Genomic DNA, 48,685 nt, shown 5'->3' with positions numbered 1-48,685 from the left:
GGAAGTGCAGCGTCACATGGTAATCCGCCGGGTGTGTCCAGCTCCGGAAGGGCAGTTCGGCGCGCATCCGTTCCGCACGCGCAGCGAGCAGGCGAGTCGTCTCCTCGGACAAGGCGACCCCTAAGAAAAGGCGAAGATTCTCCACGATAACCTCCATTTTCGTTCGGAATTTCTTTCTTTTGTCACGTTTTCGGGTGGATTTACGGTTGCTGGCGGAGTACCGCTTTGTTATGATAAGCCTATCATGAATTTACACAAGGTGGGAATGCAATGGCTAATCGTGCCTACAATTTCAACGCCGGTCCGGCCGCGCTGCCGCTAGAAGTACTGCAGCAGGCGCAGGAACAATTCGTCGAGTTCCGGGGCAGCGGCATGTCGCTGATGGAGATGTCGCACCGAGGCGCCATCTATGAAGGCGTGCACCAGGAGACGGAACAGCTGCTCCGCGAATTGCTGAACGTTCCGGAAGGCTACAAGGTTCTGTTCCTCCAAGGCGGCGCCAGCACCCAGTTCGCGATGGTGCCCATGAACCTGCTGAAGCCGGGTACCGTAGGCGCCTACGTGGCGACGGGCAGCTGGGCGACCAAGGCGATCGAAGAAGCGAAGCTCTTCGGCGAGACGACGATCGCGGCTTCTTCGGAAGCGGATCAATACAAGCGCATTCCCGCCGCGGCAGAGATCGCGCTTCCGGACAACGCGGCTTATCTGCACGTGACTTCCAACGAGACCATCGAAGGCACGCAATGGGCATCCTACCCGGATACGGGGACGGTACCGCTGATCGGAGACTTGTCCAGCGATATCTTGTGCCGTCCGTTGAATGTCTCCCAATTCGGCCTCGTCTATGCGGGCGCCCAGAAGAACCTCGGCCCTTCGGGCGTCACGATCGTCATCATCCGGGAAGACCTGATCGGCAAGCCGGCAGGTCCCGTCCCGACCATGCTGCGCTACGCGACGCATGCCAAGACGGATTCGCTGTACAACACGCCGCCGACGTTCGCGATCTATATGACGAACCTGGTGCTGAGATGGGTGAAGGCGCAAGGCGGCGCGGCCGGCGTCGAACGGGTGAACCAGGAGAAGGCAGGATTGCTCTATGCCGCCATCGACGGCAGCGACGGATTCTACCGCGGCTTCGCGGAGACGGGCAGCCGCTCGGTCATGAACGTGACGTTCCGGCTCGCAAGCGAAGAGCTGGAGAAGCAATTCGCCAAAGAATCGGAAGCGCAAGGCTTCTCCGGCTTGAAGGGGCACCGGAGCGTGGGCGGACTTCGTGCTTCGATCTACAACGCCGTGCCGCTGGAGAACGTTCGGGCGCTCGTCGACTTTATGGGCGACTTCGCCCGCCGCAACGGCTAACGCCGCTAGACGAGCTACGCGCAAGGGATCGGCTTTTGAGCGAACCGCGGCCACGGCCGCGGTTTTTGCATGGCGTCCGCGCGCAAGATGAAGATAGAGAAGGGCGGATATCGCCCGCGTCAGGAGGAAGAGACGTATGGCTTTTCATATCGTGCTCGTGGAGCCGGAGATTCCGGCCAACACGGGCAATATCGCCCGCACGTGCGCGGCGACGGGAACGCATCTGCACTTGGTCCGTCCGCTGGGCTTCTCGACCGACGACCGCGAGCTGAAGCGCGCAGGTCTCGATTATTGGTACGCCGTGAACATCTCCTATTACGACTCGTTCGACGAGCTGAAGGCCGCGAATCCGGAAGGACGGTTTTTCTACGCCAGCACCCGTTCGTCCAAACGCTATAGCGATATCCGCTACGAGGACGGCGACTTCTTCGTTTTCGGCAAGGAGACGAAAGGGCTGCCGCAAGCGCTGTTGGACGCCAATCCGCAGACCTGCATCCGGATGCCGATGACCGACAAGGTCCGCTCGCTGAACTTGGCGAATTCGGCGGCGATTGTCGTTTACGAGGCGCTGAAGCAGAATGATTTCCCTGGCATGGAAGGATGAGGTTCGACAAATGTCGGCATTTTTCCCGATTTGTTGCACATTTTTAAGCAAAAACCTATCCGTGCAGGAAATGTACGACCGCTATCGAAAGTAGAGATAAGAGCTAAAGGTTTCAGGTTTGACTAGCTAGAATACCGGGGAAAGAATGGAGAGGAACTGCATTGAAACCTGCTGGTGTAGTAAGGAAAGTGGATCAGCTCGGCCGGATCGTTCTGCCGAAATCGTTACGCAAACGTTATTCCATGAACGAGGGAGATCCTGTAGAGATTCTGGTGCAGGGTGATCATATTATTCTGGAGCGGTACCGTCCGCGCTGCGTCTTCTGTTCGTCGATGGAAGGCGTCGGCGAGTTCAAGGAGCGCTATGTATGCGCGTCCTGCTTGAAGGAAATGAACGCGCTCTAAGCCGCATCCGGTTCGAGCCGATCGCGAAAAATTCGAAAGCCGTTCCGAACCGACGCAGCGTCGGCGAATCGGGGCGGCTTTTTGCCGCGCGTCGATGAAAAAGCGAAAAAACGCACCCCTCCCCGGCCGTTCGGCGGCCGCCCGGAAGGGTGCGTTCTACATCCCGGCCCGCAAGGGGGACGGCAAGGTATTCAGCGGTTGATCGTCAGGCGATCAAAGGCCTTTGGTCTTGTCTTCGTTGTAAGAAGACGTCAGCATCGCGGTGATGAACAACGCCATGACCAAGATGACAATCCAGAACTTGTCGCTCATTCCCAGGAACATCTTCGACACCTCCACTAAACTTCCTTTATTATACCCAACGTTCGCCAAAAAGAAAACGCAAAAAGTTGTGAACGGCCGGCATACAATGGTAACGATCATGAACTGCGATCCGCACGAGCGGAGGAGGCGGTACCGAAATGGAGGAAGTCATCAATTGGATGGGCGGATGGCCGAAGGAAGGGTTGCTGTCCGCTTTGGAATGGGAAGAGATGCGGCGGGAGCAGGCGGCCCGCGCGGCGGATGCGGGCGCGGGGACGGGCGAGGGCGGGTTGCTGCCCGCGCTGGGGGAGCGACTCGCGGCCGGCTGGCTCGGCGCGCGAAGCGCTGCTGCCGGCCCGGAAGCGGTGCTGCAGGCGGCGCCGGGCGCGGACGCCGCGCTGCAGGCCGCCTTCCGCGGCCTTCTGCAGCCGGGGGATATCGTGCTGACGGAGCGTCCGACGAGCCGCATGGCGCTGCAGGCGATCCGGCGCGTCGGCGCGCTGCCGGTCTCCCTCGCCGGAGACCAAGAAGGCATGGATCCGGACGCGCTCGCGCAGGCCATCGATACGTTGAAGCCGAAGCTGGTCTATGCTTCGCCATCTTGCACCGACCCGGAGGGACGGATCTGGAGCGAACGGCGATTCGGCCTGCTGGCGGAGCTGTGCGCGTCCGGCGGCGTGACGCTGCTGCTGGATGAGCGGCAGGCGGCGCTGGCGGAACAAGCGGATCAACGGCGGGCGGAATCGAGCGCGAAGACGGTTCGGGGCGAGGAGAGAGAGCCGGAAAAGGGGGAAAGGGCGCATGCGGCGACGGGCAACCGAGGGACGCTGGAAAGGGCGGACCGGAGTCCGGAAACACGGGGCGCGATTCTGACGGTCCGCGAGCTGCCGCCCGGCTTGATCGGCGGGCTGCGGTTCGGCTGGCTGACCGGAACGGGGTTGGAACCGGAGCAGGCGCAGTCGCTCGCGCGTGCCGCCGCGGCAGCGGGCGAGACCGAGCGGGTGTCGGCGGCGGATCAGCTGGCGCTCTTGGCTTACGCGCAGGCGCAACCCGTCGAGCCGGCGCTCGCGACGCTCCGGTTCGTCTACCGCACGCGCAATGCGCTGCTCGCCGAGACGCTGCGGCGGCAGGGACGGCCGGAGGCGCTCGCGGCCGAACCGCAAGCCGGCGTTCACGCCTGGCTGACGCTGCCGGACGGCTTGGACGCGGAGGCGCTGCTGCGGGCATCCTGGCTCAAAGGGGTGCTGTTCCAGCCAGGCAACGCCTTCTACGCTTCCGAACCGGATCGGTTCAAGATTCGCTTAACGGCCGTCCACTCGGACGAACGGGAGATTCGGGAGGGCGTGCGGCGCATCGAAGAGGCGATCGGCGAGTTCATGGGCCGGTCGGTGTAGGGGGCTGCGCTTAGAGAGTCCGACGTAGCGGACCGCGGCAGCCCGCAGCGTCGCTAGCATTGCTTGCCGTTGCGGGCTAAGCCTGGCTAATAAAGCTCGCCCGCGGCCACGAGCACGCCATCCTCCCTCAGCGTCACATCGCGGCGCTGCAGCCGCTCGTCGTCCACGTTCGTGCAATGGCCGTCTTCCCGGTCGAACGTCCAGAAGTGCAAGGGGCAGAAGAACGTGCCCTCCGTCCACCGCACTTCTCCGCCGGCATGCGGGCAAACGGCGAGCAGCAGGCGGTATTCCCCTGCCTCGCTGCGGGTGAGCCAGTAGGGCGCGCCGTCCAGTTCGACTTCGGCCGGCCAGACGGTGAATTGATCGGCGGGGCCGATGATGGTTTCGCTCATGAAGATTCTCCTTGTTTCTCCGGAATGGGGGCTAGGGTGGCGGGCGAAGCTGCGGCATCGGCCTCCGCGACGATAGCTAGTTCTTGGGCGGCAACGGCTTGCTCCGCGGAAGCGGCTTCGGAAGCGGCCTCTGCCGCCAGCCACTCGGCCGCCCAGGGGAATCGCCCCGCCCACGCGGCCGCGACTTCCCGGTACTCCCGGAGCGCCGAGATGCCGCCGGGCGTCAGGTCGTAGATGCCGCGCTCGACGTTCCGGAACCAGCCGTAGTAGTTGTCCCGCAAGGTCTGACCGGCCTTGGGGATGCCGGTCATCGCCGCGATCTCGCGCGGGGCCAGCCGGCCGGCGCACGTCAGGGCGAGCGCGCATTGGAGCGACCGCTCGCGGTAAGCCGTCACGAGCTTGCGCCGCGAGCTGCCGCCCACGTTGTAGTCGCCGCTCCGGGCGGCGAACTCCTGCAGCAGGCGGGCGGTGCCGCGTTTGCGGCCGCCCGCGGCGTACGCTTGCGGCGACTCCGCCGCGATTCCCGCCGCGCGAACGTCGGCCTTGCCGGCTGCCATCGGCGGTTCGTTCCAAATTTCGAGCATCGGTTCCTTGGTCTTGTAGAACGTGACGGTCATCAGACCGAGCGCGAGCCGGCGGCACATCGCGGCGATCTCGGAGAACCGCTGGTTGTGCGCGCCCTTTTTCACGCGGTTGCGCTCCACCGCGAGCCAGACGACCGCGCCGGTGCGTTGACGTTCCAAGCCTTGCAGCAGCAGCGGGAGCGTGAACGTTTTTTTCATCTCCACGATGACCGGCAGCGGCTCGTCCGCCCGGACGGCGACCAGATCGCACCCGCGCACTTCCGCCTTCACTTCGTACCCGCGCCGAACCCAGTAGGCCTTGACCGGTCCGTACAACTCCGTCTCATACTTAACGGCCATGACATGCACCTCCGCTTGCGCGCGTTTGTCCCATTATAGCACGCTTCCGCGACGCCGAGACGGGCCATTCTCGGCACGATCGGCCCTTGCGCGCCGTGACGCGCGGCATCCTCGCTTCATAGACATGAACGGACAGCCGCGTCCATAGAATAGACGGAATTGAGATCGGGATGTCAACGCGATGTCATTTTCCGCTCTGCCTCGGACAGGCGGACGTTTTTTCATCCTTATTTTCGGGGCAAATTCGTCCTTGTCGGCGCATAGTTATGTAGTACGTTTCGCAACGGAGAGACAGAGAGCGAGGGAGGAAGCGGCATGGACATCTTCAAGCGTCTCGCGGAGTTTCGGACAGAAAGCGAGAAGCTGACATGGTCTGGCACTTTTCGGGATTATATCGACCTGCTGCGCCGCGATCCGGCTCCGGCGATGACCGCCCATGCGCGGGTTTACGACATGATCGTATCGCACGGCGTGGAGGACAAAGGCGGGAGCAAGAAGTACAAATTTTTCGAGAACGACATTTACGGGCTGGACCGGACGATGGAGAAGCTGGTGGAGGAGTACTTCCACTCGGCGGCGCGGCGGCTTGACGTACGCAAGCGGATTCTGCTGCTCATGGGACCCGTCAGCGGCGGCAAGTCCACGATCGTCACCATTCTGAAAAAAGGACTGGAGCAATATTCCAGGTCGCCGCGGGGGGCCGTCTACGCCATCCAAGGCTGCCCGATGCACGAGGAGCCGCTCCATCTGATTCCGAGCGAACTGCGGCCCGAGATCGAGCAAGAGCTCGGCGTCCGCATCGAAGGCAACCTGTGCCCCTCCTGTTCGATGCGGCTGCGCACGGAGTTCGGCGGGGACATCGAGCGCGTGCCGGTCGAGCGGGTGCTCATCTCCGAGGAGACGCGGACGGGAATCGGGACGTTCAGCCCCTCGGACCCCAAATCCCAAGACATCGCGGATCTGACGGGCAGCATCGACTTCTCGACCATCACCGAATACGGCTCGGAATCGGACCCGCGCGCATACCGTTTCGACGGAGAGCTGAACAAGGCCAACCGCGGCCTGATGGAGTTCCAGGAGATGCTCAAATGCGACGAGAAGTTTCTGTGGAACTTGCTGTCGCTGACGCAGGAAGGCAACTTCAAGGCGGGGCGGTTCGCGTTGATCTCGGCAGACGAGCTGATCGTGGCCCATACCAACGAATCCGAGTACAAAGCGTTCATCGCGAACAAGAAGAACGAGGCGCTGCAATCGCGGATGATCGTCATGCCGGTGCCGTACAATCTGAAGGTATCGGACGAGGAGAAGATCTACGGCAAGCTCATCGGCCAATCGGATATGAAGCACGTGCACATCGCCCCTCACGCGCTGCGCGCGGCTTCGATTTTCAGCATCTTAACGCGACTCAAGGATTCGAAGAAGCAAGGCATGGACCTGGTGAAGAAGATGCGGTTGTACGACGGCGAAGAGGTGGAAGGGTACAAGGACGCCGACCTCAAAGAGATGCAGAACGAGTACGCCGACGAAGGCATGTCGGGCATCGACCCTCGCTATGTCATCAACCGGATCTCGAGCGCGCTGATCAAGCACGACTTGCCCTGCATCAACGCCCTGGACGTCCTGCGGGCGTTGAAGGAAGGGCTCGACCAGCATCCTTCGATCACGAAGGAAGAGCGCGAGAAGCATCTGAACTTCATCTCCGCGGCGCGCAAGGAATACGACAATCTCGCGAAAAAGGAAGTGCAGAAGGCGTTCGTCTACTCGTTCGAGGAGTCGGCGCGCACGCTGTTCGAGAACTACCTCGACAACATCGAGGCGTACTGCAACTGGGCGAAGATCAAAGACCCGCTCACGGGCGAGGAGATGGACCCCGACGAGCGTCTCATGCGGTCGATCGAGGAACAGATCGGCGTCTCGGAGAACGCGAAGAAGGCGTTCCGCGAAGAGATTCTGATCCGCATCTCGGCCTATTCGCGCAAAGGCCGCAAGTTCGATTACAGCACGCATGAGCGGCTGCGCGAGGCGATCGAGAAGAAGCTGTTCGCCGATCTGAAGGACATCGTCAAGATCACGACCTCGACGAAGACGCCGGACGAGAACCAGTTGAAGCGCATCAACGAAGTGACCAAACGGCTCATCGACGAGCACGGCTATTGCCCGGTCTGCTCGAACGAACTCATGCGGTACGTGGGCAGCTTGCTGAATCGGTAAGCGGGATCGTCGAGTTCCGTACGCTTTAGCGTGATGATGCGTTGCATGGACAGATTGCGCTAGGAATGGCAAAGTCCTGATGATGAAGGCAGCAACCCAACCAACCCCGGCAGGAGCGGCGGCTCGCTCTTCCGGGGTTTGGTCTGCGCGGAGAGAACGAGAAGAGCCGAAGAACGAATGCGCGACATTGACGAAAACGCATCATAACCGAGAGCAAGCGAACGGAAGGGGGGCGGACGAAACGGCCAAGTCCGGTAAGCGGGAGGCGGCGTCCGGAACCTCTTGCGGCAGGCTCGGCCAAAAGACCGTTGACACGACGGGCCGACATCAGGCAAACTGAGGTAATATTAGGGGATAGAGGTCTTTACATCATGAAATTATTTTTTAAAAACGGGTTCCAGATCATGGTTCTGGCGCTGCCTTCGCTGTTTGCGTTCGCGACGCAGACGGTGACGGGTACCGTGAATTTGATTATGGTCGGCCATTTGGGCATCGTCGTCATCGCGGTCGTCGGCGTTTCCAATATCATCATGTACAACGTGTTCGCGCTGTTCTCCGGCATCGGACATACGGTCAATTATCTCGTGGCGCAAAATTACGGCTCGAACGAGATGCGCAAAGGAATCCAACGGACCTATCTCGCGCTCACGGCCAGCGTCGGCATCGCGCTCGTCATCGTCGCGGCAGGCTGGCTGTTCAGCGGAGACGTGCTGCGGCTCACGGGCGGCTCGGCGAACGTCGTGTCGACGGGGGACGCTTATCTGGAGCTCCGGTTCTACGCGATGGCGTTCGGGATTATCAGCTTTGTGTTCCACGGGTTTTTCCGGGGCGTCGGGGACACCCGCACTTCGATGGTCGTCGCGATCGTATCCAACGGCCTGATGATCGCGCTCACTTACGGCTTGGTTAACGGCGCGTGGGGCCTGCCGAAATGGGGCGTGACGGGAGCAGGCGCGGCGATCCTGATCGGCGAAGCGTTCCAGCTCGTCCTGTGCCTGATCGTCTTCCTGGGTCCGATGCACCGCCGCTACGGCACTCGGACGATTCCGCGTCCGGATTGGCGCGAGCTGCGCCTCGTCTTCCAGGAGAGCGGCAAGCTCGGCCTGCAGGAGTTCTCGATGAGCGTCTCCATGTACCTGTTCACGATGTTCGTCGCCCGTCTCGGCGACGAAGCGCTCGCCGCGAACGAGGTGGCGCTGAACGTCATGTCGTTCGGCTTTATGCCGGCCTTCGCGTTCGGCTCGACGGCGACGATCCTCGTCGGGCAGGAGATCGGCAGGGGACAAGCCCGCCTGGCGCGAAAGGCGGGGACGAACACGGCGATACTCGGCAGCGTCTTCCTGCTGGCGTTGGGGACGGCGGAGCTGATCTGGGCCGTGCCGATCGCGAAGCTGTACAGCACCGATCCGTCCGTCTACGAGGTGGCGGCCCGATTGATCCAAGTCTCGGCGTACCTGCAGATCTTCGACGGCTTCTACAACTTCTATGCCGGCGGCCTGCGGGGAATCGGAGACACGACGTTCCTCATGCGGATCTCGCTCGCGCTCAGCTTCCTGCTCTTCGTGCCGCTGACGTTCCTGTTCGTCAACGTGCTCGACTGGGGCAGCGTCGGCGCGTGGCTGTCGCTGTACACCTTCCTCACCGCGCTCGGAATGGCCGTGCTCATCCGGTTCTACCGGACGGATTGGCACGCGGTGCGGCTGAAGGAAGCCGGGGCATAACCATTCGCGGCGCGCGAACGGGTCGCTTTATACGATATCCCGTTCACTCAGGAATAATGGCCGGCTTGCGGCAGGGTGTGCCCGTGCGGAAAGCCGTAAGCCGCAAATGCGGCTTCGTGCTCAAAGCCGATAAATATCTCGCTATAGGGCTTGCCAGCGTCGCGCGGCTCGCTTACAATGAAAGACCGACAAGGAAGAGGCTGTTCCCCCCGATCACGCAGGGGAACAGCCTCTTCCTCTCGCTCAGGCGCCGCGCATCTCCGGACGCCTTAGCCGTTCACGATCGTGCCGCCGTTCACGTGGAGCACTTGGCCGGCCATGTACGAGGAGTCCTCGCTGGCGAGATACACGTACGCGGGCGCCAACTCGTCCGGCTGGCCGGCGCGCTTCATCGGCGTGTCCGAGCCGAACTTGGCCACCTTCGTCTCGTCGAACGTCGAAGGGATGAGCGGCGTCCAGATCGGACCCGGCGCGACGGCGTTGACGCGGATGCCCTGGCCGATGACGTTCTGGGAGAGCGAGCGCGTGAAGGACACGACCGCGCCCTTCGTCGCGCTGTAGTCGAGCAGCTCGGGACTCCCTTCGTACGCGGTGATGGACGTCGTATTGATGACGGCGGCGCCGCTCTTCAAGTGCGGCATCGCCGCCTGCGTCAAGTAGAACATGCCGAAGATGTTCGTGCGGAACGTGCGCTCCAGTTGCTCCGGCGTGATCTGCTCCAGCTTGGGCTGCGGATGCTGCTCGGCAGCGTTGTTCACGAGGATATGCAGGCCTCCGAACTGGCTCACGGTCTGATCGACGGCCGTCTTGCAGAAGGCCGGGTCGCCGACGTCGCCGTCGAGGATAAGGCAGCGGCGGCCCTCCTGCTCGACTTGCCGCTGCGTCTCCCGCGCGTCGGTATATTCGCTCAAGTAGACGATGGCGACGTCTGCGCCTTCTTTGGCATAGGCGATGGCCACGGCGCGGCCGATGCCGCTGTCCCCGCCGGTGATGAGGGCGGTCTTGCCCTGCAGCTTGCCGGCGGGTTTGTAGATGGGAGATTCCGCTTCGGGCGTCGGGTACATGTCGCTCTCGAGGCCCGGTTGGCGGTCCTGATGCTGCGGAGGAAAATGATCCGGCCGCTGCGGCGCGGCTTCGACGGGCGCGGATGCGCCCGGTTGCGTATTCTGGGTCAGGGGTAACCTCTCCTTCGCTGGTTGCTATAGGAGTAAGTTAAACCAAACGACCCGATTCTACACAGATCAAACGTTTTTCCGCGTCGTTTTTTTGCCGTCGCAGCTGAACAGCGCCGTTTTCCCGTCGATGACGGTTTCGATGTGCACCGGTTTGCCCCACAGCTGCACGAGGTACGGCAGGGTGCGTTCGGCGTACTTCACGTCCAGCTCGACGCCCTCGAACCGATGCGTCACGTAGAGCTCTCCGTTACGCTGCCAGTCCCCGTCGGCGACGACCAGGTACGGGAATCCGCCGTTCACGCGGGAGAAGACGAGCTGATCGCGGATGTTCTCCCAAGTCTTGTCGGTGATCGTCCACTCGGGGCCTTTCTTTTCGAAGACGTAGAGATCCAGCTCCTCGGTCAGGTTCTTCGTCAAGTAATTCCGCAGAAAAGAGGGGTCCGAATCCAGCTCGCGGATCTCGAACATCCGCTCCCGGCCCCAGCGCTTCTCGATGTCCTCGAAGATCTTGAGCCCGAGATAGTACGGGTTCAGCGAGCTGCGCGACGGCTGGACGACGGAGGCGTTCAGCTTGGCGTATTCGATCGTCTCTTCGCTGGTCAGCGAGAGCTCGCGCATAATGCGCTGATGCCAGAACGTCGCCCAGCCTTCGTTCATGATCTTCGTCTCGATCTGCGGCCAGAAGTACAGCATCTCCTCGCGCAGCATCGACATGATGTCCCGCTGCCACGGCTCCATGAACGGCGCGAACTCCTGCACGAACCAGAGCAGGTCTTTCTCCGGGCGGGGCGGGAACTTGCGCAGCTCCGGCGTATGGTCGAGCTCCCGTTGCCGCGCGAGGCGCTCTTCGTCGTCCAGCAGCCAGAGGTCGTCGTAGGGGGAGGCGCCTGCGTGCTTGCCCGGCCGTTCCTTGTCGACCTTCTGCCGCCATTCCGTGTAGCGTTTCTTGTCCAGCCCGTGCGGTCTCACGATGCCCGGGTCGACGTGCTCTTGGATCGCCATCACCGCGTCGAGGAACTTCTCCACTTCGGCGGTGCCGTATTCGACCTCGTATTGGCTGATCCGCTCGGCGGTCGCCGACATGCTCTCGACCATGTCGCGGTTGGAGGTGGAGAAGCGCGCGTTATTTTTGAAAAAGTCGCAGTGCGCCAGCACGTGCGCGACGATCAGCTTGTTCTGCACGAGGGAGTTGCCGTCGAGGAGGAACGCGTAGCACGGATTGGAGTTGATGACCAGCTCGTAGATTTTGCTGAGGCCGAGATCGTACTGCACCTTCATGCGATTGAACGTTTTTCCGAAGCTCCAATGGTTGAACCGGGTCGGCATGCCGTACGCCCCGAACGTGTAGATGATGTCGGACGGGCAGATCTCGTAGCGCATCGGATAGAAATCGAGGCCGAGGCCGGCGGCGATCTCGGTGATCTCTTCGATCGAAGCTTCAAGCTTGCGCTGTTCGTCGATGTATGCCATAGGCATATACCCCCTTCAAAAGCCAGAGTTCCCACCACCTTATGTATATGTAGGAACCGCCCTCCGCGTGACTGTCGGACGACCTTATTTCGACCGGCAGCGGGTTTCGCGGATTGCTCCGCGCGCGTATTCTTGATAGACTTTGGGAAGAGAATGTACGTTCGGGAGGTGCCGTCTTGGCGGTTTTCGAATTCAAGGCGCGCGAATATCCGGAGCAGCCGGGCTGCTACCTCATGAAGGACGGGGAAGGCCGCGTGCTCTATATCGGCAAGTCGAAGAACATCCGCAGCCGGCTGCGCGCGTACTTCAACGGCACGGACAAGCGGCGGCGGATCGCCGATCTCGTCCGACAGATCGCCGAGATCGGCTTCATCGTCGTCGCGAACGAACGGGAGAGCCTGCTGCTCGAGAACAACCTGATCAAGATTCACAAGCCGCCGTATAATCGCGCGCTGAAGCGCGACAATAGCGGCTATGCCTACTTGCGCCTCACGGACGAGCCCGTCCCGCGGCTGGTCGCCTACTATCGGGACCGGCGCACGGTCCGCGAGCGGTTCGCGGGGCTCGCCGCGGAGGAAGTCGCGGCGGCATCCGATACCGAGCCGCAGGAGACGCCGTCCGCCGCGCGGTTCGGCCCGTTCGTCAGCGGGCGGTTCCGCGAGGCGCTGATCGCCTTCGTCACGGAGCACTATCAGCTCCGGACCTGCGCGACGCTGCCGAAGCGGGCTTGCCTGCTCTATCATATCGGCAAGTGCAGCGGCGTCTGCGAAGGCTACATATCCAAGGAAGATTACCTGGAATCGGCGAGGCAGGCGGCGAAGCTGCTGGACCATCGCGGCGAGCGGCTGATCGCGGCGATGTACGCGCAGATGGAGGCCTACGCGGAGCAGCTCCAGTTCGAGAAGGCGGAGCACATGCTGCGGCATATCCGGCTGCTGGAACGGCGCCCGGAGCGGCAGATCGTCGACCGGGAGACCGAGGGCAGCCAGGAAGCGGTCTACTTCGGCGAAGACCGGGTCGTCATCGCGGAGGTGCACCAGGGCATGCTGCACCGGCTTGATGCCGTGCCCTGGGAGCGGGGCGAGGGGGCCGCGGCTTGCGACCGCTTCCTCGTCAAGCATTATGCGACGGCGCAGCGGCCGGGCGAGATCATCGTGAGCGAGATCGGCGACGCCAGAGGCGTGCGGGCCGCCTTGCGCCGGAGGGGAGAACCGCCTGTACGGCTCACGGTACCCCGGCGCGGACTGAAGTACGAGCTGCTCCAGCTGTGCCGGGCCAATCTCGAGACGCTGATCGAGCTGGACAAGGCAAAGGCGGCGGCGAAGTAAGCGCGGGATGCTCGGCGCTTGCGCTGGGCGGATGCGCGTGATACAACAAGGGATATCGAATCGTACGCACGGGAAAGGAAGAGCGCGGTGCCAGAGGAACAGGCAGTTCGGGAAGAAGAAACGAAAAGGCTGGCCGAGGTCATCGGACTGATCGACCGCAGATTGCTCAAGGAGCTGTCCGTCCTCAGCGAGCGGCGGGGCGACGTCGTCGGCATCCGTCAGGAGTTCTGGGACGACCTGTCGATCAACTTCTCCGACGCGACGGAGCTCGGCGAGACGTGGAGCAGCATCGTGCAGCAGGCGGAGCTGCTGGTCGAGCGCGAGCGGAGCCACAAGGTGGCGTCCGAGGCGGCGGAGCGGCTCGCGCGGCAGCGCGACAACGCGTACTTCGCGCGGATCGACTTCGTGGAGGAAGGAAGCGACGGACCCGCCGCGCCGATCTACATCGGACGGGGATCGCTCGTCGGCGAAGACGGCGAGACGTTCTATATCTACGATTGGCGGGCGCCGGTATCGAGCCTGTTCTACGATCACGAGCCGGGCGCGGCCGCTTACGATACGCCCGGCGGCGAGATCCGCGGCGAGCTCTCGCTCAAGCGGCAGTTCGTCATCCGGGGCGGCAAGCTGAAGCATCTGTTCGATACGGACGAGACGATCGGCGACGACATCCTTCAGGCGGTGCTCTCGGAGAAATCGGATACGGCGATGAAGAGCATCGTCGCGACGATCCAGAAGGAGCAGAACCGCATCATCCGCGACGAGCGGCACAAGCTCATCGTCGTCCAGGGCGCCGCGGGCAGCGGCAAGACGTCGGCCGCGCTGCAGCGGATCGCCTACCTGCTGTACCGGTTCCGCGACTCGCTGACGTCCGACCAGATCGTCTTGTTCTCGCCGAACCCGGTGTTCAAGGGCTATATCTCCCGCGTGCTGCCGGATCTCGGCGAAGCCAATATGCGGCAGATGACGTTCCGCGAGCTGATCGAAGCGCGGCTCGGACGGCGCTTCGAGGTGGAGGATCTGTTCACGCAGACCGAAGCGCTCGCCGCCGCCGAGCGGACGCCTGAAGGGGAAGCGCGGGAGAAGGCGGTGCGCTACAAAGGCTCGGAGCACTTCTTCGAGACCGTGGAGCGCTACCTGAAGCGGCTCGGACAGGCGGGCGTCCGCTTCCGCCCGCTGCGCTTTCGCGGCGATACGATCGTATCGGCCGACGAGATGGCGGAGCGTTTCTACGTCGCGTTCGGCCAGGAAGGCTTCGGCGACCGGTTAGCCAAGCTGCGGCGCTGGCTGAACGAGCGGCTCACCGGATGGGTGGACCAACAGATGGCGGAGCCGTGGGTCGAGGAAGCCGCGGAGCTGGCGGACGACGAGGAGATTCAGCGGGCTTACGTGCAAGTGCGCCGCGAGGGCGGATTCCACGACGAGGCGTTCAACGACGAGGACAAGATGACCGATCTGCTCTTGCGCCGGGCCGCCGAGCGCGCGATCGAGCCGCTGCGCCGCGCGGTGAAGGGCTTCCGCTTCCTGGACCCGGTCGGGACCTACCGGCAGCTGTTCGCGAGCCGCACGCTGTTCGCCGAGTGCGCGCCGGACGGCCGGCTACCGGACGGCTGGGAGTGGATGGCCCAGCGGGCCGAGGAGACGCTGGCTCGCAAGTCGATCGACCACGAGGACGCGACGCCGCTGCTCTACCTGATGGAGGCGCTCGAGGGCTTCCGCAAGGTGGAAGGCGAAGTGCGGCACTTGTTCGTCGACGAAGCGCAGGATTATTCGCCGTTTCAGGCGGCGTTCTTGCGCCGCCGGTTCCCGCGGGCGCGGATGACGGTGCTCGGGGACTTCAATCAGGCGATCTACGTGCAGGCCGAGGAGAGCGGGGGCTTCGGCGGTTGGACGCGGCTCGCGGCGCCGGAAGACACGTCGGTATGGCGGCTCTCCACGAGCTACCGCTCGACGAAACCGATCGTCGAGCTGTCCAAGCGCATCCTCCGTCCGGAGGATGCGGCTGGCATCGTGCCGTTCCATCGCGAAGGAGAGGCGCCGCAGATCGCGAGCTGCCGGGACGGGGCGGATCTGGCCGACCGGGCGGCGCGCGACGTGGCGGAGCTGCTGGCGGCGGGACACGCCACGATCGGCGTCATCGCGAAGACGGCGCACGAGAGCGGCAACGCCTGCGCCCTCATCAAGGAACGGCTCGCCGACGACGTGCCGGTCACGCTCGTCACCGGCGGCTCCGCGAAGCTGCCGAAGGGCGTGTCGGTGCTGCCTTCGTATTTGTCCAAAGGCATCGAGTTCGACGCCGTGCTCGTCTGGGACGCTTCGGAGGAGCGGTACGGCAGAGAGACGCACCGCAAGCTCCTGTACACCGTCTGTACCCGGGCCTTGCACGTGCTGCGCATCTACTACACGGGTCAGCTTTCGCCTTTTCTGCGAGCGTGAAGGTTGCCCCTCTCGGGAGGGGAGGAACGACAGATGGAACAAGCACGCAAGATATTAAGGCAATACTTCGGATACGATTCGTTCCGCAAAGGCCAGGAATCGCTCATCGGCGCGATCCTGAACGGGCGGGACGTCCTCGGCGTCATGCCGACCGGCGCGGGCAAGTCGATCTGCTACCAGGTGCCCGCCATGCTCATGCCGGGCGTGACGCTCGTCGTCTCGCCGCTGATCTCCTTAATGAAGGATCAGGTGGACGCCTTGAACGCGGCCGGCATCCCGGCGACGTACATTAACAGCTCCTTGTCGGCCAGAGAGACGAACGACCGGCTGCGGGATATCTACGAAGGGCAGTACAAGCTGGTCTACATCGCGCCGGAGCGGCTCGAGTCGGAGCGATTCCGCGGACTGCTCCGGCAGATTCGCGTGCCGCTCGTCGCCGTCGACGAGGCGCACTGCGTCTCGCAGTGGGGGCATGATTTCCGTCCGAGCTACATGGCGATCGTGCGCCTGCTGCGGGATATCGAGCCGCGGCCGGTCATGGCGGCGTTCACGGCGACCGCGACGGACGTCGTGAAGGAAGATATCGTGGAGCGGCTGCGCTTGGCCGAACCGGATCGGGTGACGACCGGCTACGCCCGGGACAACCTGTCGCTCTCGGTCGTGAAGAACGCGGACAAGCGCGACTACATCGTCCGCTTCATCCGCGAGCGTCCCGGACAAGCCGGCATCATCTATGCGTCCACGCGCCGCGAGGTGGACGGCTGCCAGCAGTATTTGGCGGGACTCGGCTTGTCCGTCGGCAAGTATCATGCGGGACTCGGCGAGGAAGAGCGCGCGCAGACGCAGGAGGCGTTCCTGCGGGACGACCTGCAGCTCATCGTCGCCACGAACGCGTTCGGCATGGGCATCGACAAGTCGAACGTACGCTTCGTCATCCACCACAACATGCCGAAGAACGTAGAGGCTTATTATCAGGAAGCCGGTCGCGCGGGGCGGGACGGGGAGCCGGGGGAGTGCCTGCTGCTGTTCTCGCCCCAGGACGTCGTGACGCAGAAGTTCTTTATCGAGCAGAGCGAAGCGGACGACGAGCGGAAGAAAAACGACTACCGGCTTTTGAACGACGTGGTCGAGTACGCGCATACGTCGGATTGCCTACAGCGCAGCATCGTACGCTATTTCGGCGAGGAGGGCGGCGAGCCTTGCGGCCGCTGCAGCAACTGCACGGACGAGCGGGAGCTGCGGGACGTGACGAAGGAGGCGCAGCTCGTGTTCGCCTGCGTCGCCTCGATGAAGCAGCGGTTCGGCGTGACGCTGACGGCCAAGGTGCTGCGCGGGGCCAACGACGCCAAGGTGCGCCAGTTCGGCTTCGACGGCCTGCGGTGGTACGGACGGATGAACGGCTCGTCCGAGAAGGAGATCGTACAGCTCATTCACGCGCTGGTGGCGGACGGTTACATGAGGCTGTCGGACAGCCAGTACCCGGTCGTCCTGCTGACCGAGAAGGTGCGCCCGGTGCTGAACGGCGAGGAGCAAGTGTTCCAACGCGTGGAGCCGCCTGCGGCAGCTTCGGCAGGCCGGAGCCGTTCGGGCTCGCGATCGTCCGGCGGCGCTTCGGTCGCCCCGGCGGACGCGGCGCTGTTCGACCGGCTGCGCGCGCTGCGCAAGGAGATCGCGGATCGCGAAGGCGTGCCGCCGTTCGTCATTTTCCACGACGCCACGCTCAAGGAGATGTGCGAGCTTCGGCCGACGACGGAGAACGAGATGCGCCGGGTCAAAGGGATCGGCGACGCCAAATTCGCCAAGTACGGCAAAGCGTTCGTGTCGCTCATTAGGGAATACGACGACGCATAACGACCAACATGGGATCCGGCGGCTTTTACAGCCTTGGACCCCCTGTTGGCGCGGGAATAGCGGCCGGATGTGCGGCCGCAACCGACTCCTAGCGGCGGCCGATCCCATCGGCGGCGCCTTGTCTTGGGCGCGGGACGCGGCGATGCGCCGCGTCGCAGCCGTTAGGCGTACTTCATCTCGATCTTCTCCATGCGCGCTTGATCGGGCCGCCACTTGGGCAGGCCGTGCTTCGGCAGATAGCCTAGAACGTTCAGCGCAGGCTCGACCGATTCCTCCTCGTTCAGCTTGCCGAGGAGCTGCCAGGTGGCGTACACGTCCGATAAGGCGCGGTGCGCATGTTCGTTGGCGATGCCGTAGCGGGCGCACATCTCTTTTAACGTATGCGGATACGTATGGCGCATCCGGCTAATCGTGAGCGTGTCGATGAAGTCGTTGGAGAAGGAACGGCCGGCCAGACGCTGCAGCGCATGATGCAGGAAACCCAGGTCGAACATGGCATTGTGGGCGACGAGGATGCTGTCTCCGATCATCCGGTTCAGGATGCGGAACGCGGTGTCTTCGTCCATCCCCAGCGCCAGCTGTTCGCTGGTCAATCCCGTCAATTCGGTGATCTTGGGCGGCAGTATGCCGTCAAAGCGGACCAGCGTCGTGAACTGGCTGACGATCTCGCCCTCATAGCAGCGGATCGCGGCCATCTCGATGACGCGGTCGCGCGCAGGGTCGAGACCGCTCGTCTCGAAGTCGAAGACGGTAACATTATGCAAACGCATGGGATAATCCTCCTGCAACGGGTTCTTATTCATCCTATTACCCGAATCTGGAACTGTCGAGCGGAACGGATGTTTGGCCGTGGAGGAGACGCGCTTCATTCGAGAAGAGGAGGGCGACCGGACATGAAGCAAGCTTTCGCCGCTCAGCCCCGATAGAGTGCCGGCTGCTAACGCGTGTGGCATCCGGTGGACAGCGCGCCGTATCGGCGCAGAATACCCCGTATCTCCTGACTCTGCTCGTCCAGGCATTCGACGAACACCGTGACCTCCGGCCACGGTGTTCGCGGTCTGCGGTGCGAGCCGGTCCGTTTGCTCCCTAGGCTGCGCAGCGCATAACCGATGGCGAAGCCGGCCAGAGCGGCGATCAACCCCCACACGATCGGCCCCCACGCCAGGATGAAGCCGACGCTCGAGCCGATGACGGCCAAGGCGGTGGCGCAGGCGAGTCCGACCTCGACGCCGTCTACCGTTCTCTTTCCCGCTACCGTGCGCGGATCCGTCGACGCGTCCATGCCGACCGCCAAGATGCGAGCGGGATTCACGCCGATTCGCTCGACGGCGGCGAGCGCCTGCTCCAATTCCAGAGAATGCTCGAATGTCCCGATGATCAGCAATGAACGCTCCCCCCGTCTATCCCCAAATATCGATCTCGGAGGCGCCGTAACGCGCCTTAAAATATTGCCGCTGTTCCTTTCGGAATAGTTCGTTCTGTTCCAAGGTCGTCACGTACGCATGATACATCGATCCTCCGACGACCGACGGCATGAACAGCAGCCACTGCGGATCGAGCATCGCGGTGGACTGCGGGACATGGCCCAGCATCAGCGCCAGCACGGCGCGATAGAAGTGGGACAAGAGCGAATAGATCCACCACCAGAAGATGCTGTAGAACGCCAGTCCGAACCGATGATTGTACAACTGTCCGAGGCCGGGAAAGAAGAAGGAGTAAAAGACGCCGGCGGCCGGGTTTTTCCGTTCGACATACTGCACCTCCATCGGGGTGATCAGGACGCGGCGAACGGGGGGCTGCGCGGCTTCCGCCAGTTGCGCCATCTTGGTCTGCGTAATGGCCGAACGATAGCTGTCCCACATGGCGAAAAAGTATATGACGATATAGCCCATGGACCAATCCGGCTGCAAGACGGATGCAGCTTTGTCGAACCGGCCGCAGAAGGAATAGACCATGGCCTCGTTGAGATGCGCCATCGAATTGACGATGACTTCCAACAGCGCCAGCAGCAGGCCCCGCATGTACTGGTTCAGCAAATAATGGCCGAACCCGGGGAATGCCGCGGACCACCAGGCTACCATATAGGGCTGATGGGCAACGAGATAGGAATTCCCAAGGACGCTCAACTTGGAAATGTCGTGTCGGGATCGATTTTTCATACCGTTAGTTTGTAATTCATTTCCATCTTTATTCTTCGAAAATGAAGAATCTGGCGTTAAGCAAGACAGCCGCTGCCGGTCGATTATTCCCGTAGGCCCGAGGACATACTTGGAAAGAAACTTTACGTACGCCCATGGAATGGAGGCGTCGCCGTTTGATTTTTGCGTTCTACTTCACCGTTACCATTCTCCTATTGGTCGCCTTGTGCACGTGGAGGCATCATTCGATGCATCTGTTCGAGTTGCTGTTCGTTTGGATGACGGTCGTGTTCGTGGACGATATGTACGTCGCCGTGCTCACTTTGAACTTGAAATGGATCCAGCCCGCATCCGGTATCGAGCACGGACTCGTGCGGTGTATCTACCTGCAAGTGCTGTCGCCGCTCCTAGTCGTCTGGGGGATGACTCTCGCCGACCGGATTCGTCAATGGTATTGGAAAGCGATGCTGCCTGCGGCAACGGGCGTTCTCATCGGTCTCGTTCAACAACACATAACCGTCAGCGGCGTCATGAGGTTCGTTGCCGATGGGAAGTCGAGCTACAACTGGTTGGAATCGATCCTGCTCGTCTACTATGCGTTTGCCGTTCGTTCCGCCTATCGGACGCTCATGAGGAAGGATGGCCTTCGGATATGAGCCTGTTGTATGGGCCCCCGTATGTTTGGTTCAATGTGGCGACGTTTATCGCGGCTTACGGCATGGCGTTCGCGCTGCCGAGGGCGCTGCCGAATTCGATCATGGCGCTCGTCATGCTGTTCAGCTTGACGCTCGCCAAAGGCCTCGACGATACGATCGGGATGAAGCCGTTCGATCTGTACGATATCAACAATAGCGCGCAAGTCGATGTCTGGGATCTCGTGACTTGGCTGCTCTATCCGCCGATCGGCTATTTGTTCATTTACGTGTATCACGTCTGTCGGATCGGAGGATTGGCGACCCCGGTCTATATCCTGTTAGGCTCGCTGTTCGGAACGGGCTTCGAACGATTGACCGTCTACTTCCAAGTATTCCATTACAACGATTGGACGCTTCGATACTCCTTCATGATGTATGTCGCGGTCCAGACCGCCACGATCGCGTTTTTCGTTATCCTGAAGCGGCAATATTTGATAGCCAAGGAGAGGCAATGATTGTGATAATGCCAAGGCGAGGCGACGAGTGCGATAATGCCAAGTTCAAATCACGCCGAGTGACAGACACAAGGAAGTTCTCCCTAAATTAAGAAGCGTGCTGCGCAAGGAGCGGTCTTCTCTCCGCGAGGCTAGGAAAAGCGCGTTGCCCTTGGAACGGTCTTCCTCTACAATGGGATGAGGTTTGTGCCAAAGGAAGAACCGTCCAAGGAGGGAACGCGACATGCGCAAACCTGGTCTCTTTACGTTGTCCGTATATTTCCTGGTCTTGCTGCTGCTAAGCGGCTGCAGCTTGGCCGGCGACAAGCCTTCTACGGCTGCCGTCTCCGGCCCCCAGTTGGAGTGGGCGTTCACCCAAGCCGACCAGCACCCGGAGGAGCAGCTCATCCAAGTGATAAAGGGAGCTCGCCGAACGCTCGAAGTGGCGATCTACAGCTTGACGTACCCGAATATCGTACAAGCGCTAAAAGACGCCAAGAAGCGAGGCGTCGAGGTCCGGCTGATGACGGATCACATTCAATCGGGAGGCAAGACGCAAAAGGAGGCGCTTAAGCTTCTGGGCAGCGCGGGGATCCCGATCAAGATCAATCGGCATAGCGGGTTGATGCACCTCAAGATGACCGTGGCCGATCGGGAAGTCGCGACAACGGGCTCCTTCAACTATTCGAAGGCGGCCAGCACGACAAACGACGAGATGCTGGTTGTCATCCGCAATCCCGAAGTCGCGGCCTCGTTCGCGGACGAGTTCGAGCGGATTTGGGGCGACGACAAAGGATACGAGACGTTGAAGGTTTCGATCGCCCAGCCGGAAGACTCCGTCCCGCCTCAGGCTGATGATGCTGCTTCGCAAGAGGCGGAAGGGGATGCAGGAGCCGGCGGGCAGCAGGCCGGCGGCGAAGCGGCTCCGGCTTCATGCGCCACTCCGAAGATCAAAGGCAACATTAACGCCAAAGGCGACAAGATCTACCATGTTCCCGGCGGCGCAAATTATGACCGTACCAAGGCGGAGCAAATGTTCTGTACGGAAGCTGACGCACAGGCTGCCGGATTCCGCGCAGCGGCGAAGTAATCGTTCTGTACGGAAGTTGACGCACAGGCCGCCGGATTCCGCGCAGCGGCGAAGTAATCGTTCTGTACGGAAGTTGACGCACAGGCCGCCGGATTCCGCGCAGCGACGAAGTAATCGTTCTGTACAGAAGCAGCTGTGCGTTCTGCCGGACTCCGTGCCGCGGCGAAATATCCGTTCTGCACGAGAAGCCGATGCGCAGTCTTACGGATTCCGCGCCGCAGCGGAGTATCCGGGTTTGAAGCGGGCTCCGCCCTCCGCGTTTGTCACCTCTTTCCCCTTTCCTCAATAGGATAGGGGGAGGGGCGTGGTGCGCTTGCAAGCACAAGGATACGATAGGGCCAAAGCCGTTTTTCTCGCCGCTGTGTGCGGCCAGACGTATACGCAGTATGACAATCCGGACGGTACGTTTGTATTGCCTGCCGCCTATGATGTCGTTGAAGCGTTCAAAGGTCAATCGTTTGACGGCGTTCGCGAATGGTTCGGATTCATTCTCGAATCCAAGCATGACGCGATCGTTGCGTTTCGAGGCACCAGCTCTACGTCGGACTGGGTCTCCGACGCGATGGCGTCGCAAGTCAAGTTCAAATACATGAGGGATTCCGGCCTGGTCCATCGCGGTTTCAACGCCATTTACGACTCGATGAGAGGCGTCATCTTGGCTGCGCTCCGGAAGGTATCGCCCGGCAAGCGGCTCTATATTACCGGCCATAGCTTGGGCGCTGCGATTGCCTCATTATGTGCGCTAGACGTGTCCGCCAACACCAAATTCCGTTCCCCCTACATTTATACCTTCGGTTCGCCGCGCGTTGGCGATTCGGCTTTTGCCGGCACCTATGCCGCCCGGATCGGTTCCAGCTATCGCATCCACAATCCGTACGACGCGGTCACGCATATCCCTCCATTCGTCTTCAAACTCCCGAAGCAGGAGACGACCTATTATTACTCCCATACGCGCCATCCTGTTCCGGTGCCGTTCCAGAAAGGCGCCCTCTCTGCCAATCACGTCTTAGGAAGCTACTTCGCGGAGCTCGCCAAGCGGGAGCCTGCTTATACGGAACGGATGTGCAAAGCCAACCCGGGTCTATGCCCAACGTCTGCCTATTCTTAGAACGAGCTGGGAAACGTTTGAACGCTATCCCTTTCGCTCAGAAGGTGACCTTCGTCCCGCTGTCGGCGTCTATTTTCGATGCCGATAAGAAGCACGCCTTTCCGGCTGTGACCACACTGCTGATTCGTCACCTTTACACGCTATCCCTTTCGCTCAGGAGAGATGTCCTCCGTCCCGCTGCCTGCATTTATTTTGATGCCGATAAGCACCCTCTACCAACTACGGAACGCCATATCTTTTCCTTCTTCTTTTGTTCGGTATCCCCTTCGATCAGGGAAATGCGGAGGCTCTCATATGGGTCGATCTGGGAAAAAATATGTTGAAATAGGAACACATGTTCTGTATAATAGAGAAGAGAACTAATGTTCCCATTCGGAGGTCGTCCGGTATGAACTCCAATCCTATTGACCCAACGGTTGATTTCGACGCTTCCGAGGAGCAGTGCAAGGAAGCCTTATTTGCCGCGAAGTGGCCTCGGGGGTACTTTTGCCCATCCTGTCAACATACGCAGCACTATCTCATTCGCACTCGCAGGCACCCCTTGTATGAATGCCGGACGTGCGGCCATCAGACTTCGCTTTTGGCCGGAACCATTATGGAAGGAACGAGAACCTCGTTGCGGCAATGGTTTCAGGCTATTCGGTTGGTCGCCGTCGGGATTAACGCCAAGCAGTTGATGGCGCGGATCAACGTGACATACAAGACGGCCTGGCTCATGAGTCATAAGCTGCGTCACGCGATGACGAAGGCCGATGCGAAGACGTTATTAACCGGCTCCGTCCATGTGCAAGATGCGATTTATGGGGGACCGTTCTCCCATCCGAGCAACAGCCCGCATGCCCATGATCAGCCGGTTCTGGCGGGGGCCGAGGTAGACGAACAGGCGCAGATCGCCTACGTGAAAATGAAGCAAGTGGACAAAAGCCTGCTTAAACGTCGATACCCGGATCGGGAGCTGGGCGAGGATTTCGTCGGTCAGCATGTCGCGATGGACGCGCAAGAGGTATTTATCTCGTCTCGTCCTAGCAAGCATCGCTATCAACCCTTGGCCAAGCTGATGCGGCAGGCTTTTCGGTGGCTGAGCTTCTCCTTCCGAGGGATCGGGCCTAAGCATTTGCAGGCTTATTTAGATGAGTTTTGTTTTCGGTTTAATACGCGGTACGCGGCCACACAGTTAGGGTTTCTTTGTGCGACGACGCGTACGATTACTTATCCTCAATTAACGAAGCGCTCCTTCCAGACAAGGCGAGCACCCTATCCGATTGTTCATCCCAAAGCGAAGTTCTTTCGAGCACTTTCACCTTCTCCGAAAATAGCCAATTAATCTTTCCCAGCTGCCGCTTCTCCAATTCTTTCAATTGTCATCGTATTCCTGAGCGAGCGGGATATCGTCCAAATAGCGTTGGGGATCTACCTCTCTACGAACGGATGTTGTCTATACTGTCTGGTCCAGCGAGAGATCGAGATAAGAGGGGACGCATCTTTTCCTGAGCGAAGGGGATATCGTTCAAATGGGTTTGGAGGAGATTGGTGGTAAGGACATTGAGATTCGAATGCCCCGCGAGAGATTTGAAAGTACGAAGAACATAAGGCCGTCTAAAGCCCTCCACCCGTTCATAGGTATGGAGATGGGAGGGGAAGCGAACATGGACAAGAAGGTCGAGCGGTATTACGAGCTTAAGCAGCAGCAAAGGGAGCTCGAGCGGGAACTCGGCGAGCTGCGGCTCCAGCTGATCGCGCATGCGGAGTCGAACGGACTGAAAGGCTGGGAGAACGGGGAATACCGCGTAAAGATTATCGCGCAGGAGCGCCGGGAGTATGATGATCACAAGTTGTACGAGGCGCTGCCCGATGCCAGCTTGTGGCGACTGCTGTCCAGCGCGGATGCCGCCAAGATCGCCGGTCTTGTGAAGCTGGAGATCCTCTCGGAGGCGTCATTGAGGAATACGTACGCAGTGAAGCAGGTGTCCGCCCTGCAAGTGGAGAAGAAGTAGCTTGAACTTCGCCAAGTATCAGACAAAGCAGGTCAGGCATCGCCAACTTTACAGAATCGCCAACTTTACAGAACCGCCGACTTTGCAGAACCGCCGACTTTGCAGAATCGCCTACTTCGCCAGACACTGCCAACTTCGTTCCGCTTGCGCTTGTCACTCGCTGAATTGTTGGCGGAAGCTGGCGGGCGTCATGCCTGCCAGCTTGTGAAACGTGCTGACGAAGTGGCTGTCATCCTGGAAGCCGACTTGTCCGGCGATCTCTTTGACGTGACGGCCCGGGAACTTCAGCAGCAGCTCTTTGGACTTCTGGATGCGGAATTGCAGCAAATATTGATAGGGGCTGATGCCCCAGCTTTTGCGGAAAAGGGTGCTGAGATGCTGCGAGCTGATGCCCAGCGTCTCGGCCATCCGGGGCAGACCGAGGCTTGGATCGTCGTAATGCTCTTCGATGAGCAGGTAGATCGGAGTCAGCCGCTCATGTCCTTTGGACAAGGAGGGCTGACCGCTGACTTGAACGAACTGCTTAACCTTGGCGAGAAAGGCGTATACCTCCAGCGATCCGTTAATGCCGGCGAAGTCGAAGCTGTAGCGGCACTTCTCGCCGTATTCCGTATGCAGCCGCGCAAGCGGGGAATCCGCCTCCCAGCCGAACGGAGTCATCATGGGCAGATCCAAAGCGGCGGTTATGGGATTCGCCAACGCGCCGTCGAAGGTCAAATACCAGGTCGACCATCTCGGGGTGAGCGGACGGTAATGGTGCGGGACGTTCGGTTTGAGCAGCATGCCTTGGTTCGGAGCGAGCGGGAACGTGCGGCCGCCGACTTCGAACTCGCCGCACCCTTCGACGGTATGAAGCCAATGGTAGCAAGAGAAGCCTTGTTCTCGATGAATCACGCTCTGATGCTCGGAATAGCCAATGCTGAATAGATGCAGCGGCAGACGCTGATCCCATTCGGTGGTCACGAAATGCCGGAAATAATATTCGGCCATTTTGAGTTCATCTACTTTCATTTTCTTATATCGAATAGGCGGTATATTATATTTTAAATGGATTTTAGTTGCATTACAATGAGGTCAAGATTTGTATTTTCTTATATTGAACGATTGGAGCGTGAGCGGAGTGGCTGTCAGATTGGGATTCATCGGTACAGGCGGGATCGCGAACCATCATTTGAATAACCTCGTTCGGATGGAGGGGGTACGGCTATCCGCTTTCTATGACGTAGACGGTCAGAGAGCGCAGAAGGCGGCTTCCCAGTACGACGGCGCGAAAGCGTTCGCAAATCTAGACGAGATGTTGGATAGCACCGAGTTGGACGGGCTATATATCTGCGTCCCTCCGATGGCGCACGGCGATGCGGAGAACAAGGCGATCCAGCGCGGCATTCCGTTCCTGGTCGAGAAGCCGCTCGGGATCGACGGAGGACTGCCGGCGGATATCGCGGCCAAAGTTCGGTCCAAGCAGCTGATCACTTCCGTAGGGTATCATTGGCGGTACAACGAATCGGCGGCGACCGCGAAGCAGCTGCTGGCGGAAAGCAAGCCGGGGATGGCGCTGGGGTATTGGATGGGCGGCATGCCGATGGTGCCTTGGTGGCGCGTGCAAACGGGCTCAGGCGGCCAGTTCGTGGAACAGACGACGCATATCGTCGACCTGCTCCGGTATCTGTGCGGCGAGGTGCGCGAGGTTTACGCCGCCTATGCGCTGCAGGTAATGGGCGAGCAAGTGCCGGGTACGGACGTGCCCGACGTCGGGACGGTGACGCTCAAGATGGCCAACGGCATGGTCGCGACCGTCTCGAATACGTGTCTCTTGCCGGTCGGCCACCATGTCGGGCTCGACATCTACACGGATCAAGGGGTACTGGAACTGCGCAGCGAAGAGCTGCGGGAAGTGACCCGCGAGGGGACGCGCTCGCGCAAGAACGTCGCCAATCCGTACTTCGTCGAGGACGAAGCGTTCATCCATGCGCTCCGGACCGGAGACGCTTCGCGTATTCTCTCGAACTATGAGGACGCGCTGCGGACGCACGAAGTGACGATCGCCGCCAACGATTCCGCCGCGAGCGGCAAGCCGGTCTCTATCGGTTAATCTGACTTGGAGAAGGAGACATTCCCGATGAAATGGTCGCTCTGCATCGGCGCCTACGCCGGACAAGACGAAATCTACCATTTGGAGAAAATCAAATCGCACGGCTTCGACGGGCTGGAATACTATGCCTGGTGGAATCTCGAGGACATCAAGCGGACGGCCAAAGCGCAAGAACGCATCGGAGTCGGCATTAGCGCGACGTGCACCAAATTCATCAGCCTGGTGGACGAGTCGCTGCGGGATGCCTATATCCAAGGGGTTCGCGAGACGATCGAAGCATGCAAGATCCTGAACGTTCGCTCGGTCATCTCCCAGACGGGCAACGTGCTGGACGGCGTTCCGCGCGACGTGCAGCGCCAGACGATGGTAGAGACGCTGAAGCGATGCGCTCCGCTGTTCGAGGAAGCGGGCATCGTCCTCGAAGTCGAACCGTTGAACGGGCTCGTCGATCACGCGGGCCACTTCCTGCAGCGTTCGGACGAATCGGTCGATGTCATCGACCAGGTCGGCAGCCCGAACGTGAAGCTCGTCTTCGACGTCTATCATCAGCAGATTACCGAAGGCAACGTCATCCGCAACGCGGTCGGCTACCTGGACAGGATCAACCACTACCATATCGCGGACAATCCGGGACGCAAGCAGCCGGGGACCGGCGAGTTGAACTACGTGAACATCCTGCGGGCGATTAAGGACACGGGTTTCGACGGCTTCGTCGGCCTCGAGTGCGGCTATACGATCGACACCGACGAGGCGATCGCGCAATTCAAAGACGAGGTGCTGGCGAAGATCTAAGGCGGACAGGAAACTGCGGTGTTCGGATGCCGACGGTTCAAACGCGAGCGTATGAGGTATAAAGTGAACAGGGGGGTGACCCGCAAGCCGCGGCCGGCTTGCGGGTCACCCTTTATTCGGCGGGGGCGGGCCATAAAGGAGGAACGAGATGACCGTCATACTCTCTATCATCTTGCTGCAGATCACTTACGTCAGCCTCATGTCGATCCGATTCATCCTGACGGTAAAGGGCATTCGCTATGTCGCCGCGCTGATCAGCGCGGTGGAGATCGGGCTGTACGTCATTGGTTTCAAACTGGTACTGGACAACCTAGACAACCCGGTGAATCTGATTATCTACTGCCTCAGCTATGGTTCAGGCGTCTTGCTTGGCGTCAAGATCGAGGAGTGGCTCGCGATCGGTTATCTGATCGTGCAGGTCATCACGAAGGAAGAATCCGCGGAGCTGGCGGAGCATCTCCGCAGAAAAGGCTACGGCGTCACCCGCTGGGGAGGCGAAGGGAGAGTCGGACGGCGCTGGGTACATAGCGTCGTCCTGCCCCGCAAACGCCAGCTGCAGCTCTATCGGGACGTGCTGGAGGTCGATGCGACCGCCTTCATCGTCAGCTACGAGCCGAAACGGTTCCACGGCGGATTCTTGGCGCGTCGGTTGTAGAGCTGCACGCCTCGAAGGATTGCAGCCGCATTCGTTCAGAGATTCGGCATGCCGGATCTCGTCTCGACGTATTGGCTCGGCGGGACGTTCTCCATCTGCTTGAACGCCTTGCTGAACGCGTACACATTGGCGTATCCGATTTTCTCCGCGATCGCGCTCATCGACAGTCGACTGTAGAGCAGCAGCTCCTTCGCGCGATCCATTCGGTAACGCATCTGAAAGCGATGCGGAGAGACGCCGTACCGCAGCTTGAACAGCCGCGAGAAATGATAGAGACTCAGCGTCGCTTGTTTGGCAAGATCGCTCAGCCTGATGTCCGCCGCGTAATGGTCGGCGATATAAGCGGCAGCGCGGTCGAGCGCCTGCCGGTGGCGCCGAAGGAGCGGATCGCCGCGTTCCTCCAGGCCCTTGAGGATCGCGTATAGTATACGTAGCACCAGCATCTTCCGAAGCAGCGCAGCGTCTTCGTCGGGCCGATCATACGACCGAATCAGCCGATGCAGATTGTCCAGCACCTCCCCGTGATTGTCGATGCGGATCAGGTCGGGCAGGCGCAGCTGATCGCCCAGGATGTCCGGACGGACCATCCGGCGCTCCGCCTCGCTGCATTCCGCCCACGTCTTGAAGTTGATCGGCACTTCGTCGAAGTCTTCGCCATGCACGGCGTCGAAGTGGATGTGCGGCATCCAGCATTCACCGACCGAGCCGAGGAATTCGTGTTCCTTGGCCGGCTTGAACAGGACGATATCGCCCGGTTTCATTGCGTGGAACGCGTCTTCGATGCGGATCTCCAGTTGGCCCCGTTCCAGATACAGCAGTTCGTAATCGAAGATGATCCGCTTGCCGAGACGCATCTCGCCTTCCATGCGATGATAAAAAGCGCGGCGAACGTTGGGGGACAGCTGCATCAAGAGCCGGCTTCGCGACTCCGCGATCGAGAGGGTCATGAGCCACCTCCATATTGAGCAAGATCGGATAAATAATCCCCAGCGGCATTAAAGTCGAAACGCGACGCCTCTGTTAACATGGACATGGGGATTGTTGGCGTCTGGACAAGGTGAAGCGCTTACGTTCATTATATTTCGTTTGTCCGCCCAAGGGGAAGTCCCCAGTCGTGATCAGTAGAAAAGGAGTGTCAGCATGTATCCTTTTAACGGATTGGATATGGGACTCGGGAACCTCGCCCGCGTCTCGGGCGCTGTCACGCGCTCCATCAGCGCGGAGAACCCGACCGGCGCCAAAGGCGGCGGCGCGCAGGCGGCGTCGGGAACAGGCGCCTCGTGCGCGCGCGATCTCGGGGTCGGCTGGAAAGTGTCGCCGTCGGTCGATATGACGCCCGGCATGACCTACACGATGGCGGAGATCGAAGGGCCGGGCGCCATTCAGCACATCTGGCTGACGTGCCATCCGAACCATTGGCGCACCTTCATCCTGCGCATGTATTGGGACGACGAAACGGAGCCTTCCGTCGAAGTCCCGCTCGGAGATTTCTTCTGCAACGGCTGGCAGGAGCGCTGCAACGTCAACTCCTTCCCTATCGCGGTCAATCCGGCGGGCGGCATGAACAGCTACTGGCTGATGCCGTTCCGCAAGCGGGCGAAGATCACCGTCGAGAACACGGGGACGGAAGGCACGCACTTCTATTATCAGGTCGACTACACGCTGACGGAAGTGCCGGACGACATGGCATACTTCCACGCGCAATGGCGCAGGAGCAACCCCGTTCCCTACAAAGACGTTCATACGCTCCTCGACGGCGTGTCCGGCCGGGGACACTATGTGGGCACTTATCTGGCGTGGCAGGTCAACAACAACGGCTGGTGGGGCGAAGGCGAGATCAAGTTCTATATGGATGGGGACCGGGAGTTCCCGACGATCTGCGGCACGGGGACGGAAGATTACTTCGGCGGGGCTTGGAACTTCGAGCAGCCGAAGGGAGAGTACGGGGCGTATTCGACGGCGTTCCTCGGCTTGCCTCAGATTCTGAAGCCGGACGGCCTCTACCGCAGCCAGCAGCGCTTCGGCATGTACCGCTGGCACGTCATGGATCCGATTCGGTTCGAGCAGGACCTCCGCGTGACGATTCAGGATCTGGGATGGCGTTCCGGCGGACGCTATCTGCCGCAGCAGAGCGACATCGCCTCGACGGCCTACTGGTACCAGTTGGAGCCGCATGCGCCGTACCCCGCGCTGCCGGGCAATGACGGGCGGGAAGTCGTCTAGCCGCTCCGACCGATCGGTCGGAGTCATGAGCCGCTAGGCATGCGTCTTGTTGCGCAGCCTGCGTCGGCCAAGCAAGGGCAGCCTGAGTCGTCAGGCTGCCCTTGCGCGTTCCCGTAAGCTTTCATGGCTTATTTTCATTCACAAGACCTACGGATTTTGAACGTATCCGCCTATTCTCGCGCCATTTCGATTTGATTATCGTTAAAGTGTACGGAAAATTCTGGTAGAGTGGAGGGAATTCGTGAAAGAACGGAAGAAATGGGTGGATGTCGCCAGAGGCCTGAGCATCATCCTCGTGGTCATGGGGCATGCGGGAAACGACGTGATCAACCATTATCTCGGATGGTTCCGCATGCCGCTGTTCTTCCTCGTCAGCGGGCTCCTGTTCAAAGAAGTGCCAGCGGCCGCCTACCGATCCTGGGCGTGGCAGCGGATCAAGCATTTCATGATCCCGTACTTCGCCTACGGCATCTGCATCGCCTGTCTGGTCGCGGTGCGGCTCATGGACCCGATGTCCATCCCGCAAGATCTCCTGTTGCTGCTGTACGGAGGAACGGTGCTGGGCGGATGGTACGGCGTATTCTGGTTCATCACCTGTCTGTTGCTGGTGCATCTCCTCATGGGATTCCTCTCGCGTTACCCGCTGCGGACGCAGGCAGCGGCCGTCGCCGTCTGCTATGCGGCCGCGCACGTCGTCAGCATGACCGCGATGGCGAGCTGGGATATCCCCTGGAACGCCGACGTCGCGCTGATGGCGATCGCTTTCTTCTTCTTGGGCTACGCGGGCAAGTCCGTCCTGCCCGTCCTGCTGGCGCGAAGGCAAGCCTTCGTACCCGCGCTGGTCGTATGGGCTGCGGCGGCCGCGCTGAATGCGGCGGGGCTCTGGAACTTCCGCATCGACATGAAGATGAAGGTGTATACGCTCCCTATCGTGGATCTGATCGTTCCGATCGCGTGCGTGCTCGTGGTGCTGCAGCTCTGCTATTGGGCCGCGAGCTGGCGGCCGACGGATGCCTTGGCGTTCCTCGGCACGGTTACGATCACGATCATGTATCTGCACGTTCCGGTCAACATCCTGTTGACGTACGGCATCGGGCTCGACTACGGCACCTTGGTCTTCACGGCCGTCGGCGTGCTCGTCCCGCTGGCGATCGCCTGGCTCATGTCCCGTTCAAAGCTGCTGACCGCGATCTTCCTCGGCCGCCAAGGCTTCGGGCGGAAGCGCGCCCAGCCGCCCGCTGCGTCTCAGCCGACGACAGCCGCATAGCTTCGGCTAGCCGGACGCCGGCAGCCGCTGCGGCTTAAGGCAAGCGGCATCCCGCAGTATGCAAGGGTTGCCCTTGACCGTCATTGACGGTCAAGGGCAACCCTTCTTGGCGTGCCGTCATTCCCTTCTGCGCCTCCCGGCCGGACACGCCCGATCGGCGGGTTCCGCTGCTATGCCTGGCGTATCATCAACAGGACATTGGGGAACGATGACCCATGTGCCAGTATTTACCGAAAGGGGGAGCGGGGATGAAGTTCAGGATCGCGAAGATGCTCTTGCGCCTCCTCGCCGCGCCTCAGTCGCAGGCGACATCATCCGCGCCGCCCTCATCTCCCGACGATCGGGCGACCCTGGAACGAACGCTGCACGAGCTCAACGATTGCATGGACCTCGTCCACCGGAAATTTCCGTCGAACGGCATGGACGTCGTCTACTTCGCCTACCTGGTCGGCAACGACGATCTGTATCGGGACATCATCCAGCCTTTCTCCAACGCGACGGTTCAGGAAGCGGCCGCGCGTCTGGCCTGCCTTCCCTATACGGAGGTGCAGAACTCCAATGTCTGTATCGACGGCATCCTGGAAGGGATGGCCGCCATCTTCCTGAAGGGCAAAGCCTATCTCATCCGGATCGACGAAGCGGAAGGCCGGTCGATCGCGCAGTCGGAGACGGAGACCGTCATCTCCGGCCCGCACGACGGCTTCGTCGAGAACCTGGAACAGAATCTGAGCGTCCTGCGCAGGCGGATCAAAAGCTCCCATCTCAAAACGATCGAGCTGCCGGTAGGGGAAATCTCCAAAACGAACGTCGTTCTCGCCTATCTGGAGGGCATCGCCAATCCCGACTTCGTCGAGGCGCTGAAGGAACGCATCAAAAGCGTGGAGATCGACTCCGTCATGGACGCCAACATGTTCGTGCAGCTGATCGACGAGAACCCGAATTCCGTCTTCCCCCAATTCCTGACGACGGAGCGGCCGGACGCCGTCGCCTCCAAGATACTGGGCGGGAGAATCGCCGGATTCGTCGACGGGAGCCCTTCGGTGTTCTGCAGCCCGACGTCCTTCTTCGACTTCTTCTCTTCGCCCGACGACTACTATCAACGCTGGCTGCTGGGCACCTCCCTGCGGATTCTGCGGCTCGTCGGCTTCTTGATTACGATCTGCTTTACGGCGTTCTACGTGTCTATTACGACGTTTCACTACGAGATGATCCCGCATACGATGCTCCTGAACTTGACCGAATCGAGAAGCCGGGTGCCGTTCCCGCCGCTCATCGAAGCGCTGCTTATGGAGACGACGATCGAGCTGCTGCGCGAGGCGGGTGCGCGCCTGCCGACGAAGATCGGGCAGACCATCGGCATCGTCGGCGGGATCGTGATCGGGCAAGCGGCGGTTCAGGCCGGATTCACCAGCAATATCCTGATCATCGCCGTGGCGACGTCCGCCATCGCCTCGTTCGTCATCCCCAGCTACATCATGAGCGCATCGCTCCGGTTGATCCGGTTCGGGCTCATTATTCTGGCCGGGGTACTCGGCAATCTGGGTCTGCTGATGGGGATCGGGTTCGTCATCATTCATCTGGCCGGGATCACGAATCTGGGAACTTCCTACTTGACGCCGCTCGCTCCGTTCAACGCCGGCGACGTCCTGGACACCTTCGTCCGAGGTCCGTTCTGGGCGCTCAGGAAGCGTCCTTCGATCGTGAAGAGTTCGAATCGAACCCGGAACAAAATGCGGAGATAGCGATGGCCAAAGCGAACGAAAAACTAAACCGAATCCATATCGCCCTGCTCATCTATATGATCGAACTGGACGTCACGGTGTTCGCGCTGCCGCGTCTGGTCGCCAAGAACATCGGCACGAACGGCTGGGTGGGCTTGCTCGCGCTGACCTGCGTCGCCTGCTTCAACATCTGGCTGTTCCAGATCGTGTACCGCATGGGCAAAGGCCAGTCGTTCTTCCAGATCGTCGAGGCCGTCGTCCCGAAGTGGTGCGCCTATCCATTCTATTTGGTCCTAACGGTCTTCTGGATCGCGATCGGCTCCTTCATCGGCAAGGACTTCATCTTGATCTTCCAGACGCTGACCTTCCAATCGAGCAGCAGCATGATGATCTTCTCCCTGTACTGCCTGATGGTGTACGTCCTGCTCGTTAAGGATATCTACAGCATCCTGAAGGCGGTCACCCTCTTTTTCCTGATGACGGCTTCTGTGAACCTGCTCGCGCCCTTTTTCTTTCAAGACTGGAAGCTGATCCGGTTCACGACTTCGCTCTTTCAAGGGACGGAGGGCGGTCATACGCTGCATGGCTGGACGGAGGTGTACACCGTCTTCGTCGGATACGAGCTGTGCCTCTTCCTGTTCCCCTATGTAGACAAGAAGAGCAAGTTGTTCCAAGGCATGTACACCGGCCAGTTGCTCATCGGGCTCGTCCAGCAGCTGGCGGTCTGGGTCTCCTTCGGGTTCTTCAGCTTTCCCGAGCTCAAGGTGTTGGCATATCCCGTCATTCATACGCTGGAGTACATTGAGTTTCCGTTCATCAACCGGGTGGAGAACCTGGTATTTCCGTTCTTCCTGTTCTCGAATCTCGTCTCGACGGTCCTCTTCGCCTTCGCCGGATTATCCTGTCTGAAGCAGATGTTCCCGCAGGCGCGTCCGAAGCTGCTGGAGCTGTTCATCGTGATCGCGATCTTCGGGCTCGGTTACATTCCAAAGCTATTACGGGAGGCGGAGGCGCTGGTGTTCCATTCCTTTTTCGTCGAGATCGGCGTCGCCTTCGTCCTGCCGCTCCTGCTCATGGTCTTGTTGCAGATCGGGAAGCTGCGCAAAAAGGGGGTCAAAGCATGAAAGCCGCCGCATGCTGGCTGCTCATGCTGGTCTGTCTCGCCGGATGCACGGATCAGCGCGTCTTGGAGAAAATGGGGTTCATCCGCACGATCAGCTTCGACGTAGCCGGGCAAGACAACGCGAACATGCTCAAAGTCACTATCAGCATTCCCAAGTCCTCGCAGAACGAAAGCATCGTCTATACGACCGTCGCGCATTCGAGCAAGCAAGCGCGCGCCGTCTTCGACCGTCAGAACGATCGAAGACTCGTGAACGGCCAGATTCGCCAAATCTTGTTTGGGGAAGCGCTGGCGAAGCAGGGCATATGGAAACACCTGGACGCGACCATGCGCGATCCTTCGGTCGGAATCCACGCCCATGTCGTCGTCGCGGAGGGCGACACGGAGAAGATGCTGTCGAGAAAGTACCCGCAGGGCGGCACCGCGGGCGAATATATCGACAACCTGCTGCGCGCCGAATCCGCGACGCGGGACATTCCGCATGCGAACCTCCATACGTTCATCCGCGACTACTACGACGACGGGATCGAGCCGGTCGCGACGATCCTGAAGGAGACGCCTTCCAGCCTGCTGATCGACGGCGTGGCGCTCTTCAAGAAAGACAAGTACGTCGCGCGCGTCCCTGCGGCGGACAAGATGTATTTCGGGCTGCTGCGAGACAGCGTGGATACGGGGGAGCTTAACATGGACGATATTCGGATGGGAAAAGAATCCTTGCCTGTCTCCCTGTCTTACATTCATAGCCGGCGCAAGATCCGGTTCTCCTCGGTGAAGGGGCTGACGGCAGGGACGCCGCTGAAGGTCACGATCCATCTCCGGATCAGAGGGTCGCTGTTGGAGTTCTACGGAGGAGAAGCTTTGGACAATGCCGCCAACCAGAAAAAGCTGGAGGCGGGGATGTCCCGTTACGTGGAAGAAAAATGCAACGCGCTCATCGCGCTGATGCAGCAAAACAAGACCGATTCGATCGGCATCGGCCAGCACGTCCGGAATGCGATGAAATACGCGAGCTGGAGGCAACTGGAATGGGACGATACGTTCTCCAAAGCCGATATAACTGTACGAGCCGACGTGAAGATCAAGGACATCGGAAAGCTGACGCGATCGTAAGCGGAAGCCGTGCCCTCTCGTCCGCGTCTCCGGCATTTGGACTCTTCGTCGTTCGCCCGAAGCCTTGCAAACCGCTAACGGTTCAGGCAAGCTAGAGGGGAAAAGGCGGAGAGGAGCAGATGAAGCATGGCGAAGGACGGCAAGGAAAGATTCACGAACCGGGTCGATACGTACGTGAAGTATAGACCGAGCTACCCGAAGGCGGCGATCGACTTCTTGTATGTGACCGTAGGCTTGCGGGCCGGAGACGAGGTGGCGGATGTCGGCGCAGGCACGGGCATCTTTTCGCGATTGCTCCTCGAGCGGGGCAGCCGCGTGACGGCATTGGAGCCGAACGAGGCGATGCGGCAAGCCGCAGAGCGGGCTTCCGCGGGAGAGCCGGGCTTCCGGGCGCTGGCGGGGTCCGCGGAAGAGACGGGACTGCCGGCCGGCTCCGTCGATGCGGTGGTGTGCGCCCAATCGTTTCATTGGTTCGACCGGAACGCCGCCAGAGCGGAATTCAAGCGGATCCTGAAGCCGGGCGGGAAGGTCGTGCTGATCTGGAATACGCGGAAGACGACGGGATCGGCTTTCCTCGAAGGGTATGACCGGCTCGTGCACACGTACAGCCCCGATTACAAGGACGTCGGCCACAAGAACATTTCCCGGGAAACGCTCGTCTCGTTCTTCGCGCCGGGATGGCCGAAGGAAGCGACGTTCCCCCAGGCGCAGTTGTTCGATTTCGAAGGCTTAAGCGGGCGGCTGCAATCGTCCTCCTATATCCCGGTGCCGGGCCATCCGAGCTACGAACCGATGATGACGGATCTTCGCCGGCTATTCGACCGTTCGCAGGCGGACGGACGCGTCTCCTTCGATTACGAGACGGAAGTGTATTGGGGAGAGGTGTAGCGCCGGTCGAGCCGGATCGGTTTAAGACGAAAAATCGGCGAGCAGGCAAGATGAGGCGGACGGCCTTTGGTCGTCCGCCTTTCTGTCGTTCTAAGGGGAACGATTCATCCGCGGCCGGGACGACGATATCGACGCTATGCCTGTGCGGGAAGTCGGACGCATGCGCATACCCTTTCGAAATCTTGCTATTCTATTCCCAAACGCGTACAGAACGCCGATGGCGGAGGTATACTAGGGGTGGAGGTGAGCGCGATGCAGTACCTGGATGAAGAGGGGCGGATCCGCGACGAGATCTGGCAGGCGATCGTTCAGAATGACGCTGGGAGCAACGGCAAGTTTTTCTACGCGGTGAAGACGACGGGCATCTTCTGCAGGCCGTCCTGCAAGTCTAGGCCGCCCAAGCCGGAGAATGTCCGCATCTTCGAACGCGCGGAGCAAGCGCTTGAGGAACGGTTCCGGCCGTGCAAGCGGTGCAAGCCGACCGGTCGGCGTCTCCCCGACGACGAATGGGCCGCCCAGATCAAGCGATATATCGAGATGAACTACGCCGAGACGATCACGCTGGAGTCGCTGGCGGACGCCTGCCACGGCAGTCCGTACCATCTGCACCGGACGTTCAAGCGGGTCACGGGGATGACGCCCGCCGAGTACGTGCAAGAGACGAGAGTCGGCCGGGCGGGCGATCGACTGATCCGGACGGAGGATACCGTCGCGGAGATCGCCGCCCAAGTGGGGATCCCGAACGTGCCGTACTTTGTCACCTTGTTCAAGGAGAAGACGGGTTTGACCCCTACGCGCTATCGGCAAACCCATCGAAACATCATACACCCGGAGGTGTTGCGAAATGAAAGTCAACCATGAGCCGTCAACGCCCGTTTATTGGATGTTGCTGGAGCAGGAGGAATGGCGGCTGCATCTGGCCGCTACGGAGGCGGGACTCGCCTATGTCGGATCGCAGGACAAATCCTTTGAAGAGATGGAGGAGGCGGTGAGCCGCCGCTTGCCCCGCGCCGAATGGATTCGGGACGAGGACAAGCTGCGTCCGTACGCGGCCGCGATCTCGGCCTACCTCCGCGGAGAAACGCGCGGCTTCGACCTGCCGCACGACTTCCGCGGCACGCCGTTCCAGCTCGCCGTATGGCGCGCGCTGTGCGAGGTGCCCTACGGGCAGACGCTATCCTATTCGGATATCGCGCACCGGATCGGCAAGCCCGCGGCGGTGCGTGCGGTAGGCGCCGCGATCGGCGCCAATCCGGCTTTGATCACCGTGCCCTGCCACCGGGTGATCGGCAAGGGCGGCGCGCTGACCGGCTATCGCGGCGGCCTGGCGATGAAGACGAGGCTGCTCGCCCTCGAGCGCGGACGCGCGGATGCCGGCCGCGAGAGGAACCCGGTCCATGCTTGACCGTCTCGAGGACCGGATCGCGGCGCTGGACTGGGGGTCGCTGCAAGCGCAGCTGGACGAGCAGGGCTTCGCCCGGCTTCCCGCGCTCCTGCGTCCCGACGAGTGCGAAGCGCTCATCAGGACGTACGGGGAAGAGGCGCGCTTCCGCAAGACGATCGACATGGCCCGGTACCGGTTCGGGGCCGGCGAATACAAATATTACGCGGCGCCGCTCCCGGCGATCGTGCAGCGGCTCCGCGAAGGCTTGTACCCCGAGCTTGCGCGCGCGGCCAACCGCTGGCACGAACGGCTGGGGCAGGAGACGCGGTATCCGGCCGCGCTCCCGGACTTCCTCGCGCGCTGCCACGATCACGGCCAGCTGCGGTCCACGCCGCTCATTCTGAGATACGAGGCGGGAGGGTACAACTGCCTGCATCAGGATCTGTACGGCGAGGTGCACTTTCCCTTCCAGGCGGTATTCGTCCTGAACGCGCAGGGGGAGGACTACGAAGGCGGCGAATTCCTCCTGACGGAGCAGCGGCCGCGGGCGCAGAGCCGGGGACACGCGCTGCCGGTCGCGCAGGGGGCGGGCCTTCTCTTCCCGACGAACCACCGTCCCGTCTCCGGCTCGCGCGGATATTACCGGACGACGCTGCGTCACGGCGTCAGCACGATCACGTCGGGCACCCGATACAGCCTGGGCATTATTTTCCACGACGCGAAGTGAGCCGAAGGCCGGATCGTCGGACCGAGATTACGGGAAGGGGATACGGTGATCTTGTCGAAGTAGTTAGCACCGGCAAGCGAACGCGTGGAGGCGAATGTGACATGAAACTAAAGTGTGCGATCCTCGACGATTATCAGAAGGCGGCCTTGACGATGGCGGATTGGACCGTCCTGTCGGACGCGGTGGAAGTCACGGCGATTCATCGGCATCTGGCGCAGGAAGACGAAGTCGCAGAAGCGCTTCGCGATTACGACATCGTCGTCGCCATGCGGGAGCGGACGCCGTTCCCGGACCGTCTGCTCGCGCGGCTGGACCGGCTGAAGCTGCTGATCACCTCCGGTATGCGCAACGCCTCGATCGACGTCGCGGCGGCCGCCCGCCGGGGCATCGCCGTGTGCGGGACGGGCAGCTGTTCGGAGCCGCCGGCCGAGCTGGCGTGGGCGCTCATTCTCGGCCTGGCGCGCGGCCTGATGCCGGAGAGCCAGGCGATGCGCGCCGGCGGACCCTGGCAGCAGACGATTGGCATGGACCTGAACGGCAGTACGCTGGGCTTGCTCGGGCTTGGCAAGATCGGCGGGCGGATGGCCCGGATTGCCCAGGCCTTCGGCATGAAGGTCGTCGCCTGGAGCCAGAATCTGACGCCGGACAAGGCGGAGGCGGCAGGCGTCCGCTTGGCCGCTTCCAAGGAGGAGCTGCTGGCCGAGAGCGACTTCGTCTCCATTCATCTGGTGCTGAGCGACCGGACCCGGGGGCTGATCGGAGCGGAGGAGCTCGCGCGCATGCGCCCGTCCGCGTATCTGATCAATACGTCGCGCGCCCCGATCGTCGACCGGGAGGCGCTCGTCAACGCGCTGCGCGCAGGGCGGATCGCGGGGGCCGGCCTCGACGTGTTCGAGATCGAGCCGCTGCCGGCGGACGATCCGCTGCGGACGCTGCCGAGCGTGCTCGCGACGCCGCACCTGGGCTACGTGACGCGCAACAATTACGAGGTGTATTTCCGGGAGGCGGTGGAAGACATCGCGGCCTTCCTGGCAGGGGCGCCTATCAGGCAGCTGTCCTGACTGAACGCTAGAACGAACGTCGGAACGGACGCCCGAGCACTGGATAAACGCCGGACTGAACGACCGATGGATCGCTGGCCCGAACGCCTGTCCGACGTCGGATCGAACATACGTCTGCACGTCCGCAAGCCGAGCTCCTGGCCCTTGGAGTTCGGCTTTTTCGCGTCGTCTGCGGAATCGGAACTTGAAGAACGCCGTCGACGGCAGGGGAATGGCATCGATTTGGCGAATTTCAAATTCATTAAGCAAAGAAACGGCCGGTGAGCGTTAGCATGCTTCGAAAAAAGTGGATCGGACGAACGGCGCTGCTCGGCATCGTCCTGGCGTTCCTCGCCATGCTGACTATGCCCGTGATCGGACTGACGCCGGAGAAGTTCAAGCCGCGGGCGAAGGACGGCGTGCTGGACCTGCGGCAGTGGCGCCTCGGCGAGCAGGGGACGATCCCCCTCAACGGCGATTGGTCCCTGCATGGGGAGCAATTGCTGACGGCGATCCGCCCGGGCGGGCAGGGCGATTCGCAGACGGAGGCGTTCGCCGAAGTGCCGGGCGTGTGGACGTCTCGCGGGATGCCGGGTCGCGGCTATGCGACCTATCATTTGAAGGTTCTGACGTCAGGGGAGACGGGCCGGCTGGGCTTGCATATTCCGGCCATCGCGCCGGCCTACAAGCTCATTCTGGACGGCCACGTCATCGCGCAGGCGGGGACGGTCTCGGCGGATCCGGCGCAGACCCGCAACGCTTACCGCCCGCAAACGGTGCTGTTCGATCCGCCGGCGGGGGCGTTCGATCTCATTCTGCAAGTCGCGAACGACCTCTATCCCGAAGGCGGCATCTGGTACAGCATGACGCTCGGCACCGAACGGCAGATGCTGGCTCTGCAGGAACGCCAAATGATGGTCGATATGGCCGTTTTCGGTGGATGCGTGCTGCTCGGGCTGTATCAGATCGCGGTATTTCTGCTCCGCCACTCGGAGCGCTCCACCCTCTACTTCGGCATCTGCTGTCTTTTAGGCGCGATCCGCCAATGGGCGGTGGGCGGCATCTATCTGGTCGACGTCTTCCCGCAGACGGACATCCGGACGCTGATCCTGCTGGAGTATCTGTCCTATTACGGCGGGGTGACGATGGCGCTGCTCTTCGTACGCAGCCTGTATCCGAAGGAATACAGCGGCGCTCTCATCAAGCTGTTCGCCGGGATCGGCTGCGGCTTCATCGCGACCGTCCTGATCTTCCCGGCGGAGACGTACACCCGGTTCATGGGGGCGTACAAGATCGTCTCCTTGATCTGCCTGGGCTACATGATCTACGGCTTCCTGCTGGCGTTGTGGCGGAAAAGGAGCGGGGCGCTGCTCCAGCTCGCGGGCTGGCTCGTCTTCGTCGCCGCCGCCGTCCACGATATCGTCTACAGCGAGGGCCGTATTATCGGGATCGACTTCCAGCTTGTACCCTACGGATTTATCCTGCTCGTCTTTATCGAAGCCTTGGAGCTGGCGAGGCGCTTCACGAGCGCTTATCGGGTGATCGGGACCATGTCCGACGAACTCGTGGCGCTGAACCGGATGAAGGACGAATTTCTGGCCAACACCTCGCATGAGCTGAAGACGCCGCTGCACGGCATCTTGAATCTCTCCGCCGCCTTGTCCGAAGGAAAGTCCGGGCCGGTGAACGAGACGCAGCGCGAGCAGCTCGAAGTGGTGGTCGCGGTCGCCCGGCGGTTGTCGAACTTGATCAACGACATCCTGGATTTCTCGAGGCTGAAGAACAAGGGCATTCAACTGCAGCGCAGACCCGTCGATATTCGCGCGTTGGTCGCGGCGCAGCAGGAAGTGTTCCGCCACTATATCGGGCAGAAGCCGGTCGCGCTTCGGATGGCGTGGCCCGAGTCGCTCCCGCTGGCGGACGCCGATCCGAGCCGGCTGCTCCAGGTGCTGTACAACCTCATCGGCAATGCCGTCAAGTTCACGCCGCAAGGCGAGATTACGGTATCGGCCGCCGCGGCCGGCGGGATGCTCCGGATCTCCGTCGCCGACACCGGCATCGGCATCTCGGCGGACAAGCTCGAGACGATCTTCCTGTCCTTCGAGCAGGCGGGCACCTCCGTGGCCCGCGAATACGGAGGAACCGGCCTCGGTCTCGGCATCTCCCGGCAGCTGGTCGAGCTGCATGGCGGGCGGCTCACGGTACAGTCGAAGGTCGGGCAAGGCGCCGTCTTCACGTTCACCCTCCCCGCGAGTCAGGAGAGCGTCCTCGCACCGGCCCGCTATCGGCCGGACGCGGAGGAGGCGGCGCAGGCCAGGCTGCCGGCGGGCTGGCGGGAGGTCGCGGCGGCCCGCGTTCCGGACCGCCGCGACAAGCCGGGGCAGAAGATTCTGGCCGTGGACGACGATCCGGTGAATCTGAGGGTCGTCATGGCCGCGCTGTCGGACGAGCCCTACGAAGTGCTCGCCGCGACGAGCGGCGCGGAGGCGCTGGAGATGCTGGACAAGAGCGGGGGCGGGATCGGCCTGGTCATTCTGGACGTCATGATGCCCGGGATGTCCGGCTATGAGACCTGCCGGCAGATTCGCGGCAAGTATCCGCTCTCGGAGATGCCGGTGCTGCTGACGACGGTGCGGAACGAACCGGAGGATCTGATCTACGGGTTCGAGTCCGGGGCGAACGACTTTTTGACCAAGCCTTTCCAACCGCACGAGCTGCGGGCGAGAGCGCGCACGCTGCTGGAGATGAAGCGCTCCGCGGAGGATGCGGTCCGCTCGGAGACGGCGTTCCTCCAGGCGCAGATCAAGCCTCATTTTCTCTACAACACGCTGAATACGATCGTCTCCTTCTCGCTGGACGAGCCGCAGACCGCGCATGATCTGCTGCTGCATCTGAGCCGGTACCTGCGGAACAGCTTCGACTTCAAGAACAAGGAGAAGCTGGTCCCGCTACGCAAGGAACTGGAGTTGACGGAAGCCTACTTGAAGATCGAGCAGGCGCGGTTCGGCAAACGGCTGCAGGTCCGGTTCGAGCTGGACGAAGGCGCCGACTGCTACCTGCCGCCGGTTACGCTGCAGCCGTTGGTGGAGAACGCGGTGCGGCACGGCGTCACGAAAAAGGAAGACGGGGGCACCGTGAGCGTAACGATTCGCGCGTTGGCAGACGCCGTCGCGATCTGCGTCGAAGACGACGGGGCGGGCATGCCGGCCCCGGCGGAGACGATCCTCTCCGCCAAACGGGAAGACGGCGGAGGCGTCGGACTTCAAAATATTCATCAGCGGCTGGTCCGGCTGTACGGCAAAGGGCTGCTCATCGAGAGCGAAGCCGGCGGCGGAACTCGCGTCACGTTCCGCATCCCGACGGCCGCGACGCATCAGACGGGAGGACAAGCATGATTCATATCGCGGCCGTAGACGACGAGCTGCCCGCGTTGAAGCGGGTGGAGAAGCTGCTGGAGACGATCGGGGACGTGCAGGTGGGCGGACTGTTCGACAGCGCGAGGGACTTTCTGGAGCAGGCCTTAACGAAGCCGGACCCGATCGACCTGGTCCTGCTCGATATGGAGATGCCGGGCATCCACGGCCTGGAGCTGGCGAGGCGCCTGCGGGCGTTCCGGCCGGAGATCCAGATCGTATTTCTGACCGCCTACGAGGAGTATGCCCGCGACGCCTTCGATGTGGAAGCGCTCGATTACCTGCTCAAGCCGATCACGAAGGAAGACCTGGAGAAGACGCTCAGCCGGTACGCGAGACGAATCGGCCGAGGAGCGGCTGAGCCGGCCGTGTCCGAACCGGGCTTATCGATCCGCAGCTTCGGTCCGTTCGCCGTCGCGACGGCGCAAGGCGAGCCCGTCCGCTTTCGCAATTCGAAAGGCCGGGAGCTGCTCGCCTACCTGCACCATCACCGGGGCAGGCCCGTCAGCAAAGCGCAGATCCTGGAGGACATCTGGTACGGCGGAGATATCGAGCGCACGCAGGTCACGCTGCATTCGACCGTCTATCAGCTGCGCAAGGATCTGGAGGCCTCCGGCTTGACCGACGTCATCGAGCAGACGAAGACCGCCGGCGGCAGCTATAGCGTGCGTTGGACGGTTGCGTACGACGACGTCGACGCGTACCGGGAAGAGTGGGACGCGTACAAGCGCAAGTCGTCGCTCTCTCCCGTCATGCGGGCCATCCAATTGTACGGTGACGGCTATCTGGCCGGGAGCGGATACGGATGGGCGGCGCCGCGCCAGGCGGAGCTGGAGCTGGGGTACGCGGAGCTGCTCGAGGCGATGGTGGACGCGTCCGTCCGGCAGCAGCGCTACGAGTTCGCCCTCGGACCGATGCAGAAATGGTCGCAGCTTATGCCGCTGAGCGGCCGGCTGCATGCGAAGATGGTCGCGCTGCTCCTGCTGATGGATCGGGATGCGGACGCGCGGGACTACCATGAGCTGGCGCTCGCGCTGGTAGACCGTCCCGACGAAGCGGCTTTGCTGGATTATGGCCGCATAGCCGCGGATCCGGCTTCCTGGTTCTGAACGGCGGCAGCACGCATCCGGCCAGTCGCGGAGAGGCCGCGAGATGGGGCCGAAAAGGCGTACTAGGTACGACACTCTGGGCTGGTTAGCGGCGAAAAGGCGTGAAGTGACGTACTGGGTACGTCACTTGAGGCGGTTAGCGGCGAAGAGGCGTGAAGTGACGTACTGGGTACGTCTCTTGAGCCGATTAGCGGTGAAGAGGCGTAAAGTGACGTACTGGGTACGTCTCTTGAGCCGATTAGCGGCGAAGAGGCGTAAAGTGACGTACTGGGTACGTCTCTTGCGGCGGTTAGCGACGAAGACGCGTGAAGTGACGTACTGGGTACGTCTCTTGAGCCGAATAGCGGTGAAGAGGCGTAAAGTGACGTATTGGGTACGTCTCTTGCGGCGGTTAGCGGCGAAGAGGCGTGAAGTGACGTACTGGGTACGTCTCTTGAGGCGGTTAGCGGCGAAGAGCAGCCAACAGACTTGTCCCATGGTCTTATCAGCCCCATGGTCTTATCAGCCCCATGGTCTTATCAGCCCCATGGTCTTATCAGCCCCTTAAGGACGCCTCTTTTAGAGGATTCTGGCGCCCTAAATTTCGGCAAATCCTGCAGAGGAACGGCTAAAGCTTACGGGAAGCGCTTTCTTTTCAGTTGTTCGCCAGGAGCGCCAAGTATCATAAGCTCTAACTACACCCTCCAAGGAGGCTTTTTCTTGAAGTTGTTTCTCGTTCTAAGTCAAATTCTCTATTTGCTCTGCATGATCCCATGGCTCTTCGTCTGGGGAATCTCCTTCATGAGCTTCGACCAAGGCTTCGGCCTGGCGAACGTCTCGTTCGTCGCGGGGATCGGTCTCTATCCGGTCGCGGCGATCGTCTGCGCCATTTTGGCCTGGCGGTTCCACAGGCGCCGCAAGAAGACCGCCATCGTCGTGAATCTCATTCCGATGGCGTGGATTCTCGGCCTCGGGGTGCCGCTCTTGTTTATCAATTTCTCTTAAGCGCGGGAAGCGCGCGATCGTTTCTCCATATGGGCGTCCGCCGATTGCCAAGAGAGACTTCCGCATCTAGGATGCCGGACGTCTCTTTTCTATTCGCGCTGCCCCGGATCATCCCCGATACCGCAGAATAACGGCAGCTAAGAAGCCTGCGTTCCCGTCTTCGAGAACGCAGGCTTCTGCTTGGTCACACCGCGGGCTCCCGCTTCTTGAAGAACGTCTTGAGCGCATGATAGATCTCGGCTTTCTCCCGGATTACGTAATAGAGGAACGAAGGATGATCGAGATGCTTGTAAGCCGACATCAGCGTGCTGCTGCGGTTGTACTGGTTGACTTCGCCGTAGCCGAAAATATTGGAGCGCTTCATGAGCTCGTGGATGAGCCGCACGCAGCGTTCATTGTCGCTCGTCAGATTGTCGCCGTCGGAGAAATGGAACGGATAGATGTTGTAGCTCGAGGCCGGATACCGGCTGTCGATGATCTCCAGCGCCTTGAGGTAGGCGGAGGAGCAGATGGTGCCGCCGCTCTCGCCGCGGGTGAAGAATTCTTCCTCGGTCACTTCCTTGGCTTCGGTATGGTGCGCGATAAAGACGATCTCGACCTTCTCGTACTGGCGCCGCAGGAAGCGGTTCATCCAGAAGAAGAACGAGCGCGCGCAATATTTCTCGAAAGAGCCCATGGAGCCGGGCGCGCCATAAGGAACGAAGCCCGCTCATAGGACTGGCGCGGCGCGACATAGATTGGAGGGACGGGAGACGGGAGGGCAGGCGGATGAAGTATGCGGTATCGGAGACGAACGGAACGGAGCCGGCTGCGGCGTGGTTACGGGAGAGGCTGATCGCTTATGCGAAGCAAAAATACGGCATCGACTTGCAGGTGAGCGTGAACGGCAAGTACGCGAAAAAGGCGCAGAGCCCCGCTCCACCCCCTGTCTCTCCTCGGTAAGCCACGGCCGATACGTCGTTTTGAGGGAGGTCGTTTCCGTTGCCCGAGCCGATCAAGTGCGCCGTCTATGCGCGCGTAAGCACGGACCAGCAGGGAGACTCAATCGAGAATCAAGTCAGCCAGTGCAAGGAGTATATCGCCCGGCTCGGTCCGTCCTATGATGGCGCGGAGATTATGATCTACCAAGACGAGGCGGTATCCGGTTACTATACCAGCGTCTTCGACCGCGCCGAGATGCAGCGGGCGATCCGGGACGCCAAGGCTAATGCGTTCAAGCTGCTGGTGTTCAAGGAAGTCAGCCGCGTCGGCCGGGACAAACAGGAGAATCCCGCGATCATCGGCATGTTCGAGCAGTACGGCGTCCGCGTAGTCGCGATCAACGATAACTACGATTCGCTGAACAAAGACAACATTACGTTCGATATTCTGTCCGTCTTGTCCGAGCAGGAGAGCAAGAAGATCTCCTCCCGCGTCAGCAGCGCCAGGCGGCAAAAGGCGAAACGAGGCCAATGGAGCGGCGAGGCTCCGATCGGCTACCGGGTGAATCCGGAGACGAAGACGCTCGAGGCGGACGAGGGCTACCGACGCATTCCCGAGCTCGTCTTCGAGTGGTATGTCCGCCTTGGGCTGGGAACGTTCAAGGTGGCGGAGCGGCTCAATCAAGACGGGTATCGGACGAGAGCCGGCCGGCCGTGGACGAGAGAGTCGGTCAATCGCATCTTGCGCAATCCGGCGTATATCGGCCAGGTGGTGTACGGTACCCGCCGCAACCAGCTGCTTCGGGCGTACGACGATGGCGGCAAGATGACCAAGCGCAAGGTACAGGCCCGGATCGACAAGCGGGAGTGGCAGATCGTCGAGCATGCGCACGAGGCGCTGATCGATGAGGAATTGTTCGCGCGCGCCCAAGCGATCTTGGCCGCCAGAGGCCACCATCGCGTGCCCCGGCGCGCGTATCATCCGTTGACGGGCATCCTCGTCTGCGGATCATGCGGGGAGCGGATGGTCTGTCAGCGGCGCACCTTCCGGCTCAAAGCCTATCGGTACTATATTTGCAAAACCTACCACAAATACGGACGCTTGGCTTGCAGCCAGAGAAATATCAACGCGGAAGAGATCGAGGCGCTGCTGATCGATCGCATTCGCCGGAAGCTGGCCTCCTTGCCATCGGACTTCTTCCTCATCCGCATGGATTCGGCTGCCGACTTGGTCCGTCTTCATCAGGAGATGCTGGTCCAAGAGCAAGCCCAGGCCAAGTGGAAAAAGGATCAAATGGATCTGTTTCGGCAAAGAGAACTGTTCGTCTTCGATACCTACCAGCAGGAGATGCAGCGCATGAAGCGGCGAATCGAAGCGGCAGCGGAGGCGCTGACTCGCTTGCGCGGGCAGCGGGAAGAGATCTTGAAGCAGGGAGAAGAGACGACCGCATTCGCGCATCTGGCGGAGGAAGCGGCGAGACTCCAGATGGCCGATCTCGCCGAAGTCAGAGCGCTGCTGCAAGAGGCCGTTCAATCCGTGAAGGTAACCGGGAATCGGTTGGAGATTCAATATCGGGTGGACTTTGAGTTGGATTGGGCCTAAGGCGATCCTCGAACCCGAACGATCAAGAGCGGCCGCGAGGCCGTTTTTTAGTCATACGCATTTGTGAAATTCAAGCCCTATGCATGTCCGCACCCTTTACATCCTTTTAACAAGATTGGATAATGAGCTCATGTAAAGTATGGATATTTACATCCTATACTTACCTAAAGGAGAGTGTAGCTTGTGCGCGAAACCTGCGTTCCGACGGGCGTGGCCGTAAAAGACACTGGCTTCGGATACACGTTGTCCTTAATCGGCGGCAAATATAAAATGATCATTCTGCATTGGCTGTCTGAACATCAGGTTATGCGGCATAACGAGCTGAAGCGTAGTATCGGTACCATTTCCTTTAAAACGCTAAGCATCATGTTAAAAGAGCTCGAGGCAGACGGCCTTATCCTACGCGAGGAATTTCCCCAAGTCCCTCCGAAAGTCGAATATTCGCTATCCGAACGCGGTCTTTCGCTCCTTCCCCTGTTAAATATGATGTGCGAGTGGGGAGAGAAAAACGGCTCGCCGGCGCTGGAGGTTGCACAGCGGCAGGCATAGCGAGTTTGTTCCAATCAAAAGAAGTATCTCCTTATACTGATATTATCCCCTTTGAGTA

Annotated in this window: 43 protein-coding genes and 2 pseudogenes; 35 read left to right on the top strand and 10 right to left on the bottom strand. The window is 60.9% G+C overall.

Going from position 1 to position 48,685, the window contains the following annotated elements; all coding sequences use genetic code 11:
• Nucleotides 1-270: 270 nt before the first annotated feature.
• From serC to H7C19_RS02990, 4 genes are all read left to right on the top strand, one after another.
• A complete protein-coding gene (serC, locus tag H7C19_RS03005; RefSeq protein ID WP_185141096.1) occupies nt 271-1,359 on the top strand; it encodes a 3-phosphoserine/phosphohydroxythreonine transaminase in 1,089 nt (362 codons plus the stop codon).
• A 136-nt stretch (nt 1,360-1,495) separates the two neighbouring features.
• Complete coding sequence (gene trmL / locus H7C19_RS03000; RefSeq protein ID WP_185141095.1) at nt 1,496-1,963, top strand: tRNA (uridine(34)/cytosine(34)/5-carboxymethylaminomethyluridine(34)-2'-O)-methyltransferase TrmL; 468 nt, start codon at nt 1,496-1,498, stop codon at nt 1,961-1,963.
• Nucleotides 1,964-2,124: 161 nt separating this feature from the next.
• Nucleotides 2,125-2,367, top strand: coding sequence for an AbrB/MazE/SpoVT family DNA-binding domain-containing protein (locus H7C19_RS02995; RefSeq protein ID WP_185141094.1), 243 nt, complete (start codon nt 2,125-2,127; stop codon nt 2,365-2,367).
• Nucleotides 2,368-2,828: 461 nt separating this feature from the next.
• The gene (locus tag H7C19_RS02990; RefSeq protein WP_185141093.1) at nt 2,829-4,064 is read left to right on the top strand and encodes an aminotransferase class I/II-fold pyridoxal phosphate-dependent enzyme; all 1,236 of its coding nucleotides are present in this window, start codon (nt 2,829-2,831) and stop codon (nt 4,062-4,064) included.
• Between the two features lie 86 nt (nt 4,065-4,150).
• Here the strand turns inward: H7C19_RS02990 and H7C19_RS02985 are convergent, their stop codons facing one another.
• On the bottom strand, nt 4,151-4,456 hold the full coding sequence (locus H7C19_RS02985) for a Rieske (2Fe-2S) protein (RefSeq protein ID WP_185141092.1): 306 nt from the start codon (nt 4,454-4,456) through the stop codon (nt 4,151-4,153).
• The gene (locus H7C19_RS02980) at nt 4,453-5,379 is read right to left on the bottom strand and encodes a DUF2161 family putative PD-(D/E)XK-type phosphodiesterase (RefSeq protein ID WP_185141091.1); all 927 of its coding nucleotides are present in this window, start codon (nt 5,377-5,379) and stop codon (nt 4,453-4,455) included. Before H7C19_RS02980 ends, H7C19_RS02985 begins: the two co-directional genes overlap by 4 nt.
• 315 nt (nt 5,380-5,694) lie before the next feature.
• Here H7C19_RS02980 and H7C19_RS02975 point away from each other — a divergent pair, with 315 nt between their 5' ends.
• Together H7C19_RS02975 and H7C19_RS02970 are read left to right on the top strand one after the other, a co-directional pair.
• On the top strand, nt 5,695-7,590 hold the full coding sequence (locus H7C19_RS02975; RefSeq protein ID WP_185141090.1) for an ATP-dependent protease PrkA: 1,896 nt from the start codon (nt 5,695-5,697) through the stop codon (nt 7,588-7,590).
• Nucleotides 7,591-7,961: 371 nt separating this feature from the next.
• Nucleotides 7,962-9,311: an MATE family efflux transporter gene (locus H7C19_RS02970; RefSeq protein ID WP_185141089.1), complete on the top strand. Its 1,350-nt coding sequence runs from the start codon at nt 7,962-7,964 to the stop codon at nt 9,309-9,311.
• A 269-nt stretch (nt 9,312-9,580) separates the two neighbouring features.
• Here the strand turns inward: H7C19_RS02970 and H7C19_RS02965 are convergent, their stop codons facing one another.
• Nucleotides 9,581-10,486, bottom strand: a complete 906-nt coding sequence (locus H7C19_RS02965) for an SDR family oxidoreductase (RefSeq protein ID WP_185141099.1) — start codon at nt 10,484-10,486, stop codon at nt 9,581-9,583.
• Between the two features lie 66 nt (nt 10,487-10,552).
• Entirely contained in the window at nt 10,553-11,956 is a 1,404-nt protein-coding gene (locus tag H7C19_RS02960; RefSeq protein WP_185141088.1) for a SpoVR family protein, read from the bottom strand.
• Between the two features lie 176 nt (nt 11,957-12,132).
• Between H7C19_RS02960 and H7C19_RS02955 the strand changes: the two genes are divergently transcribed.
• From H7C19_RS02955 to recQ, 3 genes are all read left to right on the top strand, one after another.
• Complete coding sequence (locus H7C19_RS02955) at nt 12,133-13,284, top strand: GIY-YIG nuclease family protein (protein ID WP_246469277.1); 1,152 nt, start codon at nt 12,133-12,135, stop codon at nt 13,282-13,284.
• Nucleotides 13,285-13,371: 87 nt separating this feature from the next.
• Entirely contained in the window at nt 13,372-15,717 is a 2,346-nt protein-coding gene (helD, locus tag H7C19_RS02950) for an RNA polymerase recycling motor HelD (protein ID WP_185141087.1), read from the top strand.
• A gap of 33 nt (nt 15,718-15,750) precedes the next feature.
• A complete protein-coding gene (recQ, locus tag H7C19_RS02945) occupies nt 15,751-17,568 on the top strand; it encodes a DNA helicase RecQ (RefSeq protein WP_185141086.1) in 1,818 nt (605 codons plus the stop codon).
• Between the two features lie 161 nt (nt 17,569-17,729).
• Here recQ and H7C19_RS02940 read toward each other — a convergent pair whose 3' ends face one another.
• The 3 genes from H7C19_RS02940 to H7C19_RS02930 all read right to left on the bottom strand — a co-directional run bounded on the left by H7C19_RS02940 (nt 17,730) and on the right by H7C19_RS02930 (nt 19,727).
• On the bottom strand, nt 17,730-18,338 hold the full coding sequence (locus H7C19_RS02940) for a 3'-5' exonuclease (RefSeq protein ID WP_185141085.1): 609 nt from the start codon (nt 18,336-18,338) through the stop codon (nt 17,730-17,732).
• A gap of 167 nt (nt 18,339-18,505) precedes the next feature.
• Nucleotides 18,506-18,952 (bottom strand): hypothetical protein, encoded by a 447-nt coding sequence (locus H7C19_RS02935; RefSeq protein WP_185141084.1) that lies wholly within the window; start codon nt 18,950-18,952, stop codon nt 18,506-18,508.
• A 16-nt stretch (nt 18,953-18,968) separates the two neighbouring features.
• Entirely contained in the window at nt 18,969-19,727 is a 759-nt protein-coding gene (locus H7C19_RS02930) for a DUF5683 domain-containing protein (protein WP_185141083.1), read from the bottom strand.
• Nucleotides 19,728-19,954: 227 nt separating this feature from the next.
• Between H7C19_RS02930 and H7C19_RS02925 the strand changes: the two genes are divergently transcribed.
• The 7 genes and pseudogenes from H7C19_RS02925 (at nt 19,955) to H7C19_RS02900 (ending at nt 25,027) form a co-directional block, all read left to right on the top strand.
• Nucleotides 19,955-20,362 carry a hypothetical protein gene (locus H7C19_RS02925; RefSeq protein ID WP_185141082.1) on the top strand — a complete coding sequence of 136 codons (408 nt, stop codon included), beginning with the start codon at nt 19,955-19,957 and terminating at the stop codon, nt 20,360-20,362.
• Nucleotides 20,359-20,856, top strand: a complete 498-nt coding sequence (locus H7C19_RS02920) for a hypothetical protein (protein ID WP_185141081.1) — start codon at nt 20,359-20,361, stop codon at nt 20,854-20,856. The genes H7C19_RS02925 and H7C19_RS02920 overlap by 4 nt, the downstream gene beginning before the upstream one ends.
• Nucleotides 20,857-21,079: 223 nt before the next feature.
• A complete protein-coding gene (locus H7C19_RS02915; RefSeq protein ID WP_185141080.1) occupies nt 21,080-21,925 on the top strand; it encodes a phospholipase D family nuclease in 846 nt (281 codons plus the stop codon).
• Nucleotides 21,926-22,232: 307 nt separating this feature from the next.
• Nucleotides 22,233-23,033, top strand: coding sequence for a lipase family protein (locus tag H7C19_RS02910; protein ID WP_313731302.1), 801 nt, complete (start codon nt 22,233-22,235; stop codon nt 23,031-23,033).
• A 334-nt stretch (nt 23,034-23,367) separates the two neighbouring features.
• Nucleotides 23,368-23,592: pseudogene (locus tag H7C19_RS35625) on the top strand (transposase family protein); the annotation flags it as partial.
• 36 nt (nt 23,593-23,628) lie between these two features.
• Entirely contained in the window at nt 23,629-24,357 is a 729-nt protein-coding gene (locus H7C19_RS02905; protein ID WP_246469276.1) for a hypothetical protein, read from the top strand.
• A gap of 322 nt (nt 24,358-24,679) precedes the next feature.
• Complete coding sequence (locus H7C19_RS02900) at nt 24,680-25,027, top strand: hypothetical protein (protein ID WP_185141078.1); 348 nt, start codon at nt 24,680-24,682, stop codon at nt 25,025-25,027.
• Nucleotides 25,028-25,180: 153 nt separating this feature from the next.
• On the opposite strand, the gene H7C19_RS02895 is transcribed toward H7C19_RS02900, so the two are convergent.
• A complete protein-coding gene (locus tag H7C19_RS02895; protein WP_221469010.1) occupies nt 25,181-26,017 on the bottom strand; it encodes a helix-turn-helix domain-containing protein in 837 nt (278 codons plus the stop codon).
• Nucleotides 26,018-26,147: 130 nt separating this feature from the next.
• Here H7C19_RS02895 and H7C19_RS02890 point away from each other — a divergent pair, with 130 nt between their 5' ends.
• The 3 genes from H7C19_RS02890 (at nt 26,148) to H7C19_RS02880 (ending at nt 28,566) form a co-directional block, all read left to right on the top strand.
• Nucleotides 26,148-27,119: a Gfo/Idh/MocA family protein gene (locus H7C19_RS02890; RefSeq protein WP_185141076.1), complete on the top strand. Its 972-nt coding sequence runs from the start codon at nt 26,148-26,150 to the stop codon at nt 27,117-27,119.
• 27 nt (nt 27,120-27,146) lie between these two features.
• Entirely contained in the window at nt 27,147-27,911 is a 765-nt protein-coding gene (locus H7C19_RS02885; RefSeq protein ID WP_185141075.1) for a TIM barrel protein, read from the top strand.
• Nucleotides 27,912-28,059: 148 nt separating this feature from the next.
• Nucleotides 28,060-28,566, top strand: coding sequence for a DUF2179 domain-containing protein (locus H7C19_RS02880; RefSeq protein WP_185141074.1), 507 nt, complete (start codon nt 28,060-28,062; stop codon nt 28,564-28,566).
• A 35-nt stretch (nt 28,567-28,601) separates the two neighbouring features.
• Here the strand turns inward: H7C19_RS02880 and H7C19_RS02875 are convergent, their stop codons facing one another.
• Complete coding sequence (locus H7C19_RS02875; protein WP_185141073.1) at nt 28,602-29,513, bottom strand: AraC family transcriptional regulator; 912 nt, start codon at nt 29,511-29,513, stop codon at nt 28,602-28,604.
• A gap of 193 nt (nt 29,514-29,706) precedes the next feature.
• On the opposite strand from H7C19_RS02875, the gene H7C19_RS02870 reads away from it, so the two are divergent.
• The 13 genes from H7C19_RS02870 to H7C19_RS02810 all read left to right on the top strand — a co-directional run bounded on the left by H7C19_RS02870 (nt 29,707) and on the right by H7C19_RS02810 (nt 45,555).
• The gene (locus H7C19_RS02870; RefSeq protein WP_185141072.1) at nt 29,707-30,789 is read left to right on the top strand and encodes a glycoside hydrolase family 172 protein; all 1,083 of its coding nucleotides are present in this window, start codon (nt 29,707-29,709) and stop codon (nt 30,787-30,789) included.
• Between the two features lie 241 nt (nt 30,790-31,030).
• Entirely contained in the window at nt 31,031-32,056 is a 1,026-nt protein-coding gene (locus H7C19_RS02865; protein WP_185141071.1) for an acyltransferase family protein, read from the top strand.
• Between the two features lie 248 nt (nt 32,057-32,304).
• A complete protein-coding gene (locus H7C19_RS02860; protein ID WP_246469275.1) occupies nt 32,305-33,798 on the top strand; it encodes a spore germination protein in 1,494 nt (497 codons plus the stop codon).
• A 2-nt stretch (nt 33,799-33,800) separates the two neighbouring features.
• Complete coding sequence (locus H7C19_RS02855) at nt 33,801-34,901, top strand: GerAB/ArcD/ProY family transporter (RefSeq protein ID WP_185141069.1); 1,101 nt, start codon at nt 33,801-33,803, stop codon at nt 34,899-34,901.
• Complete coding sequence (locus H7C19_RS02850) at nt 34,898-36,010, top strand: Ger(x)C family spore germination protein (RefSeq protein ID WP_185141068.1); 1,113 nt, start codon at nt 34,898-34,900, stop codon at nt 36,008-36,010. Before H7C19_RS02855 ends, H7C19_RS02850 begins: the two co-directional genes overlap by 4 nt.
• A 126-nt stretch (nt 36,011-36,136) precedes the next feature.
• A complete protein-coding gene (locus H7C19_RS02845) occupies nt 36,137-36,898 on the top strand; it encodes a class I SAM-dependent methyltransferase (protein WP_185141067.1) in 762 nt (253 codons plus the stop codon).
• 252 nt (nt 36,899-37,150) lie between these two features.
• Nucleotides 37,151-37,759, top strand: coding sequence for a bifunctional transcriptional activator/DNA repair enzyme AdaA (locus H7C19_RS02840; protein WP_185141066.1), 609 nt, complete (start codon nt 37,151-37,153; stop codon nt 37,757-37,759).
• On the top strand, nt 37,743-38,303 hold the full coding sequence (locus H7C19_RS02835; protein ID WP_185141065.1) for a methylated-DNA--[protein]-cysteine S-methyltransferase: 561 nt from the start codon (nt 37,743-37,745) through the stop codon (nt 38,301-38,303). Before H7C19_RS02840 ends, H7C19_RS02835 begins: the two co-directional genes overlap by 17 nt.
• Complete coding sequence (locus H7C19_RS02830) at nt 38,296-39,009, top strand: 2OG-Fe(II) oxygenase (RefSeq protein WP_185141064.1); 714 nt, start codon at nt 38,296-38,298, stop codon at nt 39,007-39,009. The genes H7C19_RS02835 and H7C19_RS02830 overlap by 8 nt, the downstream gene beginning before the upstream one ends.
• Before the next feature lie 101 nt (nt 39,010-39,110).
• Nucleotides 39,111-40,070: a D-2-hydroxyacid dehydrogenase family protein gene (locus H7C19_RS02825; RefSeq protein WP_185141063.1), complete on the top strand. Its 960-nt coding sequence runs from the start codon at nt 39,111-39,113 to the stop codon at nt 40,068-40,070.
• Between the two features lie 272 nt (nt 40,071-40,342).
• Nucleotides 40,343-43,444 (top strand): hybrid sensor histidine kinase/response regulator, encoded by a 3,102-nt coding sequence (locus tag H7C19_RS02820; protein ID WP_185141062.1) that lies wholly within the window; start codon nt 40,343-40,345, stop codon nt 43,442-43,444.
• Nucleotides 43,441-44,571: a response regulator gene (locus H7C19_RS02815; protein ID WP_185141061.1), complete on the top strand. Its 1,131-nt coding sequence runs from the start codon at nt 43,441-43,443 to the stop codon at nt 44,569-44,571. Before H7C19_RS02820 ends, H7C19_RS02815 begins: the two co-directional genes overlap by 4 nt.
• 699 nt (nt 44,572-45,270) lie before the next feature.
• Nucleotides 45,271-45,555 carry a hypothetical protein gene (locus tag H7C19_RS02810; RefSeq protein WP_185141060.1) on the top strand — a complete coding sequence of 95 codons (285 nt, stop codon included), beginning with the start codon at nt 45,271-45,273 and terminating at the stop codon, nt 45,553-45,555.
• Between the two features lie 184 nt (nt 45,556-45,739).
• Here the strand turns inward: H7C19_RS02810 and H7C19_RS02805 are convergent.
• Nucleotides 45,740-46,237, bottom strand: a pseudogene (locus H7C19_RS02805) (DUF444 family protein); the annotation flags it as partial.
• A gap of 86 nt (nt 46,238-46,323) precedes the next feature.
• Between H7C19_RS02805 and H7C19_RS02800 the strand changes: the two are divergent.
• The 3 genes from H7C19_RS02800 (at nt 46,324) to H7C19_RS02790 (ending at nt 48,627) form a co-directional block, all read left to right on the top strand.
• Nucleotides 46,324-46,497, top strand: a complete 174-nt coding sequence (locus H7C19_RS02800; protein WP_185141059.1) for a hypothetical protein — start codon at nt 46,324-46,326, stop codon at nt 46,495-46,497.
• A gap of 39 nt (nt 46,498-46,536) precedes the next feature.
• Entirely contained in the window at nt 46,537-48,078 is a 1,542-nt protein-coding gene (locus H7C19_RS02795; RefSeq protein ID WP_185141058.1) for a recombinase family protein, read from the top strand.
• A gap of 183 nt (nt 48,079-48,261) precedes the next feature.
• Entirely contained in the window at nt 48,262-48,627 is a 366-nt protein-coding gene (locus H7C19_RS02790) for a winged helix-turn-helix transcriptional regulator (RefSeq protein WP_185141057.1), read from the top strand.
• The last annotated feature ends 58 nt before the right edge of the window (nt 48,628-48,685 follow it).

It is taken from the genome of Cohnella nanjingensis, assembly GCF_014212125.1.
Taxonomy (GTDB): Bacteria; Bacillota; Bacilli; order Paenibacillales; family Paenibacillaceae; genus Cohnella; species Cohnella nanjingensis.
This window is presented reverse-complemented; position numbering and strand designations above follow the sequence as displayed.

Excerpts from the sequence above, each read along its gene's own strand:
- serC (WP_185141096.1), top strand. The coding sequence starts at position 271 with ATGGCTAATCGTGCCTACAATTTCAACGCCGGTCCGGCCGCGCTGCCG.
- trmL (WP_185141095.1), top strand. The coding sequence starts at position 1,496 with ATGGCTTTTCATATCGTGCTCGTGGAGCCGGAGATTCCGGCCAACACG.
- H7C19_RS02990 (WP_185141093.1), top strand. The coding sequence starts at position 2,829 with ATGGAGGAAGTCATCAATTGGATGGGCGGATGGCCGAAGGAAGGGTTG.
- H7C19_RS02985 (WP_185141092.1), bottom strand. The coding sequence starts at position 4,456 with ATGAGCGAAACCATCATCGGCCCCGCCGATCAATTCACCGTCTGGCCG.
- H7C19_RS02980 (WP_185141091.1), bottom strand. The coding sequence starts at position 5,379 with ATGGCCGTTAAGTATGAGACGGAGTTGTACGGACCGGTCAAGGCCTAC.
- H7C19_RS02975 (WP_185141090.1), top strand. The coding sequence starts at position 5,695 with ATGGACATCTTCAAGCGTCTCGCGGAGTTTCGGACAGAAAGCGAGAAG.
- H7C19_RS02970 (WP_185141089.1), top strand. The coding sequence starts at position 7,962 with ATGAAATTATTTTTTAAAAACGGGTTCCAGATCATGGTTCTGGCGCTG.
- H7C19_RS02960 (WP_185141088.1), bottom strand. The coding sequence starts at position 11,956 with ATGGCATACATCGACGAACAGCGCAAGCTTGAAGCTTCGATCGAAGAG.
- recQ (WP_185141086.1), top strand. The coding sequence starts at position 15,751 with ATGGAACAAGCACGCAAGATATTAAGGCAATACTTCGGATACGATTCG.
- H7C19_RS02940 (WP_185141085.1), bottom strand. The coding sequence starts at position 18,338 with ATGCGTTTGCATAATGTTACCGTCTTCGACTTCGAGACGAGCGGTCTC.
- H7C19_RS02930 (WP_185141083.1), bottom strand. The coding sequence starts at position 19,727 with ATGAAAAATCGATCCCGACACGACATTTCCAAGTTGAGCGTCCTTGGG.
- H7C19_RS02925 (WP_185141082.1), top strand. The coding sequence starts at position 19,955 with ATGCATCTGTTCGAGTTGCTGTTCGTTTGGATGACGGTCGTGTTCGTG.
- H7C19_RS02920 (WP_185141081.1), top strand. The coding sequence starts at position 20,359 with ATGAGCCTGTTGTATGGGCCCCCGTATGTTTGGTTCAATGTGGCGACG.
- H7C19_RS02915 (WP_185141080.1), top strand. The coding sequence starts at position 21,080 with ATGCGCAAACCTGGTCTCTTTACGTTGTCCGTATATTTCCTGGTCTTG.
- H7C19_RS02905 (WP_246469276.1), top strand. The coding sequence starts at position 23,629 with ATGGAAGGAACGAGAACCTCGTTGCGGCAATGGTTTCAGGCTATTCGG.
- H7C19_RS02900 (WP_185141078.1), top strand. The coding sequence starts at position 24,680 with ATGGACAAGAAGGTCGAGCGGTATTACGAGCTTAAGCAGCAGCAAAGG.
- H7C19_RS02895 (WP_221469010.1), bottom strand. The coding sequence starts at position 26,017 with ATGGCCGAATATTATTTCCGGCATTTCGTGACCACCGAATGGGATCAG.
- H7C19_RS02885 (WP_185141075.1), top strand. The coding sequence starts at position 27,147 with ATGAAATGGTCGCTCTGCATCGGCGCCTACGCCGGACAAGACGAAATC.
- H7C19_RS02880 (WP_185141074.1), top strand. The coding sequence starts at position 28,060 with ATGACCGTCATACTCTCTATCATCTTGCTGCAGATCACTTACGTCAGC.
- H7C19_RS02875 (WP_185141073.1), bottom strand. The coding sequence starts at position 29,513 with ATGACCCTCTCGATCGCGGAGTCGCGAAGCCGGCTCTTGATGCAGCTG.
- H7C19_RS02870 (WP_185141072.1), top strand. The coding sequence starts at position 29,707 with ATGTATCCTTTTAACGGATTGGATATGGGACTCGGGAACCTCGCCCGC.
- H7C19_RS02860 (WP_246469275.1), top strand. The coding sequence starts at position 32,305 with ATGAAGTTCAGGATCGCGAAGATGCTCTTGCGCCTCCTCGCCGCGCCT.
- H7C19_RS02855 (WP_185141069.1), top strand. The coding sequence starts at position 33,801 with ATGGCCAAAGCGAACGAAAAACTAAACCGAATCCATATCGCCCTGCTC.
- H7C19_RS02850 (WP_185141068.1), top strand. The coding sequence starts at position 34,898 with ATGAAAGCCGCCGCATGCTGGCTGCTCATGCTGGTCTGTCTCGCCGGA.
- H7C19_RS02845 (WP_185141067.1), top strand. The coding sequence starts at position 36,137 with ATGGCGAAGGACGGCAAGGAAAGATTCACGAACCGGGTCGATACGTAC.
- H7C19_RS02840 (WP_185141066.1), top strand. The coding sequence starts at position 37,151 with ATGCAGTACCTGGATGAAGAGGGGCGGATCCGCGACGAGATCTGGCAG.
- H7C19_RS02835 (WP_185141065.1), top strand. The coding sequence starts at position 37,743 with ATGAAAGTCAACCATGAGCCGTCAACGCCCGTTTATTGGATGTTGCTG.
- H7C19_RS02830 (WP_185141064.1), top strand. The coding sequence starts at position 38,296 with ATGCTTGACCGTCTCGAGGACCGGATCGCGGCGCTGGACTGGGGGTCG.
- H7C19_RS02825 (WP_185141063.1), top strand. The coding sequence starts at position 39,111 with ATGAAACTAAAGTGTGCGATCCTCGACGATTATCAGAAGGCGGCCTTG.
- H7C19_RS02820 (WP_185141062.1), top strand. The coding sequence starts at position 40,343 with ATGCTTCGAAAAAAGTGGATCGGACGAACGGCGCTGCTCGGCATCGTC.
- H7C19_RS02815 (WP_185141061.1), top strand. The coding sequence starts at position 43,441 with ATGATTCATATCGCGGCCGTAGACGACGAGCTGCCCGCGTTGAAGCGG.
- H7C19_RS02800 (WP_185141059.1), top strand. The coding sequence starts at position 46,324 with ATGAAGTATGCGGTATCGGAGACGAACGGAACGGAGCCGGCTGCGGCG.